Source organism: Bacillus sp. 103mf (assembly GCF_900116295.1).
In the GTDB taxonomy this organism is placed as follows: domain Bacteria; phylum Bacillota; class Bacilli; order Bacillales; family Bacillaceae_G; genus Bacillus_A; species Bacillus_A bruguierae.
The window spans coordinates 1-57,671 of record NZ_FPAF01000007.1 but is presented as its reverse complement, the minus strand read 5'-3'; the positions used below and the strand labels follow the sequence as shown (position 1 = coordinate 57,671).

At 35.8% G+C, this 57,671-nt stretch carries 41 protein-coding genes, 1 tRNA gene and 2 pseudogenes (1 of these 44 running past the window's edge); 8 read left to right on the top strand and 36 right to left on the bottom strand.

What is annotated here, in order from left to right:
• Positions 1-1,021, bottom strand: partial view of an o-succinylbenzoate--CoA ligase gene (locus BM350_RS16635; protein WP_090920477.1) — the 5' portion only. Its footprint begins 425 nt before the window's first position; the window shows 1,021 of its 1,446 coding nt (coding positions 1-1,021); its start codon is at positions 1,019-1,021; its stop codon lies off the left edge, out of view.
• Positions 1,022-2,613: 1,592 nt separating this feature from the next.
• On the opposite strand from BM350_RS16635, the gene BM350_RS16630 reads away from it, so the two are divergent.
• Positions 2,614-5,466 carry a SpaA isopeptide-forming pilin-related protein gene (locus tag BM350_RS16630; RefSeq protein WP_090948277.1) on the top strand — a complete coding sequence of 951 codons (2,853 nt, stop codon included), beginning with the start codon at positions 2,614-2,616 and terminating at the stop codon, positions 5,464-5,466.
• A 297-nt stretch (positions 5,467-5,763) separates the two neighbouring features.
• On the opposite strand, the gene BM350_RS16625 is transcribed toward BM350_RS16630, so the two are convergent.
• From BM350_RS16625 to BM350_RS16615, 3 genes are all read right to left on the bottom strand, one after another.
• Complete coding sequence (locus tag BM350_RS16625; protein ID WP_090920086.1) at positions 5,764-6,579, bottom strand: DUF3952 domain-containing protein; 816 nt, start codon at positions 6,577-6,579, stop codon at positions 5,764-5,766.
• A 280-nt stretch (positions 6,580-6,859) separates the two neighbouring features.
• Entirely contained in the window at positions 6,860-7,648 is a 789-nt protein-coding gene (locus tag BM350_RS16620) for a hypothetical protein (protein WP_090920083.1), read from the bottom strand.
• A 587-nt stretch (positions 7,649-8,235) separates the two neighbouring features.
• Positions 8,236-9,078: a hypothetical protein gene (locus BM350_RS16615; RefSeq protein WP_090920080.1), complete on the bottom strand. Its 843-nt coding sequence runs from the start codon at positions 9,076-9,078 to the stop codon at positions 8,236-8,238.
• Between the two features lie 214 nt (positions 9,079-9,292).
• Between BM350_RS16615 and BM350_RS16610 the strand changes: the two genes are divergently transcribed.
• Positions 9,293-11,161 (top strand): SpaA isopeptide-forming pilin-related protein, encoded by a 1,869-nt coding sequence (locus BM350_RS16610; RefSeq protein WP_090920077.1) that lies wholly within the window; start codon positions 9,293-9,295, stop codon positions 11,159-11,161.
• A gap of 422 nt (positions 11,162-11,583) precedes the next feature.
• Here the strand turns inward: BM350_RS16610 and BM350_RS16605 are convergent, their stop codons facing one another.
• From BM350_RS16605 to BM350_RS16505, 20 genes and pseudogenes are all read right to left on the bottom strand, one after another.
• The gene (locus tag BM350_RS16605) at positions 11,584-12,033 is read right to left on the bottom strand and encodes an SUKH-3 domain-containing protein (RefSeq protein ID WP_090920074.1); all 450 of its coding nucleotides are present in this window, start codon (positions 12,031-12,033) and stop codon (positions 11,584-11,586) included.
• A 469-nt stretch (positions 12,034-12,502) separates the two neighbouring features.
• A complete protein-coding gene (locus BM350_RS16600) occupies positions 12,503-12,919 on the bottom strand; it encodes a hypothetical protein (protein ID WP_090920071.1) in 417 nt (138 codons plus the stop codon).
• A gap of 131 nt (positions 12,920-13,050) precedes the next feature.
• Entirely contained in the window at positions 13,051-13,512 is a 462-nt protein-coding gene (locus tag BM350_RS16595; RefSeq protein WP_090920068.1) for an SUKH-3 domain-containing protein, read from the bottom strand.
• 224 nt (positions 13,513-13,736) lie between these two features.
• Positions 13,737-14,054 (bottom strand): annotated as a pseudogene (locus BM350_RS28060) (hypothetical protein); the annotation flags it as partial.
• A gap of 90 nt (positions 14,055-14,144) precedes the next feature.
• On the bottom strand, positions 14,145-14,927 hold the full coding sequence (locus BM350_RS16585; protein WP_090920065.1) for a hypothetical protein: 783 nt from the start codon (positions 14,925-14,927) through the stop codon (positions 14,145-14,147).
• Between the two features lie 218 nt (positions 14,928-15,145).
• On the bottom strand, positions 15,146-15,598 hold the full coding sequence (locus tag BM350_RS16580) for an SUKH-3 domain-containing protein (RefSeq protein ID WP_090920062.1): 453 nt from the start codon (positions 15,596-15,598) through the stop codon (positions 15,146-15,148).
• 37 nt (positions 15,599-15,635) lie between these two features.
• Positions 15,636-16,085 carry an SUKH-3 domain-containing protein gene (locus BM350_RS16575; RefSeq protein ID WP_090920059.1) on the bottom strand — a complete coding sequence of 150 codons (450 nt, stop codon included), beginning with the start codon at positions 16,083-16,085 and terminating at the stop codon, positions 15,636-15,638.
• A 193-nt stretch (positions 16,086-16,278) separates the two neighbouring features.
• The gene (locus tag BM350_RS27640) at positions 16,279-16,836 is read right to left on the bottom strand and encodes a hypothetical protein (protein ID WP_244548029.1); all 558 of its coding nucleotides are present in this window, start codon (positions 16,834-16,836) and stop codon (positions 16,279-16,281) included.
• A 172-nt stretch (positions 16,837-17,008) separates the two neighbouring features.
• Positions 17,009-17,821: pseudogene (locus BM350_RS16565) on the bottom strand (DUF3952 domain-containing protein).
• Between the two features lie 169 nt (positions 17,822-17,990).
• Entirely contained in the window at positions 17,991-18,800 is an 810-nt protein-coding gene (locus tag BM350_RS27635) for a DUF3952 domain-containing protein (protein ID WP_244548028.1), read from the bottom strand.
• A gap of 137 nt (positions 18,801-18,937) precedes the next feature.
• Entirely contained in the window at positions 18,938-19,276 is a 339-nt protein-coding gene (locus BM350_RS16550; protein ID WP_090920056.1) for a DUF4176 domain-containing protein, read from the bottom strand.
• Position 19,277: 1 nt separating this feature from the next.
• Positions 19,278-19,538: a hypothetical protein gene (locus BM350_RS16545; protein WP_090920053.1), complete on the bottom strand. Its 261-nt coding sequence runs from the start codon at positions 19,536-19,538 to the stop codon at positions 19,278-19,280.
• 64 nt (positions 19,539-19,602) lie between these two features.
• Positions 19,603-21,447: an alpha/beta hydrolase family protein gene (locus BM350_RS27630; protein WP_244548027.1), complete on the bottom strand. Its 1,845-nt coding sequence runs from the start codon at positions 21,445-21,447 to the stop codon at positions 19,603-19,605.
• Between the two features lie 21 nt (positions 21,448-21,468).
• Positions 21,469-22,314 (bottom strand): DUF3952 domain-containing protein, encoded by an 846-nt coding sequence (locus BM350_RS16535; protein WP_090920723.1) that lies wholly within the window; start codon positions 22,312-22,314, stop codon positions 21,469-21,471.
• A complete protein-coding gene (gene essC / locus BM350_RS16530) occupies positions 22,311-26,810 on the bottom strand; it encodes a type VII secretion protein EssC (RefSeq protein ID WP_090948274.1) in 4,500 nt (1,499 codons plus the stop codon). Before essC ends, BM350_RS16535 begins: the two co-directional genes overlap by 4 nt.
• Positions 26,811-26,850: 40 nt before the next feature.
• Positions 26,851-28,059 carry a type VII secretion protein EssB gene (gene essB / locus BM350_RS16525; protein WP_090919284.1) on the bottom strand — a complete coding sequence of 403 codons (1,209 nt, stop codon included), beginning with the start codon at positions 28,057-28,059 and terminating at the stop codon, positions 26,851-26,853.
• 397 nt (positions 28,060-28,456) lie between these two features.
• Positions 28,457-28,708, bottom strand: a complete 252-nt coding sequence (locus BM350_RS16520) for an EsaB/YukD family protein (RefSeq protein WP_090919281.1) — start codon at positions 28,706-28,708, stop codon at positions 28,457-28,459.
• 13 nt (positions 28,709-28,721) lie between these two features.
• Complete coding sequence (essA, locus tag BM350_RS16515) at positions 28,722-29,234, bottom strand: type VII secretion protein EssA (RefSeq protein WP_090919278.1); 513 nt, start codon at positions 29,232-29,234, stop codon at positions 28,722-28,724.
• The gene (gene esaA / locus BM350_RS16510) at positions 29,209-32,583 is read right to left on the bottom strand and encodes a type VII secretion protein EsaA (RefSeq protein ID WP_090919275.1); all 3,375 of its coding nucleotides are present in this window, start codon (positions 32,581-32,583) and stop codon (positions 29,209-29,211) included. Before esaA ends, essA begins: the two co-directional genes overlap by 26 nt.
• Positions 32,584-32,941: 358 nt before the next feature.
• Positions 32,942-33,238, bottom strand: a complete 297-nt coding sequence (locus BM350_RS16505; protein ID WP_090919272.1) for a WXG100 family type VII secretion target — start codon at positions 33,236-33,238, stop codon at positions 32,942-32,944.
• A gap of 778 nt (positions 33,239-34,016) precedes the next feature.
• On the opposite strand from BM350_RS16505, the gene BM350_RS16500 reads away from it, so the two are divergent.
• Positions 34,017-35,843, top strand: coding sequence for a GW domain-containing glycosaminoglycan-binding protein (locus BM350_RS16500; protein ID WP_090919270.1), 1,827 nt, complete (start codon positions 34,017-34,019; stop codon positions 35,841-35,843).
• A 946-nt stretch (positions 35,844-36,789) separates the two neighbouring features.
• Here the strand turns inward: BM350_RS16500 and menB are convergent.
• The 4 genes from menB to BM350_RS16475 are packed head-to-tail and all read right to left on the bottom strand — an operon-like array spanning position 36,790 to position 41,574.
• Positions 36,790-37,608, bottom strand: a complete 819-nt coding sequence (gene menB, locus BM350_RS16490; RefSeq protein ID WP_090919266.1) for a 1,4-dihydroxy-2-naphthoyl-CoA synthase — start codon at positions 37,606-37,608, stop codon at positions 36,790-36,792.
• Positions 37,605-38,432, bottom strand: a complete 828-nt coding sequence (gene menH, locus BM350_RS16485) for a 2-succinyl-6-hydroxy-2,4-cyclohexadiene-1-carboxylate synthase (protein WP_090919263.1) — start codon at positions 38,430-38,432, stop codon at positions 37,605-37,607. The genes menB and menH overlap by 4 nt, the downstream gene beginning before the upstream one ends.
• On the bottom strand, positions 38,429-40,183 hold the full coding sequence (menD, locus tag BM350_RS16480; protein ID WP_090919260.1) for a 2-succinyl-5-enolpyruvyl-6-hydroxy-3-cyclohexene-1-carboxylic-acid synthase: 1,755 nt from the start codon (positions 40,181-40,183) through the stop codon (positions 38,429-38,431). Before menD ends, menH begins: the two co-directional genes overlap by 4 nt.
• Positions 40,180-41,574 (bottom strand): isochorismate synthase, encoded by a 1,395-nt coding sequence (locus BM350_RS16475; RefSeq protein ID WP_090919257.1) that lies wholly within the window; start codon positions 41,572-41,574, stop codon positions 40,180-40,182. The genes menD and BM350_RS16475 overlap by 4 nt, the downstream gene beginning before the upstream one ends.
• 225 nt (positions 41,575-41,799) lie before the next feature.
• On the opposite strand from BM350_RS16475, the gene BM350_RS16470 reads away from it, so the two are divergent.
• Positions 41,800-42,753 (top strand): 1,4-dihydroxy-2-naphthoate polyprenyltransferase, encoded by a 954-nt coding sequence (locus BM350_RS16470; RefSeq protein ID WP_090919254.1) that lies wholly within the window; start codon positions 41,800-41,802, stop codon positions 42,751-42,753.
• Between the two features lie 165 nt (positions 42,754-42,918).
• Complete coding sequence (locus BM350_RS16465) at positions 42,919-43,650, top strand: yteA family sporulation protein (RefSeq protein WP_090919251.1); 732 nt, start codon at positions 42,919-42,921, stop codon at positions 43,648-43,650.
• A gap of 163 nt (positions 43,651-43,813) precedes the next feature.
• Here BM350_RS16465 and cspD read toward each other — a convergent pair whose 3' ends face one another.
• Positions 43,814-44,014 carry a cold-shock protein CspD gene (gene cspD, locus BM350_RS16460; RefSeq protein ID WP_035432508.1) on the bottom strand — a complete coding sequence of 67 codons (201 nt, stop codon included), beginning with the start codon at positions 44,012-44,014 and terminating at the stop codon, positions 43,814-43,816.
• 290 nt (positions 44,015-44,304) lie between these two features.
• On the opposite strand from cspD, the gene BM350_RS16455 reads away from it, so the two are divergent.
• Complete coding sequence (locus BM350_RS16455) at positions 44,305-45,087, top strand: TIGR00266 family protein (protein WP_090919249.1); 783 nt, start codon at positions 44,305-44,307, stop codon at positions 45,085-45,087.
• Between the two features lie 71 nt (positions 45,088-45,158).
• A complete protein-coding gene (locus tag BM350_RS16450) occupies positions 45,159-45,905 on the top strand; it encodes a lipase family protein (RefSeq protein WP_090919246.1) in 747 nt (248 codons plus the stop codon).
• 396 nt (positions 45,906-46,301) lie between these two features.
• Here BM350_RS16450 and BM350_RS16445 read toward each other — a convergent pair whose 3' ends face one another.
• The 6 genes from BM350_RS16445 to BM350_RS16420 form a co-directional block, all read right to left on the bottom strand.
• Entirely contained in the window at positions 46,302-48,710 is a 2,409-nt protein-coding gene (locus tag BM350_RS16445; RefSeq protein WP_090919242.1) for a glycogen/starch/alpha-glucan phosphorylase, read from the bottom strand.
• Positions 48,711-48,777: 67 nt separating this feature from the next.
• Positions 48,778-50,283 (bottom strand): glycogen synthase GlgA, encoded by a 1,506-nt coding sequence (gene glgA, locus BM350_RS16440; protein ID WP_090919293.1) that lies wholly within the window; start codon positions 50,281-50,283, stop codon positions 48,778-48,780.
• 86 nt (positions 50,284-50,369) lie between these two features.
• Entirely contained in the window at positions 50,370-51,398 is a 1,029-nt protein-coding gene (locus tag BM350_RS16435) for a GlgC family sugar phosphate nucleotidyltransferase (RefSeq protein ID WP_090919239.1), read from the bottom strand.
• A 485-nt stretch (positions 51,399-51,883) separates the two neighbouring features.
• Positions 51,884-53,014 carry a glucose-1-phosphate adenylyltransferase gene (locus BM350_RS16430; protein WP_090919236.1) on the bottom strand — a complete coding sequence of 377 codons (1,131 nt, stop codon included), beginning with the start codon at positions 53,012-53,014 and terminating at the stop codon, positions 51,884-51,886.
• Entirely contained in the window at positions 52,962-54,869 is a 1,908-nt protein-coding gene (gene glgB, locus BM350_RS16425; RefSeq protein WP_090919290.1) for a 1,4-alpha-glucan branching protein GlgB, read from the bottom strand. The genes BM350_RS16430 and glgB overlap by 53 nt, the downstream gene beginning before the upstream one ends.
• Before the next feature lie 363 nt (positions 54,870-55,232).
• Positions 55,233-56,177, bottom strand: coding sequence for an L-lactate dehydrogenase (locus tag BM350_RS16420; RefSeq protein WP_090919234.1), 945 nt, complete (start codon positions 56,175-56,177; stop codon positions 55,233-55,235).
• Between the two features lie 368 nt (positions 56,178-56,545).
• On the opposite strand from BM350_RS16420, the gene BM350_RS16415 reads away from it, so the two are divergent.
• The gene (locus BM350_RS16415; RefSeq protein ID WP_090919231.1) at positions 56,546-57,469 is read left to right on the top strand and encodes an alpha/beta fold hydrolase; all 924 of its coding nucleotides are present in this window, start codon (positions 56,546-56,548) and stop codon (positions 57,467-57,469) included.
• 129 nt (positions 57,470-57,598) lie between these two features.
• Here the strand turns inward: BM350_RS16415 and BM350_RS16410 are convergent.
• A tRNA-Glu gene (locus BM350_RS16410) sits at positions 57,599-57,670 on the bottom strand.
• Position 57,671: the final 1 nt, after the last annotated feature.

Here is a 57,671-nt window from a genome sequence, read left to right as displayed (position 1 = left end):
TTACATTCGGCCCCTTCACAACAATTTCCCCGGCAGTTCCTACACTAGCTCCCCTTCCACCTTGTTCAATGCGAAGCTGACATGGGAATAGTGGTTTTCCAGCCGAACCAACTTTCGTTAACATATAATCAGCGGCCAATGTACAAATTTGCGAAGACGTTTCTGTCATCCCATACGTTTGATACACCGGAATCCCTTTTGCAACGCACGTTTCCAAAAGCGGTCTTGGAGCTGGCCCTCCGCCAAGCAATACGCAGCGAAGAGACGTTGGATATGTATCTTCTTGCAGCCGTTCTAATAAATCCGTCAGCATTTTAGATACAACGGAAATCATCGTTACACCTCTTGTTTGCAGCGCTTCATGAATAAAATCCGGATCATACTTCGGAACAAGTAACACCCTCATACCATACATAATATTCTTCATTAAAAGCGATAATCCGCCCACATGGAAAAACGGTAAACATGCTAACCAACAGTCATCATCATGAAGCCCTAAATTCAGCGAAGAACCAACTGCACTCCACCAATGGTTCCCGTATGTAAGCATCACGCCTTTCGGTTTTCCCGTCGTACCTGACGTATAAATAATCGTCATCGTCTCTTCTAAAACAAACTCATTTTGCACGGTTCCCTTTTCTTTCGGCAATGCTGCAAGCTCTGTAAACAAGTAGACAGGTACTTGCTCTCCCTCAAACTCTTCATCTGTAAGCAAACAAGACACCTCTGCGTCCTCCATTTGCCAAAGTAGCTCTTCTCTTGAAAGACGTGTATTCAGCAAAACAGCGACTGCCCCTATATAAGAAAGAGCATGAATCGCAATCACCATCTCCATACTATTTTTCATCAGAACAGCCACTTTTGTTCCCTTTTTCACTTGTAAATAAGCAAGATGTTCACAACATAAAAGCACCTTCTCATGAAGCTGCAAAAACGTATACGTACTTTCTCTCGTTTCAATCGAGGTGCGCTCCGGTGTTAAAAAAGCACGTTGCATAAGCCAATTAGGCATTCTCTCCATATTATGTTCTCCTTTCAAAGAATAGAAAGCTAACATATAGCTCTAACTCTGTTCCTTCACGTATAACTATATATACAAGGTAAAAAAACGACATAAACACCCATTTCTTTTTAGAGGAGGGACGAGAGCCTCTGGCCGTACATAGAAGCGGTCAGGGTCTTTTCCTGCCACATGCGAAGTTTAAAACAAAGGGAGAAAGCAAGTAGCGGTTATGTTATATTCGCATAACCGTGGCTTATATGTCGAAAAATTAAAATGGATTTATATAGCGTTACTTCCATATTATCTATCTCTTACTCCTATAGCAAATGTTAGCTCTTTGCCTAATTACGTTCCATTCTTCTGAAATATATTTATTAATTCAACCATATTATTGTGCAAAAAATATCTATACTTTTTACACAATGATGATTACATTCAGTTCATCTATAAAATTTTATTCTTTTAAAATTTTATTTTGCATTTCAATACTATTTTATTTCCCGCTAAACAATCTCAAACTTTCAAAAAAATGACAATTTTCACCCCCAAAAAGGACTATTCTTTTTCTACAATAGAATCTATAATAGAACACAGTATTATATATATTCATATTTTTCTATTTATTCATAAAGATACTTTTATGTACGAACAGCTCTATGTATAACCCAATACACAGGATGTAACGTTGTTCAAAAGGATGCAACTGATAATACTACTTTCATTTTTACTAAATACTTGCATCTAAAACTTTTAAAAAAAGACTATTATTTTTCTACAATAGCATTTATAATAGAGCACAGTATTATATATTTTTATATTTATTCATAAAGATTTTATTTTATACACGAACAGTTCTCTGTATAACCCAATACACAGGATGTAACGTTGTTCAAAAGGATGCAACTGATAATACTATTTTGATTTTTACTAAATACTTGCATCTAAAACTTTTAAAAAAAAGACTATTCTTTTTCTACAATAGCATTTATAATAGGACACAACATTATATATATTCATTTTCATATTTTTATATTCATTTATAAGGATTTTTCTTTATGTACGAATAATTCTCTGTATAACCAAAAACACAGAGTTTAACGTTGTTCGAAAGAATAGAACTTATAATACTATTTTAATTTTTATTAAACAGCTATACCTTGAATTTTCAAAAAAATGACAAAATTTTATCAAAAAACACCTATTCTTTTTCTACAATAGAATTTATAATAAAACTTAAGATTTCAGAAATACATATATTAGCATTAATTGAAATGTTTTACTCCTTGTATACCAGCAGTTCTCTATATAACCAAATATACAAAGTTTAATATTATTCAAAAAGATGCAACTTACTAATACTATTTTCATTTTTATTAAATACTTATATCTGTAATTTTCGGAAAACTGACAAAATTCAACAAAAAATACCTATTCCTTTTTCTGAAATAACATTTATAATAGAGTTAAAATATTACAAATTTTCTAATTATTTAATCTTTTTTTACGAAACTTTTATAGATATTCCAAGTGGTACTCTTTTACCAACAACAAGTGTGATAAAAACATAAGATTTTCTATACTAAATTTGATAAATGGCGGTGGATGAAGAAATGAAACAAAAAATGTTAGCAAAATGGTTTTCTATATTAAGTGTGCTTATTATATTGTTAGGAGTTTCTGTTCCACAAGCAAAAGCCGAGATTGTACATAAGGAAAAATATCAAATGAAGTGGAGTTATAGTAAATCAAAAAATCGAGAAATTAAAGCAGGAACTCTTAAAGGAGCATCAGGAAGTATCGAATATTGTTTATCACTAAACCTACCTTCTCCTAATGGACAGGATTTACCTGAAATGGGGAGAGCGACAGACGAGGTATATCGTGTACTACTAAACGGATATCCGCAAAAAAGTCCAGTGGAATTAGGTGTATCTACACCAGCGGAAGCACATTACGCAACCCAATTAGCTGTATGGATTGTTCTTGGACAATTACAAGTAGATGATTTAGTACCACAAAATCAACAGGTACATACTCTTATGAAACAGTTAGTTGAAAAATCTAAGCATGGGGCAGAATCTCAAAAAGTATTTTTCAATGTAACTTCTCCTGATTCACAAAACGTAAAACAAAATGGAGACTATTTAGAAACAGGTTTATATACAATTCAAACAAATGCAGTTTCTGGAACATATACAATTGAAGGTGAAAATGCACCTGCAGGAATTCAACTTTTAAATGAAAATGGGGAAAAGAAAACTACATTTTCTATTAATGAAAAATTTAAGATTTTGATTCCTAAAAATACAGCTAGCGGAGATTTCAAGTTCAAAATAAAATCAAACCTAACAAATTTACAGGCAATTACGTTTGATGGAAAACGAACTATTCAAAATACAGCTACATTATCTCAAAGAAGTAAAGAAGAAGTGAGCACAGAGTTAGTAGTAAAATGGGAAACACTAGGATCTTTAAAAGTTATGAAATCCGATGAAAATAAACAACCTTTAAAAGGTGCTATATTTGAAGTTTCTAATGAAAAAGGTGATATCAAACAAAATATTACTTCCGATGATACAGGTGTTGCTGAATTACATCAACTTCCTATCGGCACTTACATCGTAAAAGAAGTTCAAGCTCCAGAAGGATATGTGCTTGATCCTACAATTAAAAAAGTAGAAGTACAAACAAATGAAACTGCTTTATTAGAAGTGGAAAATAAACATATACAAGGTGAATTAGAAATCTCAAAAGTTGACTTTGCAGATCACAATAAGAAGCTTTCAAATGCTGAGTTTACTATATATAATCAACAAGGTCAAGAAGTTTCCAAAGGTATAACAGATGCAAATGGTATTGTCACATTCAAACTACCTTATGGAACATATACATATAAAGAAACATTTGCTCCAGAAGGATACATACTTAGTGAAAATACTTTCTCTTTTGAAATAAAAGAAGATGGTCAAATTGTTAAACACGTAGTAGAAAATAAAGAGAATCCAACACCTGAGATACCAACACCTGAGGTACCAGAAGAAACGCTTGGATCTTTAAAAATTATGAAGTTCAATGAAAATAAAAAGCCTTTAAAAGGTGCTGTATTTGAAGTTTCCAATGAAAATGGTGATATCAAACAAAATATTACTTCCGATGATACAGGTGTTGCTGAATTACATCAACTTCCTATCGGCACTTACATCGTAAAAGAAGTTCAAGCTCCAGAAGGATATGTGCTTGATCCTACAATTAAAAAAGTAGAAGTACAAACAAATGAAACTGCTTTATTAGAAGTGGAAAATAAACATATACAAGGTGAACTACAAATCTCAAAAGTTGACTTTGCAGATCAAAATAAGAAACTCTCAAATACTGAGTTTACTATATATAACCAACAAAGTCAAGAAGTTTCCAAAGGTAAAACAGATGCAAATGGTATGATCACATTCAAACTACCTTACGGAACATATACATATAAAGAAACATTAGCTCCAGAGGGATACATACTTAGCGACAATACTTTCTCTTTTGAAATAAAAGAAGATGGTCAAATCGTTAAACATATTGTGAAAAATCAGAAGAAACCTATACTTGAGCAACCAAAAGAAACGCTAGGATCTTTAAAAATTATGAAGTTTGATGAAAACAAAAAACCTTTAAAAGGTGCTATATTTGAAGTTTCCAATGAAAAAGGTGATATCCAAAAACATATCACATCCGATGATGCAGGTATTGCTGAATTACATCAACTTCCTATCGGTATTTACATTGTAAAAGAAGTTCAAGCTCCAGAAGGATATGTGCTTGATCCTACAATTAAAAAGGTTAACGTACAAACAAATGAAAACGCTTTATTAGAAGTGGAAAATAAACGTATACAAGGCGAACTACAAATCTCAAAAGTTGACTCTGCAGATGACAATAAAAAGCTGTCAAATGCTGAATTTACTATATACAATAAGCAAGGCCAAGAAGTTGCCAAAGGTAAAACAGATGCAAATGGTGTTATCACATTTAAACTACCTTACGGAACATATACATATAAGGAAACATTAGCTCCAGAGGGATACATACTTAGTGAAAATACTTTCTCTTTTGAAATAAAAGAAGATGGTCAAATGATTAAACATACAGTGAAAAATCAGAAGAAACCAATATCCGAAGTACCAAATCAACCAAAAACTCCGGATAAAGAAATGACAACAAACGTACAACATGTAGAGAAAACAGTTCATGTAAAAAAACTAAATCCATCAGAAACTCTAAATAAAGAAATTAAACCAGACCCACAGCATGTAGAGAAAACAGTTGATACAAAAACACCGGACATGCAGCATGTAGAAAAAACAGTTAGTAAGAATACAAAATCTTTACCATCTACAGGATCAGAATTTCCAATCTTACCTCTTTTAGGACTTGGATTTATCATGGCAGGAATTTACGTATTCAAAATGAGATACTAGAAAAATTACTTTTTTTAAGAAAAATTTTCTGAATCTTTAAAAGAATTAGATTTGAAAAATAAAAAGCAAATTCTATAATGATTTCTACTTATAAATAGAAATTTATCCCGCTATTTTTGGGCAGTAATACTGCCCGTAAAAGCCCGATTGGGAGGGCTAATAATCAGTGGGGGATGAAGCCCCCCCACTGATTAAAGTTTCACTTTATAAGATCACATTACATATTTCTTGCAGTACTAGTTACGAAATACAAAGTAAAGCCTCCCTCTTTCTCTATATAGGAAGGGGGAGGTCTGCTTAATTGTTATATTGTTTTTCATACTCTAAGTACTTTGTTTTCGCATTTTTAGTATTGTATTCTTTATTTCTAAAATTCACTATTATTTGTTGAATATGTGATAACATCTTCCCCTCTTCATTTTTTTTGTCATAATTAATTACTATGTCTATGTTACCTATTTCCATAGGATTTTCTTTATAATCTTTAGCTTGAGTAAAATCCAAACTAATTATTGCACTTCCAAATTTATCATATTGTAATTGCAGTTTATCATTAATTATTTCTTGAAATTGTGATTCTGTTAAGCTATAATAAATCCCTTTCGGCTCATCAAATCCAGCTCTATCATCTTTAGGTTTTAGTTTTCCAATTCCTTGTAAACGATCTATAATGAATTTCACAGTTGAAACATCTAGATTTTGGTTAGAATTTACACCTTTTCCTTTTTTATACATAATATTTGTATTATATACATCTTCTTCTTTATAACTTTTTAATGGACCTTGTTCTTTTTCATTTTCTATTTTAGTAACAACCTGCTGTACAGTATTTCCATATAAACTCTTATCTTTCGTATTATATACACCTTCCGTAGTCTGATATATTATTCTACCGTGCTTTTCATCTCCTTTTTTCTCATACGTACTATATATACCTCGTTCTTGCACATACGCATACCCATCATCACTTGGGGTCATTACCGTCTCCATATCCCCTTCATCTAACGCTTTTACTAATCTTTCATACTCAATTTTCGTTCCTCCTAAACTACATCCACCTAATAAAGTTGCTACTATTGTTATAACAAGCATCACTTTAACTTTCTTTTTCATATAGCCACCTCTTTTGTTACTCTCTTGGCATTTTCAATTTGATTATGTTCCCTTTAAGATTTAGGAAAATTAATACAAGCAGAACCACCACATAGATTGTCCTTCCAATCAACAAAAATAATTTCGTTTTCGTAAAAAACGAGACAGCCTCTCCTTTCAATTTATATCCTCCATGTTTTGTACTTTCATAAGATTAACTCCTTCTATATTTATTTGATTAAGAACTAGTAATTAACTATTAAGAATGTAACGATTCCTATTTTTTTACATCCACCTCATTTTATTTCTTTTTGTTTTTCTTTTCCCTCTCTTCATACCACTTTAGCCTTTCCTTCCTTCTTTTTTCATGCTCTTCCCATGTAATGTTGAATGATAAAAATTTAAATCGACAATATACCAATAGGACGAATTCTGCTGATACAACGGCGAATACATATAATATTATTGTTTGTATAACATAAATTGCTATTTGATTAAGTGCATAATTAAGGTTTAAAAAAATTAATACAAGCAGAACCATTACACAGATTATCATTCCAATCAATAGAAGTAATTTCGTTTTAGTAAAAAACGAGACAGCCTCTCCTTTCAACTTATATCCTCCATGTTTTGCTTTTTTAAAAACATCAATTGTTGCTACCATGTGAGTACAGATTGCCCCCAATAGTATTAAACCAATATAAAACAATGTTTTATTGTCACACGGAAAATCAAATATTCCTTCCACCACCATAACCATAAATGGTAATGTTGCTAACTGAAAAGAATAAAATAAAGTCACGATGGTTTGGAACTTCTGTAATTTAAAAGCAACCTTTGAAGACATGTATATCATTAAAAAAATGAATTCCAAGATATATAACATTACCTCGGTTCGTACAATTATCTTCTCAAAAGGACTTAAAGAAATCCTATCACCATTCAGCAAAAAAGCTAAAAACATGATCAGCATCGGTATAGAAGTATATGCAAAAACTCCCCCAAAAAAGATTCTTATATTATCAGGACTTAATCGGTTTCTATTTTCAACTTCGAAAAAGCCTAAATCCTCGTCCTTTATTTTTAACATTTATTTACTACCTACTTCCTAATTTTAAATGCTATTAGTTCAACTTAAAAATATATTTGAAGCATATAAATCCATTTTAATTTTTCATCATCTAAGTAGCTGCTATGCAGAACAAAACAAACTGCACTTACTTTCTCTCTTTGTTTTAACCCTTGCATATAATAGGAAGCTTTTAAGCATAAATGCTCTCGCTTTCCTAAAGGCTTTTATGCCACTTTCTTCACTTTGTATTTATACAGTAAGAATGAAACAATTTTATTTGTACATCGTCCACTCCTCTCTCTAAATATATAGAAACTTTTTTAAAAATAACTATAATAAGGTGAAACTTTAATCAGTTGGGGTTTTCTTCATCCCCACTGATTATTAGTTGAACCAATCGGGCTTTTACGGGCAGTTCATCTCCCACCTAACTTCTTTGCTTTCGCTGAATTTTGAGGTGGGAGTATTACTGCCCGTTAATACAGGATAAATACGACCATTATTAATTTCCTGAATTCAATGAACAAGAAAATAGATACTCACTCGAGTACCTATTTTTTGACTATTTACCCTACACATAAAAAATAACAGCTAATTATAACAATCTATTTACTAGGAACCTGCGACAGACGTTCCTCATAATTTTTAGATAATAAAATATTGAGAAGGCCTAGCATATTATTTGTCTCTTGCCGCGCCTCCTCATATGCTTGGGAAAAGGCTATTTTATTCTCTTTTGGGTTTTCTATGTTTGCTAACTTACTCCAACTTTTTTTCAGTTTATCATTCTTTTGAAATAGCCCTTGGTCTACTTCGCCTTGCGCAACAGGAGCCATATAATCAAATTCTCCACCTTTTCGCAAGTATGTAAGTGCCGCTGTAATCTCAGCAGTATTTGAAAAATCTCCCTTTCTTGCAGGAGCTTCTAGCACACGAAGTGCAGGAACTGATGCATATACTGCTTTTACAAGTGCCCTTTCTAAATTTGTTATTTCATCCCATGATTTATATTGAAAAGAAGGATTTTCTTTTACTGTCATAAACGCATATCCTTCTTTCACCAAATCCGGTGATAAATTTTCAAGTGGTTCTTCTGTACGAATATTAATAACTGAATCACCATAATTAGATATATCAGTCACTCGACTATTTTCACTTGTAACACGGCGAATCGGATGATCCGTGTAAAGTATGTAGCCGCGTTTATCAATATGTTGCTGAAGTTCTTCTACTGTTGTTTGTATACCAATTTGTCCTTCTTCCTTCTTTTGTCCATCTTTCTTTTCTTTTTCTGTAGTGACTTTCTCTGTTTTATCAGATGTTACATGTTCTTTTTGAGACTCCGCTTTCTTCTCTACTGGCTTTACTACTTCTTTTTCCTCGCAAGCAGATAATGTTAATAATGCACCCGCTAACATTGTGTTTACTAATATTTTTTTATATTTCATACGAGCACCCCCCTCCATTATTATACATACTTACCAAAAAAGAGAGGAGGTTTCTTTTTAGTAAAACTTCACATGATCTTCACGGCATTTTTCGTTTTCACAAAATTACAAAACTTTACAAAAAAACCACCTATTCTCTTTTTCGAACAACAAGTACAATGAAAATATAAGATTTTCTATCCATAAAATTTGATAAATGGTGGTGGAGAATGAAATGAAACAAAAGATGTTAGCACAATGGGTTTGCATGTTAAGTGTACTTATTATGTTGCTAGGAGTTTCTGTTCCACAAGTTAAAGCCGAAGTTATTCATCGTGAAAACTATCAAATGAATTGGAGTTATAGTAAATCAAAAGACAAAGAAATTAAAGCGGCATTATTCAAAACTGGATCAGGGAATGTCGCATATTGTTTAATACTAGGCCTACGTACCCCTAACGGTGAGGATTTACCAGAAATGGGGAAAGCAAGTGATCCAGTATATCGTATACTATTACATGGATATCCACAAAAAAGTCCTGCCGAATTAGGTGTATCTACCAAAGAAGAAGCACATTATGCCACCCAATTAGCGATATGGATTGCTATGGGACAATTACAAGCAGATGATTTAGTGCCCCAAAATCAAAAAGTACACACTCTTATGAAACAATTAGTCGAAAAATCTAAAGATGAGTCAGAATCACAAAAGATTGTTTTCAATGTAACCCCTGCTGATCCCCAAACCGCAAAACAAAATGGAGACTATTTAGAAACAGGTCTATATACAATTCAAACAAACGCAATTTCTGGAACATATACAGTTCAAACTGAAAATGCACCTCAAGGAACCCAAATCTTAAATGAAAATAGGGAAAAGAAAACCACATTTTCTATCAATGAAAAATTTAAAATTTTAATTCCTAAAAATACACCTAGTGGAGCTTTCAAATTCAAATTAAAATCAACATTAACGAATTTACAAGCCATTGCTTTTGATGGAGGAAAAATCGTTCAAAATATAGGCGTATTATTACAAAGAAATAGCGAAAACATTAGTACAGATTTAGTCATAAATTGGGAAACACTAGGATCTTTACAAATTATGAAATTAGGAGAAAAGAAACAACCTTTAAAAGGTGCTGTATTTGAAGTTTCAAGTGAAAAAGGTGATATCAAAAAAAGTATCACTACAAATGATAAAGGCATCGCTGAATTGCATCAACTTCCTATTGGAACTTACATCGTAAAAGAAATTCAAGCTCCTGATGGCTATATATTAGATAATACAACTAAAAAAATTGAAGTAAAAACAGGTGAAACTGCTTTACTAGAAGTTAAAAATGAAAATATACAAGGGCAACTAGAAATATCAAAAGTTGACAGTGCAAATAACGACACGAAACTTCCGAATGCTGAATTTACTATCTATGATACGCAAGGAAAAGAAGTTGCAAAAGGAAAAACCGATAAAAACGGTACTGCCACATTTAAACTTCCTTACGGCAAGTACACCTATAAAGAAACTTTAGCCCCTGATGGCTATGCTCTTAACAAAGAAACTTTCTCTTTTGAAATTAAAGAAAGTGGACAAATCATTAAACATACAGTGAACGATAAAAAGATTTCTGGTGAATTCATTATCTCAAAAGTTGACAGTGCAAATAACGACACGAAACTTCCGAATGCTGAGTTCACTATCTATGATATGCAAGGAAAAGAAGTTACAAAAGGGAAAACCGATAAAAACGGTACTGCCACATTTAAACTTCCTTACGGCAAATACACCTATAAAGAAACTTTAGCTCCTGATGGCTATGTTATTAATGAAGAAACTTTCTCTTTTGAAATTAAAGAAGATGGGCAAATTATTAAACATACAGTGAAGAATCAGAAAAAGCAACCATCAGGAACACCAACACCAAATCAACCACAAACTCCGAATAATGAAATTTCAACAAATACGAAGCTTATAGATAAGCCTATAAGTAAGAATAGAAGGTACCTTCCATCTACTGGAATGAAATTTCCGTCCTTACTTCTTTTTGGAATCGGATTTATTATTGCAGGAGGTTATCTGTTAAAAATGAAACGAAAAGTATAATAGACACTATGATAATATATAAAGAACAAAAGAAGATAATCAACCATATGCAATAGGTGATTATCTTTTTTCTCTTTCAATGGACTTTTTTAATGCCCTCAGATTTATGAGACTTTTGTGTCATTTTCACTTTATTCATGTAATAACTATATTTTTGTAGATAAACTGAAAGTAGAGCAAAAGGAGCGTTTTCTAGTATTCAATATTGAATTAGCTTTTTTTATTTTCTTTAATAAACATAAAATATAGAAATATTATCTGTCATCAAATTAGAATCCTTAATTAATACATGCGTCATTCCATCATCACTAATTTGTACTGAATAAACCTCTCAAAAAACTGCACCGACTTTTTCTCTCTAATCACGCTTAATTACAATTATGAAGTAGATTAGGACATAATTTTGCATTGAAAAAGTACTATTACCCTTCAAATTTACCCCAAATCATTGTTCCTTTTTCAAGAATAATATTATCAAATGCCTCTAAAACAGTATCTCCTGCCCAACCTGTTGCTTCAAATATTCTTCCTGATTCTGATATGTATAAATTTATCTCAAAATCATAGAGTGAACCTATAGGAATAACTTTTTCATCAATATAATCCTCTAAACCAAAAAACGAACTATTTAACACACCTATTATTTCCTTAATGCAAGTGGTATGTTTAGATATGTCCTTGCATCCATCTGGCCAAATTTTTTCAACATTGATTCGTAATTCCCCAAACTCCTCCATAAATTTTTTTGCACTTTCAAAAACCTCAAATCCTCTTTCTTCAAGGAACTTTACAGTTTCTGATATGTCTATTTTTCTACCCTCATACCATCCCGCTTTTTTTAATTCTTCTATTGTCTTATTTGATATTTTCATTTTCATTCCTCCTAGTAATCAATGTTATAGAAATCAAAAAACGTTCTACTACAATTCCTATAAGGTTCAGCAAAACCACCTTGTAAGTTTTCTGTTCTAATCATAAAATTATCATAGTGGTTGTAAACACATTGTTGGAAATGAAGATATTAGCAATATTTAATCATGTTTTCTTTTATTTTCTCATACTCTATGTCTACCTTTTCCATTTAATTTATTTTCCTATACTTATCTGGCCATTTCCCTTTCTTCTTTTAATTTTTGACATACAAAAAGCTCATTCCTTCTCCTCTTCAAGTTGGAACGAGCCTTTGAAATTTTATTAAGTATGTCTATTAAGTTTTTAACTTTTTGTTTGTTGATTGCATTGTATAACCCTGCTTTAACGATGTGAACCTTTTATATCTTTAGAAGATGTTTATTAGATCCGTTTAAACAAAATTCTTGAAAGACTCGACTGACGCATTCTTTAATCAATAGAAAAATTGTATCTTTCCAGAAACTTATCTAGTAATGTATCCTTATTAGATATAACATTTTCGATTTTCTTATAAGGTGTATCACCATACTCTTCTATAATTTGTTCATTCACGTCAAGCAAAACTTGTTTAACTTCTTGATGTATACTTTCTCGACACCTTATCACAATTGCATAGTACCAATCTTTTTTATTAAATTTAATCAAAATAAGACTTTTTGGTTCTTTAGGACTCTTTATTAAACGAATCATCTCTGTTTCAGATTCATGGTCTTGTATGTGCGCCAGCTTATTTTCTCTTGTTAAATCAACAGGAGTCCCCATTATTTCGCCTATCCGCTCTACTAGTTCATCAGTATATTCGTTAGGAAATTCATATTCGTATTGCACTAAGAAATCTTGTCCCATATATCCTCTATCCTCAATAAAACTAATTTGTAATGATCCTATCATTTTTCAATTTATATATTCCCTAGAACATTAGTTTATTTATGTTTGTGCAACAAGTTTTAATTAATAACTCCTGTTATATATCATTATTAAAATATTTTAGGTACCTTAGGAAGGCATAAACACTCAAGCATCTCTTCTGTATTATCACCAAATTTAACTAAACATCCATCAGTATATCCATAGTATTTTTCGCTCGGTGTAATTAATAAAATTAAATTGCCTCTATCTGTTTCTCCAACTGGAATTACTTTTTCTCTAATTTCATCATTATGTTCTTCTGCTAAATCTTGAAAATACTTAACATCTAAACAATCTCCAACGGACCATTTAGGATTAAAGTGAATGTATTCTTCCATATCAAATGCTGGATTAGGATCTTGAAAAGTAATTTCTAGCATTGCAAATTCAGTTAGAAATTTTTCTGCAGTTTCAAATAAATCAATTCCTCTTTCCTTAAATAAATCTTTTATATCTTGTATATCAATCTTCCTACCTTCATACCATCCCGCATTTGTTAATCTTTTCATTATAATACCCGATAATTTCATAAATTCTTTAACCTCTTGCTTCTATATTTCCTCTAATAAATCAATTTCATTTTCAATCCAGTACCAACTAATTAATTATTATCCACCATTTTCATTATCTCTTCTTTAGTAATGGCCCCACTTTCCAAAGCACTATCAACAAGATAATTTTCTAATAAATAGTTTCTTAACTTTTCGATACATTCAACATGAAAGAAACCAGTATCAGTTGCATTTTTAATTAAGTCTTCAATATCGCCATCTTCATCTGAAAATCTAACACAAAGTGCTTCTTCAATAACAATAGCGTCAATATACTCATATGGTAAACTCTCTTCCATGTCCATCATTCTATTTTCTGGAAATAAATACTTATATTTACCATATTACGGTTCATTCTCTAATGGTGAATATGTAAAAAGAACTGGTCCAATTGGATATATATCATTATGAACTACTTGATTTCTAAGCGCCATGGCTGGTAACAACCAATCGTCTTTTTTTACAATTTGAGTGATACTAATTAAATTTAGCATTGACAATGCTTTATAGTGAACTTTCATAAGATCAATCCCTTGTATATTTACTTGATTAAGAACTAGTAATTAACTATTAAGAATGTAAATCTCCCTCTTTTTTACATCTATCTCATTCTATTTCTTTTGGTTTTCCCTCTCTTCATACAACTTTAACCTTTCCTGTCTGCTTTTTTCATGCTCTTCCCATGTAATATTGAATGACGGAAATTTGAATCGGCAATACACCAACAGGACGAATTCTGCTGATACAACAGCGAATGTATATAATAGTATTGTTTGTAGAATATAAATTATGATTGGTTCTAACTTAAAGGGAATACTTACACAAATTAATATTAAAAGGACAATTACATAAATAACCATCCCAATTAACAACCATAGTTTCGTGTTGGTAAAAAGTGAAACATCCTCCCCTTCCAACTTATAGCCTCCATATTTTGCCTTTTTAAAAGTGTGGATTGTTGTTACAATATGAGTAGCTATTGCTCCTAATAATAATAGGCCTACATAAAATATCGTTAGATCTTCACCAGAATATCCAAATATTGCTTCAATTAATACATATGCATACCCCACCGTCGCAACCTGAAACGAGTTAAACAAAATTACAATAGCTTGTAATTTTTGTAATTTAAATCTTAATTTCGGAAATGAATAGATAAGCAAAAAAATGATTTGCAAAATATATAGTACTAACTCTATACAAACGAATATTCGTTCAAAAAGTTTTGGATAAGCTCCCCAACCAAGTTGTAAAAAACCTAAGATAATAAAAAACATCGGTAGAGAAGCATATACAAAGACTCCAACTAAAAAGGCTATTAAATTATTAGGACTTAATCGGTTTCTATTTTCAACTTCGAAAAAGCCTAAATCCTCTTCCTTTATTTTCAACATTCATTTACTACCTACTTCCTAATTTTGAGTGCTATTAATTCAATATTAATTTGTATTGAATAACCCCCTCAAAAACTGCACCGGCTTTTTCTCAAACACATGTGCATTTTCTACAGTTGTTTTCTTCTCAATATTCAGTAATTTTTTTTACTTTCCCCCCAATCACGCCTAATTACAATTATGCATTAGTTTAGGACATAATTTTGTATTGAAAAATATTATCTCCCTTCAAATTTATCCCAAATCACTGTTTCTTTTTCAAGAATAACATTTTCAAGTGCCTCCAAAACATTATCTCCTACCCATCCTATTGATTTAAACATTCTTCCCGATTCTGATATGTATAAATCTATCTCAAAATTATAGAGTGAACCTATAGGAATAACTTTATCATCAATAAAATTTTCTAAACCAAAACACGAACTATCTAACATACCTATCACTTCCTTCATGCAAGTGGTATGTTTAGATATTTGCTTAGATCCATCTGACCAAATCTTTTCAACATTAATTCGCAATTCTCCAAACTCCTCCATAAATTTTTTGGCACTTTCAAAAACTTCAAAGCCTCTTTCTTCAAGAAACTTTACATTTTCTGATATGTCTATTTTTCTCCCCTCGTACCATCCCGCTTTTTTTAATTCTTCTATTGTCTTATTTGATATTTCCATTTTCATTCCTCCTAGTAATCGATGTTATAGAATACTATTACCCTTCAAATTTATCCCAAATCACTGTTCCCTTTTCAAGAATAATATTATCTAATGCTTCTAAAGCATTATCTCCTACCCATCCTGTTGATTTGAATAGTCTTTCTGATTCTGATATGTATAAATCTATCTCTAAATCATATAGTGCCCCTACAGGAATAACTTTATCATCAATAAAATCCTCTAAACTAAAAAACGAACTATCTAACATACCTATCACTTCCTTAATGCAAGTGGTATGTTCAGATATTGCCTTAGACCCATCTGACCAAATCTTTTCAACATTGATTTGTAATTCTCCAAACTCCTCCATAAATTTTTTGGCACTTTCAAAAACCTCAAATCCTCTTTCTTCAAGGAACTTTACATTTTTTGATATGTCTATTTTTCTACCCTCATACCATCCCGCTTTTTTTAATTCTTCTATTGTCTTATTTGATATTTCCATTTTCATTCCTCCTAGTAATTAGTACTATATAATCCAAAAAACCCTCTATTACAATTAACAAAAGAATCAACAAAACCAGTTAGAATAAGCCTTTGAAAATTTATTAAGTAATTAGCAAATTATTGAGCGTTTGGTTTATTGGTTATATTTCACAATCTTATCACGAAGGCTGTAAACGTAAATTATAATTAGTTCAATTATTCTCAATATCAATATTGTCTAAATTTTCATCTGAAATATCAGCAGCTTGTAACTTTACATATCGTTCCCGCCAATTGTCTATAGGAAATGCCCCAAATCCATAGTCTAAATAGATACCCTTATCAATTCTAAGAGTGCCTCCCCTTTCAAAGTACTTTATTAATGGCTCATAAACGTCTTGAAAATCACCGTTAATGATTTTTCCATTCTCAACTAGGGCAACCCATTCTAAGTCACGCAGACAAATTGTTTTACATAATACATTTGGTTTACCTGGCTCAGTAAAAATACTTGTAATAACATCCTCGAAATCCAGATTAATATCTAACACTTTTGCAGGGCTAAAAAATGGTCCACATTCAAATGGATAAACTTCTAAAAACAACGAGCCCCTTCTCAAATACTCAGCGATTAAAAGTTCACTAGATTTCTTTTTCACTTCAGAAGCTCCCCATGTAATCTGGGAAATACGGATTATTGCCTGTTTCATTACATCATTCATATCATTCACTCCGTTTGAGGTTATAAAATTGAGCGGTATTTTCATCATATTAACTCTTCTTTTTTTCTGTCGCTGTATCAATCTTTAATTTTACCTCAACAGGAGGTTCCCCATATCATTTCGGAGCTTTCCCCGCCTTATAATCATATATATACCGTTACCATATATATCTAATTTACCCCAATCGGAATTTATCTTTAACTTTTTAGTCTGCTCCTAATCATTTATTATTTTTGTACCGTGCTTTATAATCTACATATTCTTTTTTTGCATCTTGATTATTACTTTTCTTGTTCTCAAAATATGTGTGTGTCTGCGATAGATATTCTATTAACTTTCCTTCATTATTATTCTTCTTATAATCCATAACAATACTTACTTGTAATATCTGCATTGGACCATTTGCAGAATCAAGATGAAGCGTAATTGTCGCTCCACCATATTCATCATATTGTATTTTTAGTTTGTCATTAATAATACTTTGAAATTCTGATTCAGTTAGTTTATATCCAACTGTATTAGGCTGATCAATTTTTTTGATATCATCGCCTGGCTTCATCTTTAGTTTCCCTATTCCTTTTAACCGATCCACAATTAAATTAACTTAAGAAACATCAACATTGGAATCACTTTGTACCTGCCCATTTTTATACATAATATTTGTACTATAAACAGTTTCTTCTTTATAATTATTATTTGTACTTTCTTTCTTTCTATTATCTATATCAGTAGTAATCTCTTGTGTTGTATCTCCATATAAGCTTTTATCTTTCGTATTATATACACCTTCCGTAGTTTGATAGATTGTTTTACTGTGCTCTCCATCTTCTTTTTCCTCATACGCACTATATATACCTCTTTGAAACACATGTGCATATCCATCATCACTCGCAGACATTACTGTTTTCGTGTCCTCCTCATCCAAAGCCTTTACAAATGGTTCATATTTAATCTTCGTTTCTCCTAAACTACATCCGCCTAATAAAGTTGCTACTATCGCCATAACAAGCAGCACTTTAACTTTCTTATTCATATAGCCACCTCGTTCGTTGCCCTAGACATTTTAAAATTGAAGGTTTGGCGCTATTCTTAATTAGACCCTTTACCCTTCCTTCTATTCCTAGCAACGTTTTCTTCAGATTCACAAATATCCTCGCTGCCCGACTTTAATTTCCCTATATCAGAACGGCTTTTAGTCATTTCTATTTTCTTTCTTCATTAAATTTATTTTTATAATCTAAATACTCCTTTTTTCCATCTTTATCATTATCTTGTTTATGCGCAAAGCCAACAGCGTAACTATCTTCAAATGATAACAACTGATTCTGAACTTTCTTTTTATACTTGATATTCAAACTCATATCTACAATTTCATTAGGTTTATTAGGTGAATTTAGCTTCATTTCTAGTTCTGCTGATATAAATTCATCATAATCCAAGTGTAGTTTCGGCTTCACAATTTTATCAAATTGTTGTTTATTAAATTTAAACCTAACCAGTACAGGCTCATCCCCCCCTCTTCTTGTATCTTCAGGTGTAACTTTCGCAAGCCCTTTTAAATCTGTAAAAAAGAAAGTAACTAAAGATGCATCTACATTAGGTGTAGACAACTGGATGTTCTTATTGGAATAACTTATGTTTGCTGTATACACATTTTCCTCTTTTTTATCCGTTGTACCAAGTATATCTTCTCCAGAGTAATTTATTGTGTACGTACTCTTAGAGTGTGAAGTTACACCATAAAACGAATGATCCCTTATCGAAAAAATTCCTTTCGTGACTTGATCTATTCTTGCTTCATCCTCCTTCTCTCCCACCTTCGGATACGATAGAATTCTATAAACGCCCACTGACACATAAGCATACCCATCATCACTTGCAGACATCACAGTCTTCATATCACCTTCATCCAGCGCTTTGGCAATATCCTTATACTCAACCTTGCATCCTGTAAGCGTTAAGCATGTTCCTAGTAATACACTTATGAAACCTATTTTCACTCTCTTTTTCATTCCTACACCTCATCTGATATACTTGGCATTTTCGGTTTGATTATGTTTCCTTTTTCTCGTTTACTTCGCTTTTTCATACGTACAATTTAAATAAACCTTCCCCTTTCTTGATATAGAAAGGGGAAGGTTTATAATTATTATTCCTTCGTTTCAGCCAACTGATCTGTCTGTTCTTTTTTCTTTGCTTCAATTACCTTTTCTACAAACTCATTACGCCATGTTTTAAAATTAGATGCAAATTGGCCTTCAATTTTGTTTCGGTATCCCTCAAATTGAACCTGTACAATATCTGAATGATTAAAGAGTTTATATGTTTCTCCAGTCAAACCTAATGGATGTAACACTCCTCCGTAATCGTAGAATGTTGTATCATCAAATAACACACCTCTTGTTGTAATAACATAATCTACATCTTCATCAGAACTTAATCTTACTACACTTCCTAATGGTAATACCGTCTCCATATAATCTTTCATATTAATTAACCGTCCCTTTTAATACGTTAATTTTCTCTTCTATTTTTTGCCGTTTTCTTTCTAACTGACGAATCCGATCCTTAAACGCCTCTTGTGTTTTCCCTTTTATATGTGTATCAATGCTACTCTCTAAACTTCTAATATCTGTTGTTAAAGACGCTGCTGCATTTTCAAGTTGTTTCACTACACCCAATATTTGATCTCGTCCGCCATTATCCGAAAATGTACTATGAACTTTACTCATAATCAAATGCAAATCCATAACATTTCTCCTTACTTATATATTCTATAAATATCCAAAACTTTCAAACCACTTTAAGAACCTATTAATAATATGCTACCGTCCCTAACTGTTCATCTTTTGCCATCATGGAAGTAACTGCAGAGGAAACATCCTCCTTTAACTCGCTTAAATCTTTTGCTAGCTCCTTCACATCTTTAGAAATTTCACCAAGCAATGAACGATCTACACCTTTTCTGCTATCGCTCATAAAGAGAGTAAGAAGTGATTGACGATATCCTCTTATATGACTTTCTACGACTGCTGTAATATTTGTATCGATGACAAAATCACCTTTAAACACATCCACAATATCTTTCAAAAGAGATGGTGCTACTTCTCTTGCGATTGCCATAATTTCACCTGGGTTCAAATACACCATAAGAGCTCCCGCAAAAAAATCTATCGCTGCATTAAAGGCTGCTTTTAATACTTCTAACACTTTCTCTTTACATGTAGCTAATTTTGTTTCAATCAAGTCGATTGCTGCATCTACTGCTTTACCGATTTCATTTATAACTTGTGTACTAAATTCCACAACCTCTTCTCTAGCCGCATCCACTGTTGCTTCAATCGAATCTACTGCATCACCGATTTTATCTGCAGCTAGTTTACTAAATTCCACAACCTCTTCTCTAGCCGCATCTACTGTTGCTTCAATCGAATCTACTGCATCACCGATTTTATCTGCAGCTAGTTTACTAAATTCCACAACCTCTTCTCTAGCCGCATCTACTGCATCACCGATTTTATCTATAGCTAGTGTACTAAATTCCACAACCTCTTCTTTAGCCGCATACATTTTTGCTTCAATCGAATCTATTGTTCTATCTACTGCTTTGCCGCTTTCATTTATAGCTACTAAACCAAGTGCTATACTCTGTCCCCTAAACGTGTCCACGCGTCTTAAGGCTGCACCTAAATTCGGGTGGCTAGCTACGAACCTGCTCATTTCCTGAGCCACGGCTGAATTAACATCTGCAAGGTATGTTACTCCATATATTACTTTACCAAATGGTTGAACATTTAGTATCGAGTTGATTTGACTTTCCATCATATAACTAGGGGCTTCTTTCCCGGTAATACCCGTATACACCGCTGCTGCTAATCTTGCCAGCTCAGTATAACCGGGAGTCCTATCAGCTCCTGTATCATTCCCAATTTTAAACTTGCTCAAAATTGGCTGTCCATCTTTATCAAAATATTTAGCACTACTCTTTGCATTATAGGAATGGCCTTCCCCATTCTCCATCGTAAGCACCTGTCCAGGAATTCTAAAATCTCCAATTGCATTGCCCATATGCAAAGGATCATTCTGATTTCTATAATTGATAACATCCTTCAGCTTAGAACCATTACCGTATATTATAACGTCCTTATTCAAAAGAGGGGCCGGATTTAAAGTTACTACAGAGAGATTATCCTTCTGATTTCTCATTTTAACTGTATTAGCTGTTCCTCCACCTAATGAATGTCCAATTGCAGTTATGTGTTTACCTGCTAGTTCCGGCTTGTTCTTAACCCTTTTGTAAAAATAATTTCCTAAATCATAATACGCTATAGATCCTCCAACTTTTGGTGAATTAGTCAAGTTATGAACACCAATTCCAACATCCGTCAAAATGGTGGAGATTTGATCTGGTTTCGTTCCTACATATACTATTATAACTTCACCTGTGGCTTTATCTTGGAGAGCATAACCTCCAAATCCAGTAATTTTATCCGTCAGAGAATCTACAAGTGTAGCATTGAATCTTTCTTCTAATGTTTTTTTTGCTGTCGATTTATCCGTGTATCTATCTTCATTCTGGTCAAAATCATAAATATCCTTCGCCGCTAATTGTAGCTTTCCCACTGCATTGGATAATTGGAAAACCTCTGTATCCGCCATACGTCATCACACCCTTCAAATTTATTTATTGCTATTAAAACTTTTTTCATACTCTAGGTACTTTGTTTTCGCATTTTCAGTATTGTATTCTTTATCTCTAAAATTCACTATTATTTGTTGCCCATGCTGCAACATCTTACCTTCTTCAGCTTTTTTGTCATAATTAATTACTATGTCTATGTTATCTATTTCCATAGGATTTTCTTTATAATCTTTAGCTTGAGTAAAATATAAACTAATTGTTGCATTTCTAAATTTATCATATTGTAATTGCAGTTTATCATTAATTATTTCTTGAAATTGTGATTCTGTTAAGCTGTAATAAATTCTCTTTGGCTCATCAAATCCTTGTCTATCATCTTTAGGTTTTAGTTTTCCAATTCCTTGTAAACGATCTATAATGAATTTCACAGTTGAAACATCTAGATTTTGATTCGAGCTTATCCCTTGTCCCTTTTTATACAGAATATTTGTATTATATACATTTTCCTTTTTGTAATTTTTATTTGTCCATGCTTCCTTTTCATTCTTTATATCAGTAACAATGTTTTGCGTTGTGTCTCCATATAGACTTTTATCTTTCGTATTATACACACCTTCTGTAGTTTGATAGATTATTTTACTGTGCTCTCCATCTTCTTTTTCTTCATACGTACTGTATATACCTTGTTCTTGCACATACGCATACCCATCATCACTCGGAGTCATTACCGTCTGCATATCCCCTTCATCTAACGCCTTTACTAATCTTTCATACTCAATTTTCGTTCCCTTTAAAGCTTCTGGTTTAGATGAACCACATCCCCCTAATAAAGACGCGACTATCGTCATAATAATCATCCCCTTAACTTTCGTTTTCTTCTTCATACCGTCACCTCGTTCATTACTCTTGGCATTTTAAGTTTAGTAATATTTCCCTTTACGTAATAGTATACTTCATCTTTTCCTAAAGCTGGTTCGTTACTTACATACTTGATGCTGAAAATGCTTTGGTCGTTTAAAGGCATTGCGATAATTGCTGTTGTTAGTTTACTTCGCATTTTCATTGGTAATGCATCTCTGTTTCGGTCCATATATTCATGATGACCAGCAAAGATAAAGTAAATGCCTACTGCACGAGATAAATCTATTAGGGTTGCTGCTGCTGCGTCTTCGATGTAAACAAGTCGATTAAATTCTTCGACGTTTGCGATGATAATGAGTTGTTTTGTGAATGTTGGTACTTCTCTACCTTCTTGTCTTGCTTGTGATAATTCATTGGATCGTTCGCGAATAGTTTCTATCCAATGCTTGAGATGAGTATTCACATCATTTTCTACTACGATGTAGTGGCTTACACTCTCTTTATATTGAATAAATCCGTAGTCGCTCGTGTCTACTAACGTTACACTTTCAAAGTAGTCTTTATTCGTTTGAGAAATGATACTTGATACGACTTGTTTTCTTATACTATCGTCTACACCATAAATCATTAAGTGGTCATTTACCGCGCTATCATGGGCAACAACTTCCACCTCTTTAAAATCAAGACCCATTGGAATTTGTCCAAGTTGTAATGCTTGTTTCACTTGTTTATGGTTACGATATGTCATTAAATCAATTACTTCTGGCATCATTGGAATTGCTTTTGGACGCTCTCCTTGCCATGCTTCATCCATTTCATGTGCTTCTTGTTGCAGTAATTGAATTTGTTGCAGTGCATCTTCTGCTGTTGTTGGTAATGCTGCTTGGAATAATGTAGGATGTTCCAGTTTTATCATTGCACGGCCTGTAACTTCTTCGATCCTAATATCAGATCGTCCTACAATATTTGATACTTCAGTATGATCAATCATGTACAGACAAGGTTGTAATTTAATATTATTGTATAATTGAATACGTAGTGCATTTTGTCTTCCAGCACTAATCAATGCATGAATTCCTACGCTTGCACCTTCTCTGACAACTTGCATCATAAGCGTTTCAAATTGTTCATAAAATCTAGCTTCTTTTACTGCATCGTAATTATCAATTGTTACAATGATATTCGGAACTTTGTTTCCACTAGCTTTTTCATACATTTCTAAACTTGCTACGTCATATTGACTTAGCATGCGCTTACGAATTTTCATTTCTTGATTTAATCGTTCTACTAATTTCAAGCATTTTTCTGTTTCGTCAATTGTAATTGTATCCGCCACATGAGGTAATCCTTTTAATGGTAACAGACCATTTGTACCAAGATCGATTAAATACACATGCAAATGCTCCGGACTATGCTGACGCACCATATCCATAATGACTGTTTGTAAGAAAGTTGATTTTCCGTATCCTGGACTTGAGAAGACTGCAACGTGACCATCTTTACTTATGTCTAATGTAAGAGGTGTTTGCGCTTGTAGTTCAGGCTGATCTAGTAAACCAACTGTTGCTCGTAATGGTTTCTTTTCATCTGTCCATGCTTCCTTAAAGTTTACTAGATGTAAGTCTTGCAGGAACATTCTCTCTGGAAGCGGTGGTAACCATGGTCTTGGTAATGCTTCAATTCGGTTTTCTTCTGTGTAATCATGAATGTAATTGATAACCGCATCAAGTTCAGTTGGTACAGTTGTGATTTCTGTTTTATTTCCGAGTCCACTCAAGTCCTCACTCAAAATCTCATACTGCCCAAGCTCATTGATTGCATAAACAGTCGTATCTAGCTGTTCTTGATCATCTTTGTCTTCAATATAATCCGCCCCGCTCCATGCACTTTGGAACAGTTCATAAATTTCGTTATTTCCGACTTGTAAGTACGCTCGCCCTGGCAGTGTAATTTCTGCAGCGTCTGGTGTTTTTAAGATTTCATTACTGTCAGATGCGTTTTGTACTTTTAGTGCTAATTTGAATTTGGAGTTACTCCAAATTTGATCATTTACGACCCCGCTCGGTTTTTGCGTTGCTAAGATTAAGTGAATTCCTAGGGAACGACCGATACGTGCTGTTGATACTAATTCCTTCATAAAGTCAGGTTGCTCTGCTTTTAATTCCGCGAATTCATCCGAAATTAAGAATAGGTGCGGCATTGCTTCTGTCACTTTGCCTTGTTTGTATAGTTTTTGATATTGGTTAATATGGTTTACATCGTGTTCGCCAAATAAGCGTTGACGTTTTTGTAATTCTGCTTTAATCGATGCAAGGGCACGCATACTTTGGGCGCCGTCTAAGTTCGTAATTGTTCCTAATAAATGCGGTAGGTCCTTAAATAAGTTCGCCATTCCTCCGCCCTTATAGTCAATAAGTAGGAATGCTACTTCATATGGATGGAAGTTCACCGCAAGGGATAAAATGTACGATTGAATAATTTCCGATTTACCAGATCCTGTTGTACCTGCGACTAATCCGTGCGGTCCGTGCGCTTTTTCATGTAAGTTTAAGTTTACGATGTCATCTTTCCCGCGTAAGCCGAGCGGTACAGCTAAGCTCTTAAATGTTTCATTTTTCGCCCAGCGCCCCTTAATGTTTAATTCGTGAACTTTTTCAACACCGTACATTTCAAGGAATGTAACACTTTCTGGAATACTGTTTCTTAAGTTTTGCAAGTGATTCAGCGGTGCTAATGCACGAGAGATATCTTCTTTGTTGAAGCCATCTGGGAAGTGATCGAGCGTAAAGTGGCGATTTACTAATTCCCCTTTTTCTAACATGATGTTCCCGTTTTTCGCATCGCGAATATCTATAACTGTTTTTACATGTTCTGGTAAACTTTGCATAACATCTTCTACAAAGATGAGAGATACACCAAGTTCGCTTGGGTCTTCATTAAAGAATTCCATTACACTATGATCTAAAATTAGTTTTTCATCTGTAATCAATACAACGTAATGAGGTGCAAAATACACTTTTTCTTTGGAGTTGCCTTTCTCTTCCACAGCTAACTTACGTTCTTTCAAAATTTGATACAAACTGTTCAATACCTGATCTCGGCTCCGGTCATGATAAACGAACCCGCGAACATTAATATCTCGTAAACTCGCATGCGGTAACCAACGCATCCAATCCCAATTTGCTTTTTCTTCTTCTGGGAAAATTGTAATGAATTGTAGATCATAATAACTATGAAACAGAGCTGTCTGCATAACGAGCATTTGCAGCTGTTCAATTACTAATTTTCGTTGTCCGATATAACCTACTGGACCATTTACTAAGTCTGTCACAACTGGTACATTCTTTAAACTCTTATATTGCGTACGTAAGTCCTTTGCAGCTTCTACTAATTCATCTTTGTTTTGCGTAAACTCTTCTTCGCTAAACTTAATCTCAAAACTAGAATCAACACGTCCTAATCCAACACGATATGTTAGGAAGTCATGGTGTAACATTGTTTTTTCATAGACTTGAGAATCTACTTTTACTGCCATATCACGAATTTGTTCAATGTTTGGATAGTGATAATCCAGAGCGTGCCTTTGTTCTTCACTTGCAGCATACAATTCTTGCGTTTTCTGCTTCAAATAATTTTGATAACTTTCGTTCCGCTCTTTCATGTCAATTTTGTATTTCTTTAAATTCTTTATATACGTGGTTAATGAAATAATTACCGTTACCACTGTCATCCCTAGTGATGCGAGAATAAAAATTCCGCGCGGCTGAAAGAGTGCCACTACTACAGTCAACACAATCATCACAATCGGCGGTACGATCATCTGTGCCAGCTGTTCAGTTGGTTTTGACGGTAGGTGAGATGGCTTTCCAATCGTTATCTGTTCCTCTGGCTCACGATAAATAATGCGCGGGGAACGATGATAATTCGGATATTCTTCACCAAAATCATTATCAGCTTCGATTAAAGGTGTTAATTTTGCTGTAACGCGATTAGATGAAGCTAATATTTGAATATCTTCTTTACCAACTTTGATTGTTATACCGTCAAAATAAAGTTGATCGCCCGGTTCAAGCACTTCCTCACCAGTAATACGGAAAAGGTTGTGATATACATAGCCGTCATTGACAACAACCTTAAAACGATCTCCTAATGTTTCACGGATAAACAGTAAGTTAGCTTTCATATTCTTAATCATCACATCATCACGATCTGTTGCGCCAAACGAAATACTATATTTGGACGCTGTATCATACACATACTCTTCTCCTGCTTCCGTCAAGTAAAAGTGCATTTGTTTCTCTTTCGTGATATCTATTGTCACATGTTCATTTACACGTAAGGCTTCATTCTCAATGTTCCATACTTCGCCATCCCACTTCACCACTACACGCGTTTCTAAGTCCGCGTATGTAACAGTATCGGACCATTCGTTACTGATTGTGACTGAATCGCGCTTTTCCGGATTAAGATGACATTTATGCAGTTGATTGCCGTAACTAATTGTTAGTAGTTGTACCATCTCTATCTCCCGTTTCTTGTATTTTTATTTCGTATAATGCTTAGTTCGCTTTATTTCCTGATGGATTTTTATTTGATAAGTCACCTGAGGAATCTGTATTGTATTTCTTTTGGTATTCTTCCAATTCTTTCTGATATTTCTGTACTTTTTCTTCACGTGCCGAGCCAGTTAATTTTGGATTGTTTTTCACTTGTTCGATTTGTTTAATTAATCCGTACATAATCAATTGCGGGTCATCAATATATTTCGCAAGATCTAAAGACTTCGAGAAATCCCCGCGCCCGTTGTAAATCCAATATAGTAAATAATTTTTATCACTTTTTAGACTCACATTCTTCATAATTGCTGCTTTTTGATCATCTGTTAATTTTTCTGCTTTCACGTATGAAGAAGCTAAAACATACTTAGAGGCATCTGGTAGTTTCTCAGGATCTTGCTCCTTTAAAGTGTTAATTACTTTATCGTAGTCTGTCGCCAAGAAATTCTTATCTGCTTCTAACAATTTATTTTGATACGGCATTTTCACAAAGCTGAAATAGCCAAGCGGCACAGCAAGAACAATCGAAGCAACAATCATCGAAATGGATAATCGTTTAAATAAACGGAATCGTTTTTTCGGCACAAGCTGCATATTTTTCTCTGTTGTCGTTTGTTCTCTTCTGTAATGATCATTTAACAACTTTACAAGATCATTAAACGTACTAGTATCAACAACACTACGATCAAACGCTGTATCCTTCGCATTTTCCAATGAACCAGAATATAACTCATCAAAACTATATTTCTTCGAGAATAACGCAACAACTAAACATTTATACTGGCGTAAAAATTTTGCATCATCTAAGCGATACGGTGGTACGATATCACGAATACCACGATAAACAAGATATGGCATATAATTGTCATCGAATACGATATTGTCTGGATGAAGGAAGAAAGTTTTTCGAGTTTGTAAACACTCTTGAAAGCGAGCAACATTAAGCAATAGTCGTAATTTATCGTTTTTACCTAGTTTTTGTACATCTTGCCATTCCCTTGTATATTCCTTAACGTCGAATTCAAACGTAAACATATCTTCATGATCTTCTACTGTAGCTGGTACAAAGAAATTAGATTTTTCCGTGATTAACTCCAGTTGCCGTACGTCCTTTACACGCGTCTGTGATTTCGATAACTTCAATTTCCGTACATGTTCAGTCGTTTCAAATAGATACTGCATCGAATCTAGCTGAATCGTTCTTTCTGTCATAGTCCTTTACTCCTCTTTGTCATGTTCTTTTCTATATGAGTCCATTTTGTTTTTTCACATATAAGTCGCTGCTATGTAGAAGTGACCTGCTTTTTCTTTCTATCTTTGTTTTGACCTTTGCACGTGGCAAGAACAGGCACTGACCGCTTCTACGCACGATCAGTTGCTCTTGTCCACCCAAACGAAAGGATTTTATATCAGTTTTTCAACTTACATTCCTATATAAATCTATTTTGTTTTTTCAACACATAAGTCACTGTTATGCAAAACAAAACCTGACCTGCTCTCGCCTTCTACCTTTGTTTTAAACCTCGCACGTGGCAGAAACAGGCCCTGACCGATTCTACGCACGTCCAGTTGCTCTCGCCCGCCTATAAAGAAAGGGGTTTTTATGTTTCTACAAAACTTTTAATATATCCCCGTCTGTTATCTGATAATCAATTAATCGATCATCATCAGTTAGTAACAGTCCTTTATTCACAACCTTAACAGCGCAGCGAGAAACTTCCATCACATCAAGCTTCAACGCCTCAGCAATGTTCATAAGCAGCTGCTTGATGGGCTGATGGGTAGGGATGCGCAGATCATATAATCTGCCATTCCCTTTATTAAAGTCAATTGTGACATTAATATGTGTTTGTCCTGCCATACGTTCTTCTCCCTTACCGCCAAATTTTCCGTATTACAACATAAATGCCGCAGCAAATTGTTAATACCACAGCAGCTAGGATTCCTATCATTTGCTTACTAATAGGATCCGTTTCTTGTTGATTCGTGTTTTGGCTAGCGTTAACAGCAGTGCTAACCGTATAATTTTGAGCAAACAATCTGTTCTGTTTATTCTTCACAGTTGTATCCTTCTTGTTTGATGTCACAAATAATGAATCATTTAAGTATTTCGTGTCGCCCTCTATTTGTTTTTGCTTCTCTTTAATTGCATCTTTTGTTTGTTCTTTAAACAAGCCTGGTGCATATTTATCGAGTTCAGTTTCTTGGTTTTCCTTTTGTTCCTTTTCAATTTTTTCCTGGTTCGTCTGTTCAACACGATCAGTTTTCAAATCCATCTTCCCGTTATGTTCAAGATAGCTATCCGTCTCAGCGTGAATGGACACCGGTGTAAGAATAAGCAACAAAAAAGCAGTAATGAAACTAGCTCGTATGAGAATCAGCTTCATGTTCATCCCCTTCTTCTTCCCGGTATTTGTGTATGACAAACAAGTTTGCCACGAGGCCAATAACGGCAACTGCAATTAAACCATACATAATAGTCAGCCAATCTGCTCGGTCATTTGTAAAACCAGTGATCATACTCTCAATATATTGAAGTGGTGAAAATTCACGTATTTTAGCAGCAGTCGACATTTTATCAAGGTTCAATCCAACTGCATCTGTCAGGAACAGATACAGGCTAAATGTAGCTAGTAGAATGAACATTCCAATCATCTTCATTTGGCGTAATAAGTAACCTGAAATGAGAACCAGCACTAACATAGTGATGGTAAAAATGCTGATCCATACTAAGAATTTCGCATGACCAATTTTCAATAAATAGCCTGAAATGCCGCCAATTAGAATCCCTTCCACAATTCCAATACCAACTTGAACAGTCGTAGTTGGTACGTTTTTCAGTACCAATGACAACTCTTCCTCAAAAGCACTTTCTTCTATGCGCTTTCTTTCTTGGTTTGAAATGACATAAGCTGTAAATAGAGAAACAATAAAACAAATGAGCACTAATAAATATGGTGTAAACGCATCTGCGGCTACAACAACACCATCATTTTTCGTTTGCACTGGATTTGCAAGGAAGCTATATAAGTTTTCATTTTGTCGTTCGCCAACACGGCTATTCGCGAGAACTTTTGTGAAGTTTTTCGAGAAATCTTTATCATCAAGCACTTTCTTACTAAGATCGATCGAAAGCGATGTTGCCTGATTCACTAATCTATTTCCACTATCTTGAATCGTTTTCGCTTGGTTATCGATATTATCAAACGTTTTATACACATCGTCAGCTGATATTAAGTTACCCTTCGATTGATCAGCCAGTGTTTGACTTTGTGCAAAAATAGATTTGAATGCCCCGTCTAACGCAAGTGTCGCCGTTTGCTCACCATCGCTATTTGTCACAACTTTTCCTTGCTGTTCAATTAGCTTACGGCTTGTTTCACGCCATGTTACTAAATCTTTTAGGGTCTGCGTAAGATCCGTATTCATTACACTCGCTTGCTTAGTTGTCTGCTCAATTGCATTTGTTAAGTCTTGAGATTTTTCACCTGCTTCCTCAACCAATTGACTGTAAGCATCTACTTTGGTTTTCAAATCTGTTTTTTGTTCACCTATTTTTTCTGTCGTTTGCTTAGCAACATATTCTGCTAGTAAGTCAAGTGCATTGCTTTTGTTGAACAGGTAGTATAATGGATATTTTTTATCTTCACGGTCTTCACCAGCTATATCCGCAAGTGATTTTTGACTAAAATCTGGTAAATCAACTGACGCATCAATACCGTAATACAAGTTATACAAGCTGGATAATTTTTGATAATTTTTAATCGTCTCTTCAACTGCTTGTATAAGTTTATTAGTCACATTTTGATCCTCATTCTTATCTAACGGTGACATAACTTGGTGGGTAATGTAATTGTTATTTACAGGTTTCCATTCATCTTCTGTACCTGTTTTTTTATCTTGTGTAGGAGGCGGTTCTATTTGTGTCTCGCCGTTATTTTTTCCTGGCTGACTAGTACCATTTTGCGTTTGACTGTCATTTCCCCCTGTCTGGCTATCACTTTTCTCTACCTTATTCAAAGACTTCGGATTAGCGATTGCACGTGATTGACTTAATATAGGCGGTTCAGATGGTCTTGGTTTTATGACAGGTGGTGGTTGATTTAGGACATTATCCGTGTCCTCTTGTATCAAATTCCAACTCCAAGTTACAGGTTCAAAAATAGAAATATCACTGTTAACATCTTTTAAACGTAATGTCACTTTGATTTCGAAATCGCTTTTGTCTGTAGCTGGTAAAACAATTTTTTTATTTTCAAGGTACTCCTGAGTATAACCTTTTTCTTCTCCCATAGTCAGTTTCACACTTGTCACTTCATAAGTTTCTGGTACATTTAATGTGATATATTGCCCTGCTTTTTTCGTAGCAGGTAGTACTGCTTTATCTGTTACTTCAACACCTGACTCTGCTAGCTTCTTCTTCACATCTTGTACCATATTCGCAAGCGGAATGCCATTTTGCTTGGGTATATAAGGTTTTTCCTCTTCCTCTTCCTTTTCCTTTTCCTTTTCCTTGATATATTCATTTGTGATGGCAATAACATTTTCCAGTTCTTTCTTAGTCCCATCTGATAAACCAATATTTTTAATATCATCTTGATTTAACGAAGGCAACCCATCAATAAGCTCTTTGATTTTTTTATTCACACGTTTATCGGGTTCATCAAAGACTTTACCTTCAGAGGAATTTGGAATCTCCTGCTTCAGCTTGTCGATTATTGCTTTCTCTAGGTCTGGCCCCAATTTATTGGCCAACTCTGTGCTATAATCACGAACTTTTTTACCATTACCCTCAAAATACGTTTTAATAGCATCTGAATCCGATAAAATAGTAGGCTTATCTTCTTTCAACTGAAATTGATCATAGATTAATTTATTCGCTGATTCTAAATTAACAAATCGCTGCGAGACATCTGTCGTATTCATACCTTGGTCAAACTGAGTCAGCTGCGTCATGAAGTCTTTTACAACAAGGCCATTTGCTTCCTTCATTTTATTGAAATCACCAAAGGTTGTCTGATATGTTTGATTGGATTTCATACCCTCATTTAAATTGTTGCCAAACCCGTTTAAAATATCTTGTAAGCCCTTAAAACTGGACTTCGACACGCCTGTTTGATCTTGCACACTTTTAAACTGCTGTGTGTAACCAGCTAGTGGGCTCTGAACCTCATCATTGTACATATTGCTGTAAGTTTGTTCTTTTTTTACAAGAGTTGTAATGTTATCCTGTGCGTTTTGCAAGTTTCCAATAATACTAGCAAAATACACATCGATAATTCGGCGGTTAAAATCTTCCAGAATTGAACTTGCTGTTTTTTCCGCTTCTGCTTTCACATCATTATTACCAGTTGCATTTACTTTGTAGTTAAGCGTCACTTTTTCCGGTGCATTCGACTCAATTGATAATGCTTTTTGTGAAAAATCGTTCGGAATAACGAGCATCATATTATAAACGTTACGCGCTAGTCCGCTTTCCGCTACCCCGCGGCTAACTACATACCAATCATGGGTAGTATCTTTTTCAACACTCGTAATAAACTCATTACCAAATTCAATCTTTTTGCCACCCAGGCTTGCACCTTGGTCTTCGTTAACAAGCGCAACCGTCATTTTTTGCGTGTCTTTATCGCTCTTTCCTTTCTTCACTTGATTCAGCGCTAGAAAGGAGGTTCCAGTAGACAGCGCAAGCGTCAGTATAATAAAAAATACTACGCTCCACTTTATTTTCTTCACACATCACCACTCCTGCTAGTAAACACTATTTGTCTATGTCCTGTTATTCGTTTGCTTTTGGTGGTTGCGAAAACGGATACTCCTTTTAATGCCCAAGGTAAAGTGAAACTTCCATTAATAGGAGCCTTACTGTCCGTTCATGCGAGATCAATGCAAACAAACTTCAAGCTACCTTATACCTTTTTGCTGAACATTTATTTTTTAGTATAAACTCGAGGTAATATATCCCTTTTTTTACAAACAAACTCAATAAGTAAGCCACGCAGCATTGCTGCGTGGCTCACTACTAAGAGAATTTACTCGCGCCCGTTAATATGTAAAGCATGAAAAATCCCCTCAACTAATAACATCACCGTAATTAGCTAAGTCCAAAATTACGAGATAATTCTTCATCATGACGAGCCACAGCATCTGCTGTATCCTTCAATTGTCTTTCGATGTCATGTAGTAATTGGGCAAAGTTTTTTACCTTTGGTGCTAAATCGATAAATTGTCGGTCAAAGCCTTCAAATGCACGACCTTCCCATTCTCCGCGTAAGTCGCTTTGTAAGCGTGTTAAATCACTTAGAATGTCCTCAATTTGATTACCACCGTTACCATAACGAGCTGCTTTTGATTTCAGCTCCTCTGGGCTCATACGAATTTGTCCAGCCATTAAATATTCCTCCTATCAATCTGCGAAAATTGTAAAATCAACTATAATTTTACTAATTCTATTATAGCAATAGTTACAAAATTAGAAAACCTTTTTGTATATAAAATATCCAATATTGGTAAAATTTATTTGTATTTTTCTGCCAAATTTTTCTGCTTTGCACACGTTTTTGATACATAAGAAGTTGATTTTCATTCATAACTTCTATATATACTTGTAATGTATGGAGAATTTCTTGTTGAAGTGGTTGCAATAGCTTTTAAGTACGCATGGCCGTATATAACTAGCAAATATAGAAGTTTATTGTATTGTAGAGATTTTTTGCGTTTTAACATATTTCTGGGAAGTAAGAGTATAACTTATAACCTTTCTTGACCTTAATTTGGTAGGTTACATATTCCTTTTTTAGATTTCATTTCCACCCCCTTCTTTCCTTTATTATACCATAAAACACCAAAAGCAGAACATATATTCGTAATTTATTTAAAAATATTTTTACGGATATAACGGCAATTTATCTCCACCTTGTCCTAGTAAGGGTTTCTACATGTTTGACAAAAATGAGGTTCACCGCAAAAATACGGAAGTACCGCATGATTTCTAACTTTATTATATGGGATCAAGAAAAAACCTTTCTTTGTGCAGAAAGGTTTTTTCCATTTATTTCTACAAATTTATTGAATCTTAATTTTTGAATACATTATAATGATTCTATATTAATATTAAAGATTTCCAATACAAAGGATACAAACTAATAAACGGAGTAGGAGAGAGACAAATGGGTAAAGAAAACAAGTTCACAAAATCAAGTAAAACAGTCATTGCAGGTGCATTAGGGGTAGGTGTTCTGTTATCGACTCCATCATTATTAAGTGCGGAAACATATAACCAAAACGAAGGGAACCTACAAGCAAATGTAGAGGTAAAAGGGACAGAATCAAAGGAAAACCCTCCTAAAACTGACATTCAAAAGCAAGAAGGTCAAAAAGATCAAGTAGAGACAGCTAACAGTAAAGAGAGTAACCAAATTAAACAAGAGGAAAAAGAAAAACAAGGTGTTCAAAAAGAAAGTAAAACGAAAGCTGACAACTTAAAAGTAGTCGAGGAAGAAAAAGCGAAACAAGATGTAACAAATGAAAAAACGTTATCTTCACAAAAGACAGAAGCTACTCCCATGAATAAAGATAATATTCTTATAAACACGGATGGTGAGAACGGTATTTGGACGAATCCAAAAGATTTAGAGGGTTCTCACTATGTAGGCCCTGCAAACGAATATGCAGGTATGGTCGTGCATTTGTCTCAAAAGATGGTTGTAGAGAATACTACATGGTATCAGTTTTGTGTAGGTGGAAAAGAAATTGGTTGGGTAGAAAGTAAATTGTTTGATAATGGTCTAACAGAAGTTCAATCTCGGCGTTTTCCGAATGACGCAATTAATGACGCAATTGTCGGTCAAGATACAAACGATGGGGTATGGTCTTTACCTTATGGTGTAAGCGGTGCAAAATATATTGCAAGTTCAAATGTATACTCTTTTGATACGATTAGAATAACAGCACAAGCAAAGATGAATGGTCAAATGTGGTATGCATTTAGTGTAGATGGAAAACATATTGGTTGGATTCACGATAAAGCATTAAGTAATAAAAATATAGGGAATGATCACTATTACATAATAATAGGAAGCTCAAATAGTCATGGGATTTGGACAAAGCCTTATGGACTTGCTTGCAGCAAATATGTAGCTCCAACTAGCCAATATGCATATGAAATGGTGAAATTAGTTAAAACTGTAGCATATAAAGGTACACAGTGGGGTCAAATTAAGAACGAAAAAGGTATTATTGGATGGATTGACCTTACAAAAGCAACGGCGAGTGTAGTTCCCTGTGGTATCGGTAGTGGCGTAGGGTCAGTGAGAGGAAACTTACCATCAAGTCACGGAATATGGACTCTACCTTACGGGGACAAGAATGCAAAGTGGGTTGGTTCTGTAAGTGATTATAGCTTTCAACCTGTAAAAATAGTTCAAAAAGTGTCAACAGGCAATGTTGGTTGGTGTAAAATCCAAGTTGGAGACCGCGTACTTGGTTGGGTAGACGCTCAAACACTAGTGGATCGGTCTATCTTTGAAGAAGACAAGACTGTTATGGCCGAAAATGTAAACGATCATGCAATTTGGTCGATTCCTTACGGGTTAGAAGGTGCTAAAAACGTAGGTAATGTTAGTGATTATGCGAACAGTATCATGCATGTCGACAAGTATACGTACGTCGACAATACTAGATGGTATCACGTAAGCGTAGATGGTCGTGATATTGGTTGGTTAGATTCAAAGGCAATCTCTGGAGCTTTTTATATACTTCAAAGAAGCGGGGTATATCATGTAAGTACGAACGATACGAGTCATGGTGTATGGTCTAGGCCATACGGTATGAAAAACGCTTCTTGGATTGGTTCAGCAGTAGAGTACAAGAATAAAAACCTAGAGTTAAAAATGTCTCTCAGATTACGCTATACAACTTGGTTTGCTTTTGATAACGGTCATGGCGGTGTATTTTGGATAGATAGTGATGTGGTGAGTGAGGGTAAAGTGAACTAAAACGGATTTACTCAACTTGTAGGCTCATCAAATACAGCTAAACGTACAATCAAATTGTAACCGTAGTTGCTCAATGTAGTAGTACAGGAGTACGATATGTGGAGACTAACGAAGACAATTAATAAAGGTGCATATATTATAAATGTAAACAACGAAGAAGAGATTTTAAATTACAAATAGTGTATTTTATAAAGAAGAAAGACAGTAAATCTCCTGATTGAGCAGGAGATTTCTCTGTTTTTGGAGTTTATGATTTTTTCAACAAATAGTTATTTTTGGGTTATCATATTTCAAACAAAGAAGGGGTACAAGCCGAGATACGTGTATATCTCAGCTGTACCCCAATTAGAAGTTATGTGAGCACGCTAAAAAAACAAGGAAAATCTATTTTTCAATGTACTAAAGAATGGATTGAAACGGGAGAATTAGACCTTTCTCCAACCAAAGGTTAGAAGTAGCGCCTCGTAGCAATTATCCCTATTTGTCTTGCGTTTTTTAATACGGGCTGAGTAGTTACAATTCCTCAAAATTCATTGATTATATTATAATAATAATCATAAAATCTTGAGAAGAGATATTTACTTTTTATATATTTTCATCATATATTATTGGTTTTTACCATTTCAACATACAAATAAAGGAATATGGAAAAACTTCTAATTTGAGCGCTTGAAATGTAAAGTTTACCGCCCACGAATAGAGGGATAAAATAAACATTTTTGAGAACTGTAGCTACTATGCAAAAAAGAGACTTAATGAATTCTCATTAAGTCTCTTTTTATTTTCCTTACTATTCAGCTTAAGCAACAGTCGGCTCCGCTTTCGACCTATCCAGCTACAGCGGCTAGAATGTTCGGTGGCTTCGCGCCTTCCTGCGAGGTAAAGTACACCTCTGCGTCAGGAGCTCCATCCCCCTCTCATTCTAAACGAGCCGCTTCCGCTTTTATCAAGGAAAACGAGGGAACTGTCCAAAGTCCGGACGGCGTTTTTCTTTAAACGCATCGCGGCCTTCTTTCGCTTCGTCTGTTGTGTAATATAGTAGCGTTGCATCGCCAGCTAGTTGCTGAATACCTGCAAGGCCGTCTGTGTCTGCATTAAATGCAGCTTTTAAGAAGCGAAGTGCCATTGGGCTGTTTGCTAAAATTTCTTCTGCCCATTTCACAGTTTCTTCTTCTAGTTGTTCTAATGGTACAACTGTGTTAATTAAGCCCATATCAAGCGCTTCTTGTGCGTTGTATTGACGGCATAGGTACCAAATTTCGCGCGCTTTCTTATGACCAACCATACGAGCTAAATAACCAGCGCCGTATCCACCGTCAAAACTTCCTACTTTTGGACCTGTTTGGCCAAATACTGCATTCTCTGCTGCGATTGTTAAATCACATACGATGTGAAGTACATGTCCGCCGCCGATTGCATAACCTGCTACCATTGCGATAACTGGTTTTGGAATTGCGCGAATTAAGCGTTGTAAATCTAATACGTTTAGACGTGGAATTTGATCGTCGCCAACGTATCCGCCATGACCGCGAACTTTTTGGTCACCGCCAGAACAGAATGCACGGCCACCTTCACCTGTTAAAATGATAACACCAACATTTTGATCATCGCGTGCATGTGCAAACGCATCGATTAACTCCATTACCGTTTTTGGACGGAATGCATTATGTACTTCAGGACGGTTAATCGAAATCTTTGCGATTCCATTGTATGTGGAATAAATAATATCTTCATAATTTCCTTCTTTTACCCATTCAATCGTCATTTATTTCTACCTCCTTTTATGTTTTGTAAAAAGCCCCTTACTATTGTATCAAACTTTTGCGGTTGTTCCACATGAATTGCATGACCCGATCCAATAATTTGTACAAATTCAGCATGAGGGATCTGTTTTTTCATCTTTGTTAAGATGTGAAAGAACTTTTCATCATATTCTCCGCTCATAAGTAAGACAGGCATTTGCAAGTGTTTTAGTTCATTCCACCAAGATGGCTGCGCTCCTGTTCCCATGCCCCGTAAGCTATTCGCAAGGCCCCTGGGATGATTCGCTAATCTTTCTTCACGTACACGAGCTTGTACATGGAGAGGCAGCTTTTTTTGCGTAGCAAAAAGCGGAATGTTTTCCCACTTTTCAACAAAAGCAGCAACGCCTTCTCGTTCAATCTTGTCAGCAAGCTGTTCATCCTTCTGTCTGCGCTCTTTACGTTCTTCTTCCGCTGTGAGTCCTGCTGTACAGTTTTCTAATAAAAGAGACGAGACACGCTTTGGATATAAACAAGCAAGCGTAAGAGCAAGGCGTCCTCCCATAGAATATCCTAATAGATGCGCTTTCTCAATTTGCAAATGATCAAGCACAGCAATGAGGTGCGCAGCTACCGTTTCTATGTGATAGTGCTGGATTTCTTCTGGACTTTCTGTATTACCATGTCCGATCAGATCAACTAAAATAACTTGAAACTGCTCGCTCCACGCCGGAACAAACGAACGCCACGTTTCCATACTTCCGGTGAAACCATGAAAGACAAGAAGCGGCTCACCGCTTCCAATCACTTCATATTCGTACGAAATACCATGTACGTTTACTTTCATTTCTCTTCACCTTGCAATGCTCGTGAAACAGTTGCTGCTGCCCTTTTCATAATGTCGCGGTGAAGCTGCAAGTTTTCTTCGCGATCTGTTTTTATTTCAATAACATGCAGTCCATCTTCTCTCGTTCCTTGCTCTACTTCATGACGAAACGCTTCCCACGTATGTACGCGCTGGAATGAACCGTTATACATCTTCACGACATGTTCATAATCAAGTCCGAGCGGCGTGCCAAATAGCGCTTCAAAATGTTCTTTTTGTCCATACTGTGGTAAAAATGAGAAAATACCGCCACCATCATTGTTTACAACAACAATCGTCGCATGTAAATCATGTAGTTTTGCCGCTAATAATCCGTTTAAATCATGGTAAAACGCTAAATCTCCCACGACTAATACGAGTGGCTTGCGAGCTACACTTACTCCAAGCGCCGTCGAAATAATGCCATCAATACCGTTTACACCGCGATTGGCTACTACTTCAATGTTCTTCTCATTTGTGAAGAAAAACGTATCTGTGTCGCGAATCGGCATACTATTACTTACAAATAAAGTTGCATCTTCCGGCAAAACATCTACAAGTTCTGTAATTACCTTTCCTTCAAATGCGTGCTCATACGATTCCATTTCTGTAAGCTTCTCTTTTACTGCGGCATTCATATGTTGCCACATATGAAGCCACTCTCGTTCGCTTCGCTGCTTCGCATCATTTGCAAGCTGCTCACAAAATGTAGCGTCATTTGCATACACAACTTCTGTGGACATAAGCACCGGATCTCGCCAATTTCCAGATTCATCAACGACAATATGCAATGCTTCCGTTTGCTTTTTTAAATATTGCGTAAGTGCTTTAGAAACCGGCATACCACCGAAGCGAATAATCACATCTGGTTTCCAGTTATCACGAAGTTGTTCGTTACGTAAAAAAGTGTCATAGCAATCGATAATTGTCTCTTTATCGTGAAGACCGCTGCGCAGCCCAGAAAGCGGATCTGCAACAATCGGATAACCGTATGCTTTAGAAAAAGCCACGACAGCTTCTGCAATATTCGGATGACTATCATCTCCACATACAATAAGCCCCTTTGCCATATGCGAAAGGCGCTCTCGTAAAGATGCTGCATATTCATCCGTCACCGCTATTTCCCCTTGATGAACAGCTGCTCCGTATTCTCCGCGGCCTTTTTCCCATAATTCTTCTAAAGAAAAGTCCGGAATTAACGGTTCACGAAGCGGAAAGTTTAGATGAACAGGTCCTTTTGGCGTTTGTAACGCCCCTGCTACTGCTCGCCCAGCTGTCATCCGTGCATACCGATACATTGGCTCTGCTGCTTCTGGAAGTGCCATTTCTATAAATTGTTTCACAAACGAACCGAACAAATGAAATTGATTCATCGCTTGCGGTGCACCAATATCTCGTAATTCATGCGGACGATCCGCTGTCAACACGAGAAGTGGGACGCGCGAATGAAATGCTTCGCATACAGCCGGATAATAGTTTGCTGCTGCTGTTCCTGACGTACATAACAAGGCGACAGGGCGTTTTTTTGCCTTCGCAATGCCAAGCGCAAAAAAGGCCGCTGATCTTTCATCTACGTGTAAATATGTGCGAATTTGTTCATGCTGCGCCATTAATAAGGCAAGCGGTGTTGACCGCGACCCCGGGCTAATGACAACATCCTCTACACTTAGGCGCGCCAATTCATCAACAAACGCGCCTAAGTAATATGATAGTGCTTCTATATGATCGCTCATCTAGATAGTCCCTCCAAAGCAGAAAGCATCGGCTTAAATTTCAATCTTGTTTCTTCATACTCCAAATGCGGCTTCGAATCTATGACAATACCGCAACCGGAAAATAATGAAGCATGTTTGCCAGACAATAACCCGCAGCGAAGCGCCACCGCAAACTCACCGTTTCCCTGCTCATCCAGCCAGCCAATTGGCGCTCCGTATAAACCACGGTCTAATAGTTCTACTTCACGAATGAGTTTTAGTGCTTCTTCTCGCGGCGTCCCGCCAAGAGCTGGTGTTGGGTGAAGCTCTTCAATAATCGTTAACAAATCACCATTTCCGTTTGCCTCTACTGATGTATATAAATGAAGTAAATTTTTCGTCTTCAATACACTCGGTTCATATGGAATATCAACTGTTTCACAATGCTTTGTTAACACACTGCGAATCATGTTTACAACATAAGCATGCTCTGCTAAATTTTTCTTATCATGCAAAAGCTCGTATCCATTCTCTTTCGTTTCCTCTTCTGAAGCACCTCGTCCAATCGAACCGGCAAGACACATAGATGTATATGTTTCTCCCTCTTTGCGAAGAAGCCTCTCTGGCGTCGCTCCTAAGAAACATGTTCCTTTATAATCAAACGCAAATACGTAACAATCCGGTTGTCCAATACGAAGTGCTGCCAAAACAGAAGTCGAATCCACATCTTTATCCATAACAAGTTGCATTTCACGAGCTAACACAACTTTTTGAACAGCGCCTCGCTTCATTTCTTCCTGCACTTGTTTAATTGCTTGCAACCATTTCTCCGGTTCTACCTCTACTTTTGAAAGAATGGTTACATGTTCTTCTGCAAAGGGATGCTTACTTTGCTGCAACAATTGCTTCTCAGCACTTTGCAATTCCTCGTAAATCTTTTCCGCACAATCATTTCCAGATACGAAACGGTTTACTGTTAACCAAGCTTTTTCATTTTTTACCGTTAACAAAAAGGCTGGTAATTGCAACGTCGTATCGTCAAATGTCTCCCACAAGTCTGTTCTTTCTTTTCGCGGATCGAAGGAAAAACCACCAAACAAAAGCGGTCCTGTCCCAAATTCATAAGCACCGCGGTGAATTACCGCTTCTTCTCTCACCTTTGCCCACTCCCTGCGAGCATTTTGAAAGCGCTTTTTAGAAGAATTTGCTATAGTAAAAGCAGAACCTATTCCAGCGAAAATAACGTGCTGTGCTGGGTCTGCAAAGTAACATCTATCTCTATATCCAAGTTGTGTTCCTGCTGCATAAAAAAGGAGTGGATCGACCCATTCCACTTGCTTTACAAAACTAACGAGTACTTGTCTCTCAGCTGCGCGCTGAATTGCAGTCAGAATCACATCTTTTACATCATGTTGTTTCGTTTGAATCACAGAATCTCCCCCCTATGGGCGAAAAATAGTCATAAATACGCTTGATTTTAAGATACACCTCAAATGAAAGGTGTGTCAATGTTTAGCATTTCTGAGAAAATCCGAGTACATTCCTAGAAAATAAACGTTGACACTATATGACGCTTTTCCTACACTTAATTGTGGGCTTTGCCCCGTGTTAGGACTCATTTTATTTTATACGATAGACAGATAGGAGGATTTCATATGGATGCAAAAGTTGAAATAAATCCCTCTTCCATGCAGCCAAAGCCAAGTAAACAAACAGGCTGGCGTATTTGGTGGAGCTTATTACGTCCTCATACATTAACTGCAGCCTTTGTGCCTGTTTTTATTGGAACAGCTTATGCGATGGAAGTTGAAGGTATTAACAAAATAAATGTGCCTCTTTTCCTTATCATGCTTCTTGCTTGCCTTCTCATACAAGCAGCAACAAACATGTTTAATGAATACTTTGATTACAAAAGGGGGCTCGATCATGAAGGATCTGTTGGAATTGGCGGGGCTATCGTTCGCGATGGGATTCAGCCAAAAACAGTATTGAACTTAGCGTTCGGATTCTTTGGCATTGCAATTTTATTAGGAGTTTACATTTGTATGAACTCCAGTTGGTGGCTCGCAGCACTTGGTCTTGTATGTATGGCTGTTGCCTATTTATATACAGGCGGTCCAATTCCAATTGCTTATACACCTTTTGGTGAATTAACAGCGGGGCTATTTATGGGTGTTATTATTATTGGAATTTCATTCTTTATTCAAACCGGAATGGTAACATCAGAAGTTGTATTACTCTCCATTCCAAATGCAATTTTAATCGGAGCCATTCTACTTGCGAATAATATTCGCGATTTAGATGGCGACAAAGAAAACGGCAGAAGAACATTAGCTATTTTGGTTGGAAGAAACAATGCAATTAGCATATTGGCATCTATGTTTATCATTTCTTATATATGGACGATTGCCCTTATTCTTGTCGGTATTGCCTCGCCATGGATGCTTGTAGTCTTTTTAAGTGTTCCAAAGGCATTTAAAGCAACGAAAGGTTTTATCGGAAAGAGCATTCCAATGGAAATGGCACCTGCGATGATTGCCACAGCAAAAACAAATACAATTTTTGGATTTTTAATGGGAATTGGGTTATTACTTGGATATTTCCTATAAGAAAAGCGCAAGTGTGGAAGCACTTGCGTTTTTTTATTGCGGATTCATGTCATATTGCGTCGAAAGGTCTTTATATTGTGCAAAAGCGCCGTTATATTCACGTAATAATTCCTGCAATTGAGCTCATACTACTTAAAGAAACCGAATTGTAGGAAGGTGGATTTTATGCTAACTCCACAACAAATGGATCATTTTCAATCTGTACTACAAAAGCAAAAACAAGAGCTGGAACAGACGCTGCAAAATCATGAGCATTCAGGGCAAGCTTCTGAACGCGATGCAGTTGGCGAACTCTCTGCATATGATAATCATCCAGGGGATATGGGAACAGAATTGTATGAACGCGAGAAAGACTTAGGATTAGTAGAATTTTGGCATAAACAACTTACAGATGTAAAACATGCCCTAGAAAAAATAGAAGCTGGAACGTATGGAATTTGTGAAGTATCAGGTGAACCGATTCCGCTTGAACGTTTAGAAGCCATGCCAACTGCCACCACTTGTATCGAACACACACATAATAAGCTAATCCTTGGCGCACGTCCGATTGAGGAAGAACTTATCGAGCCGCCTTTTGGTAAATATGATATGGATAGTGCCATTGGATATGACGCTGAAGATGCTTGGCAAGACGTTGCTTTATATGGAACATCCGAAACACCTTCTGATTTAGAGCGCCGCGACTCTAAAAATTTTGATGAGATGTATGTAGATGCCGAGGAACCTCGCGGATATGTTGAGGATTTTGAAAACTTTATTGGAACAGATATGTACGGAAAAAACGTGCAAGTATACGCTACAGAAGAACACGAAGAATATGAACAAATGCTAGATGACTACGAAGCAAGAACATTTAAAGGCGAACTTTCCTCAGACGAGTCCAGTTCAAGGCCATAAAGTGAAACTTGCATCGGAGTGCACTTTCCCCGATGGTTAGCCCGCCCAATCGGGCTCTAACGGGCAGTTTTCCCTTCCCGCTTCTTTCCAACCTTGTACTGCCCGTTAGAGCGGGATAAAAAAAGAAACATTCCTGAATAAGGAATGTTTCTTTTTGCCATCATTACTTTTTAGTAACGTTAGCAGCTTGAGGTCCACGGTTACCTTCAACGATTTCGAAAGAAACTTCTTGACCTTCTTCTAAAGTTTTGAAGCCTTCGCCTTGAATTGCAGAGAAATGTACGAATACATCTTCGCCACCTTCAACTTCGATGAAACCGAAACCTTTTTCGCCGTTAAACCATTTTACTTTTCCTGTTTGCATTGCATGTACCTCCTAAAATAAAAAAGAAATCTATCTATTGGAAACTACATACAAAGGTAGAGATAAACATCATGATTTTCTCACAAGCTAATGCTTTGAAACGAACACGCTTTATTTCCGTACCACGTTATGCAGCTCAATAGTTCTTTTACTATATCATGCCCGAAATAAAACGTCAAACAAAACAGAAATATCTTGTTTGAAAATTTACAAAACTTGTATTTTCTATTTGAAGATATTCCGGTACAATATAAATGTATTCATACATATTTATTACTTGAGGTGAAACGATGAAAGCACATGAAATCGAATACAAATTATATGGCGATGACATGCAATTTGTTGAAATTGAATTAGATCCAGAGGAGAGCGTAGTTGCTGAAGCTGGTGCTATGATGATGATGGAAGACAATATTGAAATGGAAACAGTATTTGGTGACGGTTCCGCCCAAACAGGTGGATTTTTCGGCAAACTTGTTGGTGCCGGAAAACGCCTTGTGACAGGTGAGAGCATGTTTATGACTGTATTTACAAATACAGGGTATGAAAAACGTCACGTCTCATTTGCAGCTCCGTACCCTGGAAAAATTATTCCTGTTGATTTAACGAAATATCAAGGAAAGGTAATCTGCCAAAAAGATTCTTTCCTATGTGCTGCAAAAGGTGTTTCTGTCGGTATTGAATTTACGAAAAAAATAGGCAGTGGTTTCTTCGGCGGCGAAGGATTTATTATGCAAAAGCTTGAAGGTGACGGCCTTGCGTTCATGCATGCTGGTGGAACAGTTTATCAGCGTGATTTAAAGCCAGGAGAAAAACTCAAAATTGATACTGGCTGCCTTGTTGCTATGACAAAAGATGTTGACTATGATATTCAATTTGTTGGCAATGTAAAAAGCGCAATCTTCGGCGGCGAAGGCCTATTCTTCGCAACATTACAAGGACCTGGAACAGTTTGGGTTCAATCCTTAACATTAAGCCGCTTAGCGGAGCGCATCATAGGACCAGGGGCAAAAAACTCTGGAGAAGGTAGTATTCTTGGCGGGATCGGCCGCATTCTTGATGGAAGCGAATAATCTTATAAAAGAATGAAACATATATCCTCCTCATATATTGAATTATACTTCATCATGAGGAGGATTTTTCTATGCCAACTTCTGTATCCTTTCATAAGGATACCGCTATATTGTTAGCTACATGCTGCGAACTAACATATGAGCAATATAACCAAAATGGCATTTTTACTATTCCGAAAGGTTTCCGGTATGTACAAGGCTTTCAAGCAACAGCTATTCAAGAAACGGAATGGTTTGGATTCATTTTAGAGTCGGACGATCAAATTATTGTAGCCTTTCGCGGGACACAATCAGACCGTGATTGGATTGCTGATTCTATCGTCCAACAAAAACCGTACCCATTTACTGCAAACAGTGGGCATGTTCATAGCGGTTTTCTTTCTATTTATGAATCATGCCGAGATACAATTATGGATACCCTCGTTTCCTTGTCTTCCTCTAAAGCTCTTTTCGTTACTGGACATAGTTTAGGAGGAGCCCTTGCTACTTTGCACATACTAGATGCTCGTGTAAACACTTCATTCTCTCATTACGCACTCTACAGTTTCGGCTCTCCAAAAGTCGGTGATATCGCCTTTCGAAATTATTATAAAATACAAGTTGCCAATAGCTTTCGTTTCGTAAATCTATTTGATGTTGTTCCGCTTCTTCCTCCACGTAAAGTACAATTTGAAGAAAATGAATGGGAATATTCCCATACCCATCGTAGTATGACATTTACAAAAAATATGCATTCCTTTATAAAAAACCATCACATTACAACATATAAAATGGCAATTTCTACTCATTTTCAAAGGGATACATTTGAAGAATTGTAGTAATCTTTTATCCTTATTTACGATGGACACGGTATATATAAATACAAATTGAAAAAACGACATAAACCCTCTTTTTTTAGGTGGGCGAGAGCAACTGGCCATGTATAGAAGCGGTCAGGGCCTTTTTCTGCTACGTGCGATGTTTAAAACAAAAAGAGCAGGCCAGTAGCGGGCATGTTGTATTTTGCATAGCAGCGGTTTATATGTTGGAAAATCAAAGTGAATCTATAGATTATATACAACGTTCTATTCTATTTCTGTGGTAAAGTAAAACGACTTGGAATTTTCCAAGTCGTTTTTCATGTCGAACAACGTCGAAGGGTCTTTAACTTGTGTCGAATCGCCGATAAATGCTCTGATTCCGCCGATATATTGATAGGCAGTAAGCCCCCCACTTTATCTCACCCACATACCTTCTGTGATTCTCCAAATATCATGACTGTACTGCAAAATTGTTCGATCACTTGCAAAATGACCAGATTTCGCAATATTCATCGTACTCATTTCTAACCATTTTTTTCGATTTTTGTATGTTTCTCCAACTTTTTCTTGCATATCTGCATATGGTGCGAAATCCCGAAGAACAAAATATTCATCATTTTGAATAAGGAGAGAATCAAAAATGGCTTCAAACTCATCACCCGCATCTTCAAAAAAACCATTTGTCAACTGATTAACAACTTTTTGAATGCGTGTATCATGATGATAATAATCGCTTGCACGGTATCCGCCATTTTGATAATAATGCAGCACTTCTTCAGCCGTTAAACCAAAAATAAAAATAACATCATTCCCAACAGCTTCTTTAATTTCAACATTCGCACCATCTAGCGTACCTAGCGTTATCGCACCGTTCATCATAAATTTCATATTTCCGGTTCCCGATGCTTCTTTACTTGCAGTTGAAATTTGTTCACTCACATCTGCTGCTGGAAAAATATCTTCAGCAAGTGAAACGCGATAGTTTTCTAGAAAAATAACTTTCATATATTGATTGACATACGGATCATCATTTACTTTTCGCGCCAATTCATTTATGAGTTTAATAATCTTTTTTGCATAATAATAACCAGGCGATGCCTTTGCACCAAAAATAAATGTACGCGGATAAAAGGAAAAACTAGAATCTTCTTTTAAACGATTGTACAAATATAAAATATGCAGTACATTTAACAATTGCCGCTTATAAGCATGCAGACGTTTTACTTGTACATCAAAAATAGAATACGGATCCACAACAATACCAGTTTGTTTTTCAATCCGTTTCATTAGCAATTCTTTTCGCACTTGTTTTACATTATGAAGCAAATCCTGAAACGCTGCATCGTATTTATAATTTTCTAAAGCTTGCAGCTGATCCGGTTCTTTCATCCAATCTGTTCCAATTGTGTCACAAATTAATTTCGATAGCTGTGGATTTGCTTTTAATAACCAGCGCCGGTGCGTAATTCCATTTGTCTTATTATTAAACTTCTCTGGATAAAACTCATAAAACAACCGCATTTCTCGCTGTTTTAATATTTCCGTATGAATTTTCGCAACGCCGTTTACACTATGACTCCCCACAATTGCCAAATGCGCCATCTTCACAAGCCCATGAGCGATAATTGCCATGTTTTCGATACGATTCCAATCATACGAATAGCGGTCCCATAATTCATGACAAAAACGCTCATTAATTTCTTGTACAATCATATAAATGCGTGGTAATAGCGGTTCGAAAATATGAATCGGCCATTTTTCTAACGCTTCCGATAAGGTTGTGTGATTTGTATAAGAAATCGTATGTGTTGTAACGTACCACGCATCTTCCCAACTCATCTTTTCCTCATCAAGCAAAATGCGCATTAATTCTGGAATTGCTAAAACCGGATGTGTATCATTAATATGAATGGCAATTTTCTCATGCAAATTACGAAGCGTACCATTTCGTTCCCGGTGCAACCGCACAATTTTTTGTAAGCTGGCCGACACAAGAAAATATTGCTGTTTCAAACGAAGTATTTTCCCTTCATCATGCGTATCATCTGGATATAAGAACTCCGAGACCGCTTCTGTTTCTCGCTTATATTTTAATACGTCCTTGCAGTTCGGCGGAAATGGAACCGGCTCTGCACTCCAAAGGCACAGTGTATTGACAGTACTTGTCTCATACCCAACAACAGGTACATCATACGGTACAGCCATAATCGTTTCCGCATTAATGTGCCGAAACTCTAAACGCCCACCAGACTGAAATGTATCAACTTGTCCCCAAAAACTAACTTCCACCGCTTGGTCATGTCTTCGTACCTCCCAAACATTTCCGTGCCGCAGCCATTGCTCTGGCAGTTCAATTTGATAACCATCCACAATTTTTTGATCAAACAAACCGTGCTTATAGCGAATCCCACACCCGTGTCCTGGTAAATTTAACGAAGCAAGCGAATCAAGAAAACAGGCAGCTAAACGACCGAGACCGCCATTTCCAAGGCCAGCATCCGCTTCAATTTCCTCAAGATCTTGCAAATAAATCCCAAGCTCTTCTAATCCTCGTTCACATACATCGCGTATTCCTAAATTTAATATATTACTTCCTAACAAACGTCCTAATAAAAACTCAATAGATAAATAATACATTTGCTTCTGATTATCTGTCCGGTACCGTTCATTCGTCCCAATCCAGCGCTGACTAATATATTCACGTACCATATGACCAAGCGTATTATATTGATCTTGCACAGTCGAATCTTTAAAACTTTTCCCATACATTGTTTCGAGCTTTTCTAAAAAAGCAGCTTTAAAATTCTCTGTATTTGAGAACAATCTTCTCACCTCTTTCAAAGTGAAACTTCCAGCAATGGTTTTCCCACTGCTGGTTCGCTCTATCCTACTACTTGTTAACAGAAAAAATCGGTTGCTTATAATTACTCTTCTTTTCTTCCTTATTAGACTGCGATTCTTGATGTGAGCCGGACAATCTTTCATATAGCTCCTTATATTGCTGTGCAGACTGCTTCCAGCTATAATCCTCTGTCATCGCACGTTTCATAAGAGACTGCCATACCTTTTTGTCGTGATAATAATGCAGAGCACGCTGCACTGTATGCAGCATATCGTGCGCATTAAAGTTCGTAAAACTAAAGCCATTTCCTTCATTTGTAGCTTCATTATACGATTGAACAGTATCATTTAAACCGCCTGTTTCCCGTACAATTGGAATCGCTCCGTACATAAGAGCAATGAGCTGCCCAAGACCACATGGTTCAAATAAAGATGGCATTAAAAATAAATCGGCCCCGGCATATACTTGATGTGCCAGTTCTTCATGAAATCCAATATATACTTTCACTTTATCTGAGTATTCATATGCCATGTGTTCAAAAAACTGTTCATATTCTTTATCGCCCGACCCAAGTACAATAAATTGCACATCTTCTTGCATGATTTCATGAAAAACATGACGCACTAAATCTAATCCTTTTTGCTTCGTTAAACGAGTAACCATTGCAATAATTGGTGCATCTTCTTTTTCTGGTAATCCAAAATAACGCTGCAGAGCACGTTTATTCTCTCTTTTTTTATAGAGTGAATTTGCATCATACATTGTCGCTATCGTTTTATCATTCTTTGGGTTGTACAACACATCATCAATTCCATTTACAATCCCAACAAGTTTATCGTTATATTTACGCAGTAAACCATCTAACTTCTCTCCAAAAAACGAATATTGAATTTCTTCTTTATATGTCGGACTTACCGCTGTAATGATATCAGAGGCAATAATTCCGCCTTTCATAAAGTTAATGTTTCCATAAAATTCAAGTTGTTCACTATGAAAATACTCATCACCAAGCTCTAATAAGTCATTCATAACAATGCGCGGGAACACCCCTTGAAACTGTAAATTATGAATCGTAAAAACCGTCTTTATCTTTTCATATAATGGCTGCTCACGATATTTTTCTCGCAATAAAAAATTTGCCATCGCTGTATGCCAATCGTGGCAATGCAGAACATCCACTTCAAAATCTAAATATGGAATGCACTCTAATACTGCCTTTGAGAAAAATGAAAAACGTTCGCCATCATCATAATGACCATATAGTGAATCACGTTTAAAATAATACTCATTGTCGATAAAGTAATACGTAATTTCTTTATGTTCCATTTTCAAAATACCGCAATATTGCTTACGCCAGCCAAGCTGAACCGTAAGTACTTTATGAAGCACACATTTTTTTCTTATATGCTCCGGAATTAAACTATAATATGGAAGCATAACGCGCACGTTCATCCCAAGCTTTTGCAACGCCTTCGGAAGTGCTCCGGCCACATCTGCTAATCCACCCGATTTAATAAATGGTACGCACTCTGATACTGCAAATAAAATATTCACTGTAGTCGTCTCTCCGCAATAGTCAAGCATAGGTAAACTACATTTACCTATGCCGCACATGCAGATTCCTCCTCTCAATTCTTATCTTAATGAATTGTTACATCACTACTTTGAATCTTTCCTTTCTCTACAACAAATGGATAACTTGAACCTGTTAATATTGTTCCATCTTCAATCTTTACATCTTTATCAAGGATTACACCATCTAGTATACAATTCTCTCCAATTTGGCTCTTTTGCATAATAATGCTATTACGAACGATAGAGCCTTTTCCAATCTTTACAGAACGAAAGACAACGCTATTTTCTACTTCCCCTTCAATAATGCTGCCGTTAGCAATCATTGCATTATGTACACTTGCCTCTTTTCCGTATCTTGTTGGTGGTTCATCCTTTACTTTCGTAAAAATTGGCGCCTCTTTTTTAAAGAGTTGCTTCCAAATGCACGGCTGCAGTATCTCTAAACTATGTTTATAGTAACTTTCAATTGAATCTATGACTGCCACATAACCAGTATGCTCATATCTTTCCATACGCAGCGAAGCATTTCGTTTTTCTTTGACAACATCAAGTAAGCTATAGTAGCCCATATCTTGATACATCTCAAACAAATGTAATAATAACTCCTTCTTTAGTACATACGTCTGAAGCGACTTACCACGATGACATACTTCCGTAATATGTGCGTTTGTATATAAATGACGCTCTAATACAGCTTGGAAATCAAGCGCTGTTACAACATGACTATTTGTAATCACAACATATTCTTGCTTACTACGTAAAAAGTAGTCAATATGTCTACTAAAATGAGCAAACGATCCAAACTCATCTTGCGTACATTGGCAATTTGGAGGAAATAAAAATAAGCCGTCGCGTTTTCGATCTAAATCCCACTGTTTCCCAGAACCGAGGTGATCCATGAGAGAACGATTTTTATGACTTGTGAAAATAGCTACACTATGAATATGAGAATTTACCATATTGGAAAGCATAAAATCTATTAAACGGTAACGTCCGCCAAACGGCAATACCGCCAATGATCGATGATTTGTTACTTGCTGCAATGATGGAAAATTCTCTGTCGCATTAATAATTCCTAACATTGATTCTCTCACTCATCTCATCCCCTTTTCGTCACGCTCTAACAGAAAGTAAAATAGTCATTCATAAAAACCACTTATAGAAATTCATTTTGATCTTTCGACATAAAGATTGCTGCTATGCAGAAAAAAAGATTCTTCTCTCGCTTTCTCCCTTTGTTTTAAACCATTGCATGTGGCAGGGATAAGGAACTGACCGCTTCTACGCATGACCAGAGGCTCTCGTCCCCCTTAAGAAAGAAAGGAGAATTATGATGTTTTTTAACTTCTATACATATAAATTCATTTTGACTTTTCAACATATAAATCGCGGCTATGCAGAACAAAAAAAGACTTGCTCTCGCTTTCTCCCTTTGTTTGAAATCATTGCATGTGGCAGGATAAGGAACTGACCGCTTCTACACATGGCCAGAGGCTCTCGTCCCCCTTAAAAAGAAAGGGGATTTTCATTTCGTTTTTTTCAATACATATACCTTCCCTTACAAATCATTCATCACACTTTACATTTCCTCTGCAATTAACAAAACGTCTTCTATATTTTTTTCTGGACGAATAATTGTTCCATCTTCAATAACCATTCCTGGCGCAACAATAGCACGCTCAATCACAGCATTCTTTCCAACCTTAGCATCTGGCATAATAACTGAATCGACAATTCTGCTTCCTTCCTCTACAATTACCCCTTGAAACAATACAGAATGCTGCACATTCCCTTCAACAACACAGCCTTCATTAATTAACGATTCTTCCACTTCTGCTGATGGTGCAATATATTGAGGCGGCTGATTCGGATTTACAGAACAAATTCTCCAATCAAAGTCATATAAATTAAGCGATGAATCTTCCTGAAGTAGATCCATATTTGCCTCCCATAAGCTCTTCACTGTTCCAACATCTTTCCAATACCCACTAAATGGGTACGCAACAAGTTTTTTACCTTCGTCTAGTAAAAGCGGGATCACATCTTTCCCGAAGTCATTACTAGATCCTGGATTTCTTGCATCCATTTCTAAATACTCTTTTAAAATAGCCCAGTTAAAAATATAAATTCCCATTGAAGCTAGATTGCTCTTTGGAAATTGCGGCTTTTCTTCAAATTCAACAATTTCCATCGCTTCATTTGTATTCATAATGCCAAAGCGGTTCGCTTCATCCCAAGGTACTTCAATAACAGAAATAGAGACATCCGCTTCTCGTTCCATATGATAATCAAGCATTTTTGCATAATCCATCTTATAAATATGATCTCCAGATAAAATGAGAACATGTTCTGGATCATACTGCTTTAAATAGTTTAAATTTTGATAAATGGCACTTGCCGTTCCTGTATACCATTTCACACCTGAAGACTCGGCATAAGGAGGAAGTACAGTAACCCCCCCATTTACGCGGTCTAAATCCCATGCATCTCCAATACCGATATAACTATGCAACTCTAACGGCTGGTATTGTGTTAAAATCCCGGCTGTTTCAATACCAGAATTCGCACAGTTACTTAATGCAAAATCAATAATGCGATATTTCCCCCCAAATGGAACAGCTGGCTTAGCTAGATTTTTTGTTAATGCACTTAGACGACTACCTTTTCCCCCTGCTAATAACATTGCTACGCACTTCTGTTTTTGAACCATCTTGTTTACTACTCCCCTTTCGTGTTTTCACTGGTCGTAAAATTGAAATTCCAAATGGTGGTATTGTCATTTCGACATGTGCAGGCTGATTATGATAAGGTTCCATAATCACCTTTAATCGCTTTTTATTAATTTGTCCCGAACCGCCATATGCAGAACTATCGCTATTTAAAATTTCGTTATAATAGCGAAATGCCGGTACACCAACTTTATAATTTTCATACACCGTGCTTGTAAAGTTGCAAACGATAACGAGAACATCCTCTTCTCTTTCTCCTTGGCGAATAAACGAAAAAACACTTTGTTCACGGTTATCCGCATCGATCCACTGAAAGCCTTTCGGTGTATGGTCAAGCTGCCAAAGCGGCTTAGAACGCTTATACAATGCTATGAGCTCCTTGAAATAATCATGCATACAATTATGCATCTCAAAATCATGTAAACTCCAATCTAAGTCTTCAAGGTCTTTCCATTCATCAAATTGTCCAAACTCACCACCCATAAAGAGCAGTTTCTTCCCTGGATGTGCAAATAAATAGCCGTACAATAAACGAAGCTGAGCAAACTTGGCCCAATAGTCACCTGGCATTTTATTTAACAGCGACTTCTTCCCATGTACAACCTCATCATGTGATAAAGGTAAAATAAAATTCTCAGAATACGCGTACAGCAGCGAAAATGTTACTTTATCATGAATATATTTCCGATACTCCGGCGCACATTCCATATATTTTAAAATGTCATTCATCCAGCCCATATTCCACTTATAATTAAAGCCAAGTCCACCTTCATAAGTCGGTGCTGTTACGAGTGGCCACGCCGTTGAATCTTCCGCAGTCATTAAGAAAGTAGGATCTTCTGCAAATACAGCTTCATTCAACTGTTGCAGGAATGATACTGCATGCTCATTGCTTTCCTGCCCTCCATTTCGCTCCCAATACAACATATTCGCAACCGCATCTACCCGAAAACCGTCAATATGATAAAACTTCATCCAAAACAGCGCATTTGAAATAAGGAAATTTCGCACTTCTTGTTTTCCTAAATCAAAATTCACCGTCCCCCATACACGGTTTTCTTGCACATCAAGATCTTTATATTCATATGCCGGTTCCCCGTCAAATAAATAAAGTCCATGAGCATCTTTACAAAAATGTCCTGGCACCCAATCTAAGATGACACCGATCCCATATTTATGACATTCATCGACAAAATACATAAAATCTTGTGGCGTTCCGTATCTACTTGTCGGTGTATAATAGCCCGTTCCTTGATATCCCCAAGAACGATCATATGGGTGTTCAATGAGCGGCATAATTTCAATATGAGTAAATTGGTGCTCTGTTACATACGGAATAAGTTCATCTGCCATTTCTTTATAAGAATAAAAAGACCCATCTTCTTTCTTTTTCCAAGAGCCAAAGTGAAGCTCATAAATGGCTAACGGTTCATTATAGATCAGCTTTCGTTTCTTTTTTTGAAACCATTTCTGATCTTTCCACTTGTATCCTTTTATATCATAAACAACGGATGCCGTACTTGGCCGAACTTCAGCATACATTGCATACGGATCTGCTTTTAAAATAGTATGCCCTTCTCGTGTTTGAATTGCATACTTGTATAATTCCTGCTGAGGAACATGCGGTATAAATAAAGACCAAATCCCTTTCTCTGTCACTCGTATCATTTCATGCATCTCGCTATTCCACTCATTAAAATCTCCTACAATACTCACAGCTTGTGCATGAGGTGCCCATACGGAAAAACGTGTGCCTTCCATTCCATTTTCCATCGTCAAATGAGCACCAAGTATCTCATAGCTATCATAAAACTTTTCTTCATGGAACAATAACATGTCTTCCACATTACACTTTGTCTCAATCACTATGTTCACCTCACAAGATGACAGAATTTTAAATATGTTATTACTATTCTTCGGTAAATTGAAATATCCTTGCGAATTTCTAAAAAAACATACGTTTTTTTATAGAAATTCGCGGTAATTTTATGAAATTTAACCAAAAAATATCGAATTTTGACGAATATTTATTGAAAGCGTTTTATTTTAAAATAATTTTTTTAGTAGAAAAAAAGGGGAATTTACCACTATTCTGTTATTGCTTTCCATTAAAGTAAAACATAAAAAAACCCTTTCCGGCAAAGGGGTGAAATAAAGGGATATACAGGGGAGGCCGGAAAGGGATTTATACAATTGGGATTATAGTACTGGTGCCATAGTCTCTTTTAGCACTTTTATGGAATGATCAAATTTCAATTCTTCTTCTGCATTTAATTCAAGCTCTACAATTTCTCGAATACCTTGACGGTTGATAACTGCTGGAACACCTACGTAAACATCTTGTTGTCCGTATTGTCCTTCAAGATATGCAGATACTGTCAATACGCTGTTCTCGTTGTTTAAGATCGCTTTCGTTACACGTAATAGTGACATACCGATACCGTAGTAAGTTGCACCTTTACGTTGAATAATATGATAAGCAGCATCGCGTACATTTACAAAGATTTCGTCTAATTCGCTTTGATTGTACTTTTCATTGTTTGCTAAGATTGTTTCTAGCTTTTGTACACCGATAGTAGTATGGCTCCATACAGGAAGCTCTGTGTCACCATGTTCACCAATGATATACGCATGCACGTTACGTGGATCTACCTCTAAGTACTCACCTAGCATATAACGGAAACGAGCAGAGTCTAAAGTTGTACCAGAACCGAGTACGCGCTCTTTTGGTAATCCAGATTCTTTCCAAGTTACATAAGTTAAAATGTCCACTGGGTTAGTTGCGATTAAGAAGATACCATCAAATCCGCTATCCATAATACCACGAACGATTTGTTTAAAGATTTTTGTATTCTTCTCAACTAAATCTAAGCGAGTTTCCCCTGGCTTTTGCGGTAATCCAGCAGTGATAACAACAAGATCTGCATCTTTACAATCCGCATAGCTACCTTTCCAAACTTTTGTTGGAGATGGAGCAAATGGAACCGCATGGCTTAAATCCATTGCTTCGCCTTCTGCTTTTGCTTCGTTTACGTCAACAAGAACAAACTCTTCAGCTACACCTTGGTTAATCATAGAATATGCATAGCTGCAACCTACAGCTCCTGTTCCTACTAATACTACGCGGTTAATACCTTTTTTCATGGTAAAATCCCCTCTCTATTTTTCAATATCATCATTAGCATTGTCATTTAAGTAAATAATTAAAATACTGTTTTTATATTGTTTAACTTCCTTACACACATATTGTAGCACGTTTTTTTTGTGAATGTATTCACATTTTATGACCCATTTGTGAAATTTATCACATATAGGGGAAAGTTATAATATTAAGTATGGAATCAATTTTAATGGGAGCGTTTTCTTTAGATTGTGAACAAAAATAATACAGTATTTCATTTTACCAATAGACTATATTATATAATAAAAATCCCAGTATTTACAAATAAACTACTCTCATTATAAGATTAGACTGAACAGTCGGTTTATAATTTATTATGGGAGTGAATAATATGAAAGATCACATCATAACTTTACAAGACGGACGCAAGTTAGCCTATATTGAATATGGTAAAACAAATGGATTACCAGTCATGCTGTTTCATGGTACACCCGGTTCAAGAATTTGGGCATTAGCAGATGATATGGTAGCGAAACGATTAGGCATACGACTTATTTCAATAGATAGACCTGGCTACGGGCTCTCTGATCCAAAACAGAATCGAACAGTTCTGAATTGGGCAGAAGATGTAAATGAATTAGCAGATCAACTAAAACTCCAAACTTTTTCTATTATAGGTGTCTCAGGCGGAGGCGCTTATGCAGCGGCCTGTGCTTACAAAATCCCTGAGCGCTTACAATCCGTACAAATGGTTTCTAGTGCAACTCCGTTTGAAAATGAAGAGCCGCCAGCCAGTATGTGCCGTGAAAATCGAATTGCCTTCTTTATCTCCAAACGCTTACCTTTGCTATTAAAATGGGCATATCGTGCTCAAAAAAAGCAAATGGAAAAGAACCCTGAAAAATATATGCAAGGGATGAAAAAAGGAAATAGACATTTATGCAAATGGGATCAACAATTTATTCAAACAGATGAAGATATTAAATTAACTATGATCCACATGAAAGAAGCGTTAAGAAATAGTGTAGATGAAGCAGTAACAGAACCTGCTCTCTTAGCAAAACACTGGGGATTTAATTTTCAAAACATTTCTATTCCTATCCATATTTGGCATGGTACAGCCGACACTTTATCTTCAATAGAAGAAATAAAAAAAGTAGCCTCAGCTACTCCTCATGTAACAACACATTATATAAAAGATGCAGGACATTTCTTACCTGATGATCCCCACATATGGGAATCTATTTTACAAACAATTATTCATGATGCAGATGGGACAAACAAATCCAGTATATCATTTCATACTTCTATTTGATCCATTTTGAGGTGGGAGTATTACTGCCCACGAATAGCGGGATAAAAATCAAGGAAAACCAGCTAAAATAGAGAAGTAACTATTCATTATACACAAAAAGAGATAGCAGATTATGCTATCTCTTTAATATGACCCGTACGGGATTCGAACCCGTGTTACCGCCGTGAAAGGGCGGTGTCTTAACCACTTGACCAACGGGCCA

Coding starts and splice junctions, on each gene's coding strand:
- BM350_RS16630 (WP_090948277.1), top strand. CDS start 2,614: ATGAAACAAAAAATGTTAGCAAAATGGTTTTCTATATTAAGTGTGCTT.
- BM350_RS16625 (WP_090920086.1), bottom strand. CDS start 6,579: ATGAAAAAGAAAGTTAAAGTGATGCTTGTTATAACAATAGTAGCAACT.
- BM350_RS16620 (WP_090920083.1), bottom strand. CDS start 7,648: ATGTTAAAAATAAAGGACGAGGATTTAGGCTTTTTCGAAGTTGAAAAT.
- BM350_RS16615 (WP_090920080.1), bottom strand. CDS start 9,078: ATGAAATATAAAAAAATATTAGTAAACACAATGTTAGCGGGTGCATTA.
- BM350_RS16610 (WP_090920077.1), top strand. CDS start 9,293: ATGAAACAAAAGATGTTAGCACAATGGGTTTGCATGTTAAGTGTACTT.
- BM350_RS16605 (WP_090920074.1), bottom strand. CDS start 12,033: ATGAAAATATCAAATAAGACAATAGAAGAATTAAAAAAAGCGGGATGG.
- BM350_RS16600 (WP_090920071.1), bottom strand. CDS start 12,919: ATGGGACAAGATTTCTTAGTGCAATACGAATATGAATTTCCTAACGAA.
- BM350_RS16595 (WP_090920068.1), bottom strand. CDS start 13,512: ATGAAATTATCGGGTATTATAATGAAAAGATTAACAAATGCGGGATGG.
- BM350_RS16585 (WP_090920065.1), bottom strand. CDS start 14,927: ATGTTGAAAATAAAGGAAGAGGATTTAGGCTTTTTCGAAGTTGAAAAT.
- BM350_RS16580 (WP_090920062.1), bottom strand. CDS start 15,598: ATGGAAATATCAAATAAGACAATAGAAGAATTAAAAAAAGCGGGATGG.
- BM350_RS16575 (WP_090920059.1), bottom strand. CDS start 16,085: ATGGAAATATCAAATAAGACAATAGAAGAATTAAAAAAAGCGGGATGG.
- BM350_RS27640 (WP_244548029.1), bottom strand. CDS start 16,836: ATGATGAAAATACCGCTCAATTTTATAACCTCAAACGGAGTGAATGAT.
- BM350_RS27635 (WP_244548028.1), bottom strand. CDS start 18,800: ATGAAAAAGAGAGTGAAAATAGGTTTCATAAGTGTATTACTAGGAACA.
- BM350_RS16550 (WP_090920056.1), bottom strand. CDS start 19,276: ATGAAAGATTATATGGAGACGGTATTACCATTAGGAAGTGTAGTAAGA.
- BM350_RS16545 (WP_090920053.1), bottom strand. CDS start 19,538: ATGGATTTGCATTTGATTATGAGTAAAGTTCATAGTACATTTTCGGAT.
- BM350_RS27630 (WP_244548027.1), bottom strand. CDS start 21,447: ATGGCGGATACAGAGGTTTTCCAATTATCCAATGCAGTGGGAAAGCTA.
- BM350_RS16535 (WP_090920723.1), bottom strand. CDS start 22,314: ATGAAGAAGAAAACGAAAGTTAAGGGGATGATTATTATGACGATAGTC.
- essC (WP_090948274.1), bottom strand. CDS start 26,810: ATGGTACAACTACTAACAATTAGTTACGGCAATCAACTGCATAAATGT.
- essB (WP_090919284.1), bottom strand. CDS start 28,059: ATGACAGAAAGAACGATTCAGCTAGATTCGATGCAGTATCTATTTGAA.
- BM350_RS16520 (WP_090919281.1), bottom strand. CDS start 28,708: ATGGCAGGACAAACACATATTAATGTCACAATTGACTTTAATAAAGGG.
- essA (WP_090919278.1), bottom strand. CDS start 29,234: ATGAAGCTGATTCTCATACGAGCTAGTTTCATTACTGCTTTTTTGTTG.
- BM350_RS16505 (WP_090919272.1), bottom strand. CDS start 33,238: ATGGCTGGACAAATTCGTATGAGCCCAGAGGAGCTGAAATCAAAAGCA.
- BM350_RS16500 (WP_090919270.1), top strand. CDS start 34,017: ATGGGTAAAGAAAACAAGTTCACAAAATCAAGTAAAACAGTCATTGCA.
- menB (WP_090919266.1), bottom strand. CDS start 37,608: ATGACGATTGAATGGGTAAAAGAAGGAAATTATGAAGATATTATTTAT.
- menH (WP_090919263.1), bottom strand. CDS start 38,432: ATGAAAGTAAACGTACATGGTATTTCGTACGAATATGAAGTGATTGGA.
- menD (WP_090919260.1), bottom strand. CDS start 40,183: ATGAGCGATCATATAGAAGCACTATCATATTACTTAGGCGCGTTTGTT.
- BM350_RS16470 (WP_090919254.1), top strand. CDS start 41,800: ATGGATGCAAAAGTTGAAATAAATCCCTCTTCCATGCAGCCAAAGCCA.
- BM350_RS16465 (WP_090919251.1), top strand. CDS start 42,919: ATGCTAACTCCACAACAAATGGATCATTTTCAATCTGTACTACAAAAG.
- cspD (WP_035432508.1), bottom strand. CDS start 44,014: ATGCAAACAGGAAAAGTAAAATGGTTTAACGGCGAAAAAGGTTTCGGT.
- BM350_RS16455 (WP_090919249.1), top strand. CDS start 44,305: ATGAAAGCACATGAAATCGAATACAAATTATATGGCGATGACATGCAA.
- BM350_RS16450 (WP_090919246.1), top strand. CDS start 45,159: ATGCCAACTTCTGTATCCTTTCATAAGGATACCGCTATATTGTTAGCT.
- BM350_RS16430 (WP_090919236.1), bottom strand. CDS start 53,014: ATGGTTCAAAAACAGAAGTGCGTAGCAATGTTATTAGCAGGGGGAAAA.
- glgB (WP_090919290.1), bottom strand. CDS start 54,869: ATGTTATTGTTCCATGAAGAAAAGTTTTATGATAGCTATGAGATACTT.
- BM350_RS16420 (WP_090919234.1), bottom strand. CDS start 56,177: ATGAAAAAAGGTATTAACCGCGTAGTATTAGTAGGAACAGGAGCTGTA.
- BM350_RS16415 (WP_090919231.1), top strand. CDS start 56,546: ATGAAAGATCACATCATAACTTTACAAGACGGACGCAAGTTAGCCTAT.